Source organism: Citrobacter freundii complex sp. CFNIH2, from assembly GCF_002880615.1.
Lineage (GTDB): Bacteria > Pseudomonadota > Gammaproteobacteria > Enterobacterales > Enterobacteriaceae > Citrobacter_A > Citrobacter_A amalonaticus_F.
Map to the genome: position 1 here is coordinate 2,579,854 of NZ_CP025757.1, position 57,671 is coordinate 2,637,524.

Below are 57,671 nucleotides of genomic sequence, written 5' to 3' on the forward strand. Positions count from 1 at the left end.
ACTGGAAGCGCTAGCGGACTACATAATCCAGCGTAATAAATGAACACACTGTCTTACTTAAAGGCCTCTGATGAGTTTTGATATCGCCAAATACCCTACCCTGGCACTGGTCGACTCCACCCAGGAGTTGCGACTGCTACCAAAAGAGAGTCTGCCGAAACTCTGCGACGAACTGCGCCGCTATTTACTCGACAGCGTCAGTCGTTCCAGCGGACACTTCGCCTCCGGGCTGGGCACGGTCGAGCTGACCGTGGCGCTACACTATGTCTATAACACCCCGTTTGACCAGCTCATCTGGGACGTGGGTCATCAGGCTTATCCACACAAAATTCTGACCGGTCGTCGCGATAAAATTGGCACTATCCGCCAGAAAGGCGGCCTGCATCCGTTCCCATGGCGTGGCGAAAGCGAATACGACGTCCTGAGCGTGGGGCACTCCTCTACCTCTATCAGCGCCGGTATCGGCGTGGCGGTTGCTGCGGAAAAAGAGGGCAAAGATCGCCGTACCGTCTGCGTGATTGGCGACGGGGCGATTACTGCCGGAATGGCATTCGAGGCGATGAACCATGCGGGCGATATCAAACCCGACATGCTGGTCATCCTCAACGACAACGAAATGTCGATTTCCGAGAACGTCGGCGCGCTAAACAATCACCTCGCGCAGTTGCTCTCCGGTAAGCTTTACTCTTCCCTGCGCGAAGGCGGAAAAAAAGTCTTCTCTGGCGTACCGCCGATTAAAGAACTGCTCAAACGCACCGAAGAACATATCAAAGGCATGGTCGTACCTGGCACGCTGTTTGAAGAGCTGGGCTTTAACTACATCGGCCCGGTTGATGGCCACGATGTACTGGGACTTATCACCACGCTGAAAAACATGCGCGACCTGAAAGGCCCGCAGTTCCTGCATATCATGACCAAAAAAGGCCGGGGTTATGAACCGGCGGAAAAAGACCCGATCACCTTCCATGCGGTGCCGAAATTCGATCCGTCCAGCGGTTGTCTGCCGAAAAGCAGCGGCGGTCTGCCGAGCTATTCGAAAATCTTCGGCGACTGGCTGTGCGAAACGGCGGCTAAAGATAGCAAGCTGATGGCAATCACCCCGGCCATGCGCGAAGGATCCGGCATGGTCGAATTCTCACGTAAATTCCCGGACCGCTACTTTGACGTGGCGATTGCCGAGCAGCACGCGGTGACCTTCGCCGCCGGACTGGCGATTGGCGGTTACAAGCCGGTGGTGGCCATTTACTCCACCTTCCTGCAACGCGCCTACGATCAGGTGCTGCACGACGTGGCGATTCAAAAGCTGCCGGTCATGTTTGCGATTGATCGTGCGGGGATCGTCGGGGCCGACGGGCAAACTCACCAGGGGGCGTTCGATCTCTCCTATCTGCGCTGCATCCCGGAGATGGTCATCATGACCCCGAGCGATGAGAACGAATGCCGCCAGATGCTGTTTACCGGTTATCACTACAGCGATGGCCCCACGGCGGTGCGCTACCCACGCGGAAATGCCGTCGGCGTTGAGCTGACGCCGCTGGAGAAACTGCCGCTTGGAAAAGGCGTAGTGAAGCGTCACGGCGAAAAGCTGGCGATCCTCAACTTCGGTACCTTAATGCCGGAAGCGGCAAAAGTCGCGGAATCCCTCAACGCCACGCTGGTCGACATGCGCTTTGTGAAACCGCTGGATGAAGCCCTGCTCCTCGAAATGGCGGCGCGTCATGAAGTACTGGTGACGCTGGAAGAAAACGCCATTATGGGCGGGGCCGGTAGCGGCGTGAACGAAGTGCTGATGGCGCATCGCAAACCGGTTCCGGTGCTTAACATCGGCCTGCCGGACTTCTTCATTCCGCAGGGAACACAGGATGAAGCCCGCGCCGAGTTGGGTCTGGATGCCGCAGGCATTGAGGCCAAAATCAAGGCCTGGTTGGCATAATCCCCCCTTCGCTCCTGCTATGCTTAACCCATAACGAGCATAACAGGAGCGAAATAATGCAATACAACATCTTAGGAAAAACGGACCTTCGGGTTTCCCGCCTTTGTCTGGGCTGCATGACGTTCGGCGAGCCGAATCGCGGAAACCACGCCTGGACGCTTCCCGAAGAGAGCAGTCGCCCTATCATCCAACGCGCCCTTGAGGGCGGTATTAACTTTTTCGATACCTCAAACAACTACTCAGCCGGCAGCAGCGAAGAGATCGTCGGTCGCGCTCTGCGCGATTTCGCTCGTCGTGATGAGGTGGTGGTCGCCACCAAAGTGTTTAATCGGGTGGATGACCTGCCGGAAGGATTATCCCGCGCGCAAATCCTGCGTTCTATCGATGACAGCCTGAGACGGCTGGGGATGGACTACGTCGATATCCTGCAAATTCACCGCTGGGATTACAACACGCCGATTGAAGAGACGCTGGAAGCGTTAAACGATGTGGTCAAGGCCGGTAAAGCACGCTATATCGGCGCGTCGTCAATGCATGCGTCGCAGTTTGCCCAGGCGCTGGCGCTGCAAAAACAGCACGGCTGGGCGCAGTTTGTCAGCATGCAAGACCACTATAACCTCATCTACCGCGAGGAAGAGCGCGAAATGCTGCCGCTGTGCTACCAGGAAGGTGTGGCGGTTATTCCGTGGAGCCCGCTGGCCAGAGGGCGTCTGACGCGTCCGTGGGGAGAAACCACAGCACGCCTGGTTTCTGACGAAGTGGGGAAAAAGCTGTATAGCGAAAGCGACGAAAATGATGCGCAGATTGCCGCACGGCTGGCCGGTGTGAGCGAAGAACTTGGCGCGACGCGCGCCCAGGTGGCGCTGGCGTGGCTGTTAAGCAAACCCGGGATTGCCGCGCCAATTATCGGCTCATCACGGGAGGAACAGCTCGATGAGTTGCTGAATGCCGTGGATCTCACGCTGAAACCCGAGCACATCGCCGAACTGGAAACGCCGTATAAACCGCATCCTGTGGCCGGATATAAATAAGGAAATGTGCCCGATGGCGCTTCGCTTATCGGGCCTGCACACTCGATCCCAGGCCCGATAAGGCGGTTACGCCGGCATCACCATTCAAATAATGCCAATCGGCCAGTGATGGCCGATGAAATAGAGGATCCCGGCGGAAATCACTCCGGCGACAATATCGTCCACCATGATCCCCATCCCGCCATGCACGTTGCGATCGAACCAACGGATCGGCCACGGCTTCCACATATCGAGAATACGGAAAATCACGAACCCGGCGGCGACCCACTGCCAGTCATGGGTCGGCAACGCCATTAGCGTGATCCACATTCCGATGAATTCATCCCAGACGATGCTGCCGTGATCGTGCACGCCCATGTCTTTTGCCGTCTGGTGGCAAAGATAGACGCCGATACAAATCCCCAGCATCACCACCAGCGAATAGAGCTGCCACGGCAGAAAGGTCATCAGATACCAGAAGGGAATTGCCGCCAGCGATCCCATCGTACCCGGAACAACCGGACTGAGGCCGCTACCAAACCCGGTAGCCAGTAAGTGCCACGGGTTAAGCAGATTCAGGCGGCTTTTGGCGACATCTTTATGGCGTGGCAAAATGGTCATATCCTTTCCAGTCAAAAGTGACAGGCGTTCCGTCACGCATGAAATGAATCCCTTCCACATCGGCGCTCATCTGCCCAATGCAGGTAAAGGCAACGCCAAGCTGGCCCATAGCCACCTCCAGCGCACCGCGGTTCAGTTCCGGTACCGTAAAGCATAACTCATAGTCTTCACCGCCAGACAGCGCCCAGCGCAGCGCCTGTTCAGGTTCGACGTGACGCGTCATCGCGTCTGACCAGGGTAGCGCATTGAGATCGACTCGCGCACCGCAGGCACTGGCCTTCACAATATGCCCAAGATCGGAAATCAGTCCGTCAGAGAGATCAATCGCCGCGCTGGCCAGATCGCGCAGCGCCTGACCCTGCAAAATACGCGGCGTCGGACGCAGGTGGCGCTTGAGCAGATACTCACGATCGGCAGCATCGGCAACCTGCAAGCGGTTCTGCAAAATCGCCAGGCCCGCAGCGCTATCGCCCGGCGTACCGGTCACGTAAATCCAGTCGCCCGGTTTCGCCCCGGCGCGTTTCAGGGCGCGCCCGGCAGGTACAAAGCCGTGGATACCCAACGTCATCGACAGCGGACCCCGCGTGGTGTCGCCGCCAATCAGTTGCATACCATAGTAATTCAGACATTCAAACAGACTGTCGCTGAAGGCTTCCAGCCAGGGTTCGTCCACCTCAGGCAGGGTGATCGCCAGCGTCAGCCACGCCGGATCGGCCCCCATCGCCGCCAGATCGCTTAAGTTCACCGCCAGCGCTTTGTACGCCAGATCGGCAGGATCAATGTCGGTCAGGAAGTGGTTGCCCGCCACCAGCGTATCGGTGCTGATCGCCAGCGTCTGTTTATCGGGGATGTTCAGAAGTGCACAGTCGTCGCCAATACCGGTTTCGACGTCAAGACGAGAGCTTCTGACACGGTCAAAATAACGGGCAATCAGGGAAAATTCGCCGCATGCCATACGTTATGCCTCAGCAGAAAAAATGAAAAAGCCGCCAGGAGAGAGGAATCGCTTCCACTTCACTGACGGCCTGGAGATTACTTTTTGTTGGGGCGAATCGCAGGCGCTGCTTTATCCAGAACGCCATTGACGAACTTGTGGCTGTCTTCCGCACCGAACGTTTTCGCCAGTTCGATCGCTTCGTTAATGGCCACTTTGTATGGCACATCACTGCGTTTAGACAGCTCGAACAGCGCAATACGCAGTACGGCTTTTTCCACCTGACCCAGCTCTTCCAGCAGACGAGACAGGTAAGGCTTCATCAGGCCATCCAGGTACGCGCTGTTAGTCGCCACCCCGGACAGCAGTTCACGGAAGTACATGACGTCAACATCTTTCACGTCCTGTTCTGCCAGGAACTGGTATTCAACATCAGCGATGTCGTTCTGGGACAACTGCCAGGAGTAGAGCGCCTGAACGGCACACTCACGAGCGCGGCGACGAGCAGCAGGTTTCACGGATTTCCCCTTACAAAAATCAGGCCTTGATGGCTTTCAATACATTAATCATTTCAAGCGCGGTCAGTGCAGCTTCCGCGCCTTTGTTGCCAGCTTTGGTGCCAGCACGTTCGATAGCTTGTTCAATGCTTTCGGTGGTCAGGACGCCAAAGGCGACCGGAATTTCGCTGTCCTGAGCGACATGCGCCAGGCCGTTGCTTGCACCGCCAGCGACATATTCGAAGTGAGCTGTGCCGCCACGAATAACCGTACCCAGCGCAATCACCGCGTCATATTTACCGGTTTTCGCCAGCGCGCCCGCTGCCAGCGGCAGTTCGTAGGCACCTGGAACCCAGACAACGGTAATGTTTTCATCTTTGACCTGACCAATGCGTTTCAGGGCGTCAATCGCACCTTCCAGCAGGCTGTCGTTGATAAAGTTGTTGAAACGCGCAATGGTGATGGCGACGCGAGCGTCCGGAGTAGCAACGTTAGCTTCAATAATGTTCATATTCTTCCTTCGGGTTCGATATGGCCCCGTAAGGGGGGCGGATTTTATCATAATATTCTGTGCGCTGCTTCCTATAATTCGAAAATTCGAAAGCCTCACGCAGGGGTTAAATGCAGGCAAACGTCCGGGCCCACCTGGCGTATCTCATTGAATTTGAAATGGGGGGCGTCAGCCAGTTTCTCAAGCCCTGGCAACACACATAATCCCCTGGCATCACTGCCTAACAGTTTAGGTGCAAGATAGACGATAAGCTCGTCAACCACACCGGCCTGCAAGAGCGCACCGGCAAGCGTCGGCCCAGCCTCCACCCACAGACTGTTAATCTGTTGTTTGCCCAGCAGCATCATCAGCACCACCAGATCCAGATGACCGTTATGCTCCGGCACCCTAATCGTGCGAACCGAATCAGGCCAGACGCGCGCGTCTTCTTTCGTGCGCGCAATCCAGGTTTCCCCTGGCTGCTGTACCAGACGATGCTCCGGCGTCACGCGGTTCTGACTGTCTATCACAATTCGCACCGGCTGGCGCACGGCATCCTGCGGATAAACCGCCTGTGTCGCCTCACCCAGCTCTGACCAGCGCACGGTGAGCTGCGGGTCGTCCGCCAGCACCGTCGCGCTGCTGGTTAAAATGGCGTGGCTTTGCGCGCGCAGACGCTGAACATCACGTCGCGCCTCTGGTGAGGTAATCCACTGGCTTTCACCGTTGGCCATCGCCGTACGGCCGTCCAGCGAAGCGCCGAGTTTCAGTTGCACATACGGAAACCCGGTGCGCATTCGTTTGAGGAAACCTTTATTTAACGCTTCGACTTCGCTCATCATCAGCCCGTGGCTGACGTCGATACCCGCCTGTTGCAGACGATATAACCCGCGTCCCGCCACTTGCGGATTGGGATCCTGCATCGCCGCCACCACGCGAGAAACGCCAGCGGCAATCAGCGCATCGCAGCACGGCGGCGTACGGCCATGATGGCTGCAGGGTTCAAGCGTGACATACGCGGTGGCGCCTTTGGCCTTATCGCCCGCCATACGCAGGGCGTGCACTTCCGCATGCGGTTCGCCGGCGCGATGATGGTAGCCTTCGCCGACAATCTCGCCATCGTTGACGATCACGCAGCCGACATTAGGGTTGGGATGGGTGGTAAACCGCCCGCGCTGCGCCAGCTTCAGCGCTCGCGCCATGTATAACTCATCCTGCATGGCTTAATCCTGTAGGCGAGCGATCTCTTCGCCAAATTCTTTAATATCTTCGAAGCTGCGGTAAACCGAGGCAAAGCGGATGTAGGCGACTTTATCGAGTTTTTTCAATTGTTCCATCACCAGATTGCCAATCATTTTACTGGGGACTTCACGTTCGCCGGTGGCGCGCAGTTGCGACTTTATATGATTCAACGCCATTTCGACGTCATCGGAACTCACCGGACGCTTTTCCAGCGCACGCTGCATTCCACTGCGCAGCTTTTCTTCATTAAACGGTTCGCGCACGTCGTTGCTTTTCACAACGCGCGGCATCACAAGTTCTGCCACTTCAAACGTGGTGAAACGTTCATTACAAACCAGACACTGCCGACGGCGGCGTACGGAAGAGCCCTCGCCCACAAGACGAGAGTCAATTACCTTAGTGTCTACGGCGAAACAGAATGGGCAATGCATACGGCGTCCTGACCAGGTGGTTAACAGAAATCTATTTTAACCTGAACTGACGTGACAACAAAGGCGCAACGCTTTTGAGACAATGGATCGATGTCTTTACGCCTTTTACGATCTACCATTAACTTATCGCGACAATTCAGGAAATAAGAGTGATGACAAGACGTTACCTAAGAATTCTCCTGGTGGGAAGTCTCTTTAGTCTGAGCGCCTGCGCACAACAAAGCGAAGTGCGCGAGATGCATCAGAGCGTTTCGACGCTCAATAAAGAGATGAATCAGCTTAATCAGGAAACCGTAAAAATTACCCAGCAGAACAGTCTGAACGTCAAATCAACCCGCGGCGTTTATCTGCTGCCGGGCTCCAATACCCCGGCACGCCTGAACAGTCAGGTAGGCACACTGCGCATGTCGCTTATCAACATTGCGCCAAACGCGGCCGGCACCCGGGTGACGCTGCGTATTCAGGGGGAGTCCAACGATCCGCTGCCAGCGTTTAGCGGCACCGTTGAATATGGGCAAATTCAGGGAACAACTGACAATTATCAGGAAGTAAATGTGCAGAATCAGTTGATCACGGCCCCGGCGAGCGTGCTGGCGCCCAGTGATGTGGACATCCCGCTGCAACTGAATAACCTGACGCCCGATCAATTAGGATTTGTGCGTATCCACGACATCCAGCCTGTTACGCAATAAACCTCCTTGCGGAACGTTTTGTGCGTTCCGCAACATCTCCTGTTCCCTTTTGTTATTCCTCTTACATACACGCTCTTTTTAGTAAACGTTGGCAACATTCATGGAATGCCAGTACAATCCTCGCGCTAAAATACGCAAACGTGAACGCAATCGATTACGTAAATGATAGAACTGTGAAACAAGACATATTTTTGTGAGCAATGATTTCTATAATAGGCTCGCAGAAACACGAAATATTCAGAAACGCTATTTGCGCCTTTTTCACTCCCGTCAGGGATTTCAAACAGTGGCATACAATATGAAAAAAACATTACTTGCAGCCGGTGCCGTGCTCGCGCTCTCCTCGTCATTCACCGTTAACGCTGCGGAAAATGATAAACCGCAGTATCTTTCAGACTGGTGGCACCAGAGCGTCAACGTCGTCGGTAGCTATCACACACGTTTCGGACCGCAGCTCCGTAACGATACCTACCTGGAATATGAAGCTTTCGCGAAGAAAGACTGGTTCGACTTCTATGGCTACATGGATGCGCCGGTTTTCTTCGGTGGTAACACCGACGCGAAAGGGATCTGGAACCACGGTTCTCCGCTGTTTATGGAAATCGAACCGCGTTTCTCCATCGACAAACTGACCGGCACTGACCTGAGCTTTGGTCCGTTTAAAGAGTGGTACTTCGCCAATAACTACATCTACGACATGGGTCGTAACAAAGATGGCCGTCAGAGCACCTGGTACATGGGGCTGGGTACCGATATTGATACTGGCCTGCCGATGAGCCTGTCCCTGAACGTCTATGCTAAGTATCAATGGCAGAACTACGGCGCCGCTAACGAAAACGAATGGGACGGCTACCGTTTCAAAGTGAAATACTTTGTTCCGATTACCGAACTGTGGGGCGGTAACCTGAGCTACATCGGTTTCACCAACTTTGACTGGGGTTCCGATCTGGGCGACAACGATTTCTCCGATCTGAACGGCAACAAAGCGCGTACCAACGACTCTATCGCCTCCAGCCATATTCTGGCGCTGAACTACGACCACTGGCACTACTCGGTCGTAGCGCGTTACTGGCATAACGGGGGTCAGTGGAACGACGACGCTGAGCTGAACTTCGGTAAAGGTAACTTCAACGTGAAATCTACCGGCTGGGGTGGCTACCTGGTTGTCGGTTACAACTTCTGATAACGTCCCTTTCCTGCAAAAGCCAGCCTGAGCGCTGGCTTTTTTATGCGTGCGTTTCGTCGCGGATCTTACGTAAAAAATCACTCAGCGATCGATCGGCGCACTCGCAAAATCGTCTGTCGAGCGGCGTGATGCTTAAACAGCGATCGACACGAAAACAGCGGTAGTCTTCGCGTCGCTCGCACCAGGCCACCAGCAGCCAGAATTTGCCTTCGAAGAAGATCCCTAATGGCTGCACGTCCCGCCAGGAAAGCTGTCCCGCCTCGTCGCGGTAATGCAGCGCCAGCACCTGCTGGATAGTCACCGCCCGGTGGATCACATCGAACGCGCTGCGCGAATGGTGTTGTCTGCCAAAGTCAGGGGCGAAAATACGCGCCTGTTCGGCTTTGCGCCGGCTTTCTTCCGGCAATATCGCCAGCACCTTTTCCTGTGCCGACTCCAGTTCCCTGGAGAGCAAATCACCGCCCCAGGTGTGCAGCAGACGAATGGCGGCAATCAGCGCTTCCGATTCCCGGTGCGTCAGCATCAGCGGCGGGAGATCAAACCCCGCCATCAGACGATAACCGCTCCCCGCCTCCCCTTCGACCGGCACGCCGGAGAGCGAAAGGTCACGGATGTCACGATAGATCGTCCGCTCTGACACCTCCAGCCGCTCCGCCAGCAGCGCTGCCGTTGTCAGCCGCCTGCCACGCAGGATCTGGACTATCTGGAACAAACGGTCAGCGCGACGGGTCATAGTTGCTCTCTGTGATTAAGCCGGTTGATGTAAACCCACACGATTGCCTTCGCTGTCGGTAAACAACGCAATGGTACCAATCCCTTTACCGAGATCGAACGGACCAAAAACGCAGTTGCCACCGGCACTGGCGACGCGATCCAGCGTGGCACCGAGATCGTCCGTATGCAGATAAATAATGGCGCCCTGCAATGAAGGCGCGATACCGTCAAACTTCGCCAGCGCACCACCAGGAGCCGGATCGTCATACGGGAAAACCGCCAGATCGGCAAAGCCCATTTTTTCACGACGCAGCGACAGACCCATGACCGGCTCATAAAACGCAATCGCGCGCTCCATATCCGTTACGGGAATTTCAAACCAGTTGATAATGCTTTTCATCGTTCCTCCTGCCTGTGTGGGTAAGTTCAGGAAGAGGATAAAACAGGGCTCCTGACAGCATAGTGTCAGTAGTGATTGCAGGACAAGAGAAAGGGAGAAAAGAAAAATCCCGATCGAATGACCGGGATTTCTGAGCGTTAACTGAAAATCGGATTACGGCAGAATTGACGGCTGATCCGCCCCTTCTTTCTCGACTTTCTGTTGCAGCATATGCTCGCGCTTCATACCAAGCTTAAGCGCCAGCGCCGATGCCACGTAAATGGACGATGCCGTACCGATGGACACCCCGATAAGCATGGTCAGCGAGAAGCCTTCCAGTACCGGACCACCGAACAGGAACAGCATCAGGATAACCATTAACGTTGTACCGGAGGTAATCAACGTACGGTGCAGCGTCTGGGTCAGTGACACGTTAAAGATTTCGTAAGGCGTCCCGCGACGAATTTTGCGGAAGTTTTCACGAATACGGTCAGAGACCACGATACTATCGTTAAGCGAGTAACCGATAACGGACATCAGCGAGGCCACGATAGTCAGGTCGATCTCGATATGGAATAACGACAGGATCCCCAGCGTAATGATGACGTCGTGCGCCAGCGCGATAACCACGCCCGCCGCCAGTCGCCATTCGAAACGGATACCAACGTAAACCAGGATGGAAATCAGCGCTGCCAGCAGCGCCATCGCACCGGTTTGCGCCAGATCGGCACCCACGCTCGGTCCGACGAATTCAATACGCTTCACTGCCGCGTTCTGGTTGGTGGATTCGTTAATCACACTCAACACTTTGCTGCCCAGCACCTGGCCGCCGTTTGCCCCTTCGGTAGGCGGCATACGAACCATGATGTCGTGGCTGCTGCCGAAGTTCTGTAAAAGCGGATCAACAAAGCCCGCTTTTTCCAGCGCGTCGCGCATCACGTCCATCTCAGCCGGTTTTTCCAGCGTAATTTCAATCACCGTACCACCGGTGAAATCGAGACCCCAGTTAAAGCCACGTACGCCCATCACGATGATGGCCAACACCAGCAGAAGCCCGGAGATGCCGAAAGCCCAGTAGTCCCAGCGCATAAAGTCGATGACTTTACGGCCGTGGTTCAATTGTTCAACAGTATATTCCTGTGCCACTTCGCACTCCTCAGATTGACAGCTTCGTGATGCGCTTGCCGCCATACAGCAGGTTCACGATGGCACGGGTACCGACGATCGCGGTAAACATTGACGTCGCAATACCGATACCGGTAGTGATCGCGAACCCTTTAATGGCCCCGGTGCCGACGGCATACAGGATAACGACTTTGATAAGCGTCGTAATGTTCGCATCAAAAATGGAACTGAAGGCGCCCGCATACCCTTCGTTGATCGCCTGCTGCACCGAACGTCCGTTACTCAACTCTTCTTTGATACGTTCGTTGATCAGGACGTTCGCATCGACGGCGACGGCAAGGGTTAAGACGATCCCCGCAATCCCCGGCATACTCAGCGTTGCCCCCGGCAGCAGCGACATGACGCCGACAATCAGTACCAGGTTAGCGATCAGCGCGCTGGTCGCAATCAGACCAAATTTCTTATAGAACAGAATCATGAACAGGATGGACACCGCCAGACCGGCCAGACATGCTTCCAGACCCTGCTTGATGTTCTGCATCCCCAGGGTTGGACCGATGGTCCGTTCTTCAACAATCTGAATCGGCGCAATCAGCGCACCGGCACGCAGCAGCAGAGAAAGCTGACGCGCTTCGTTCGGGTTGTTGATCCCGGTAATACGGAAGCTGTTGCCCAGACGAGACTGGATGTTGGCGATGTTAATCACCTCTTCCTGTTTCACCAGCACCGCACGACCGTTAGCGTCTTTCTTACCGCTGTCTTTGTACTCCACAAACAGGGTCGCCATCGGTTTACCGATATTGTCCTTGGTGAAGTTAGACATGATGTTGCCACCTGCGCTATCCAGCGAGATGTTTACCTGCGGTTGGTTGTATTCGTCCTGGCTGGAAGTGGAGTCAGTGATATGGTCACCGGTCAGGATGACGCGTTTGTACAGCACAACCGGCTGACCTTCGCGCATCTGTTTCACTTCGGAATCGCCCGGCACACGACCGGAAGCCGCCGCAGACTGATCAACGTTGGTGTTGACCAGACGGAACTCCAGCGTTGCTGTCGCGCCGAGAATCTCTTTCGCACGCGCCGTGTCCTGAATACCCGGCAGCTCGACCACGATACGATCCGCGCCCTGGCGTTGTACCACCGGTTCGGCGACGCCCAACTGGTTCACACGGTTACGCAGGATATTGATGTTCTGTTGTACCGCGTATTCACGCGCTTCGCTCAGACGCGCATCGGTCATCACCGCACGCAGCGCATTACTGCCCTGACTTGTGATCACCAGATCCTGGTGACGCTTGCTGAGGTAAGCAATCGCTTTATCACGTGCGTCGGCATCGCGGAAGTTGATGCTCAGGCCGTAATTGTCTTCTTTACGAACGGTAGTATACGGGATGCCTTCTGTACGCAGATCGCTGCGCAGGCTGTCGATATTTTGTTCCTGCAGTTTCCCCAGCGCGGTATCCATATCCACTTCCATCAGGAAGTGAACGCCGCCACGCAGGTCAAGACCGAGTTTCATCGGTTCTGCTTTGATGGCCGCCAACCAGCGCGGGGTTGCCGGAGCAAGGTTAAGCGCCACGACGTATTTATCACCCAGCACGTCCACCAGTGCTTCACGTGCGCGCAGTTGGGTGTCGGTGGTGTCGAAGCGAGCAAGAATCGCGCCCTCTTCCAGTGCCACAGACTTAGCGGTAATTTTTTCTTGTTGTAACGTATTCTGGACCTGGATCAGCGTTTGCTCACTGGCGGCGACACCGCGCGCGCCAGTGATTTGAACGGCCGGATCCTCACCATACAGGTTGGGAAGCGCATACAGCAGACCGACGACAATGACGACGATCAGCATGATGTACTTCCACAAAGGATAACGGTTTAACACGGCAGTTCCCTTAGGGAAAAGTTACTATTACAGCGCCTTCATGGTGCCTTTCGGCAGAACGGCAGCTACGAAATCACGTTTGATAACCACTTCAGTGGTATCGTTCAGTGCGATAGCGATGTAACCAGATTCTGCAACTTTGGTCACTCGGCCTACCAGGCCACCGTTAGTCAGGACTTCATCACCTTTCGCGATGGAGGCCATCAGGTTTTTATGCTCTTTGGTGCGCTTCTGCTGTGGACGCAGGATCATGAAATAGAAAATCAGACCAAACACCACCAGCATCAGAATCAGAGACATCGGGCTGCCCTGCGCCGGAGCACCTGTTGCCGCTACCGCATCAGAAATAAAAAAGCTCATTCAAATTCCCTCATTATTAAAATTAATCAACGTTCAAAGGTGGAACCGGTCGACCCTGACGTTGGTAAAAATCGGTCACGAAGCTCTCTAATTTACCCTCTTCAATAGCCTTGCGTAAACCCGCCATCAAACGCTGGTAGTAACGCAGGTTATGAATCGTGTTGAGTCGCGCGCCCAATATTTCGTTGCAACGATCAAGATGATGCAAGTAGGCACGTGAATAATTGCGACAGGTGTAGCAATCACACTCAGCATCGAGTGGGCTGGTATCGCTCTTATGCTTCGCATTGCGAATTTTCACCACGCCATCGGTCACGAACAGGTGACCATTACGCGCATTGCGAGTTGGCATCACGCAGTCAAACATATCGATACCGCGACGCACGCCTTCAACCAGATCTTCTGGCTTACCGACGCCCATCAGGTAACGTGGTTTATCTGCCGGAATTTGCGGGCAAACATGCTCGAGGATGCGATGCATATCTTCCTTCGGCTCACCCACAGCCAGACCGCCGACAGCGTAGCCATCAAAGCCAATCTCTACCAGACCTTTCACAGAGATATCACGTAAATCTTCGTAAACACTGCCCTGGATGATGCCAAAAAGCGCATTTTTGTTGCCCAGACCGTCAAAACGGTCGCGGCTACGCTTCGCCCAGCGCAGTGACATCTCCATCGATCGTTTAGCATAGTCCCAGTCCGCCGGGTACGGCGTGCATTCGTCAAAAATCATGACAATATCGGAACCGAGATCGTACTGAATCTCCATCGATTTTTCTGGATCAAGGAAAATCGGATCGCCGTTGATCGGATTGCGGAAGTGCACGCCCTGTTCGGTGATCTTACGGATATCGCCCAGGCTGAAAACCTGGAAACCGCCGGAGTCCGTCAGAATAGGGCCTTTCCACTGCATGAAATCATGCAGGTCGCCATGCAGCTTCATGATCTCCTGGCCTGGACGTAGCCAGAGATGGAAGGTATTACCAAGAATGATCTGCGCGCCAGTGGCTTCAACTTCTTCCGGCGTCATGCCTTTAACGGTGCCGTAGGTCCCCACCGGCATAAAAGCAGGCGTTTCCACCACGCCACGATCAAACACCAGGCGGCCACGGCGGGCGCGTCCGTCGGTGGTATCCAGTTCGAATTTCATTTTTTCTCCAGTACGTCAGAAAAACAGTCCAACGTGTCAACCTGCGCCGCGGATTTACTCCCCGACGCGCTCAGAAATAGCCTGCGGATTGTACGTGATAAACATCGCGTCCCCGTAGCTAAAAAAGCGATAATTTTGTTCTACCGCAGCCTTGTAGGCATTCATCGTGTGCTGATAACCGGCAAACGCCGAGACCAGCATAATCAATGTCGATTCAGGCAGATGGAAGTTGGTCACCAGCGCATCAATCACTTTGTATTGATAACCTGGATAGATGAAGATTTGTGTGTCGCCAAAGAACGGTGCAATGAGCGCGTTCTTCGCCGCCTGCGCCGCGCTCTCCAGAGAACGCACTGAGGTCGTGCCTACCGCAATCACCCGGTTGCCGCGCGCTTTCGCCGCCAGCACCGCATCTACCACCTCTTGCGGCACTTCCGCATATTCGGAGTGCATGATGTGATCTTCAATGGTATCCACCCGCACCGGCTGGAATGTCCCTGCGCCGACGTGCAGCGTCACAAACGCCATCTCGATACCTTTCTCGCGCAGTTTTTCCAGCAGCGGCTCGTCAAAGTGCAGGCCCGCCGTTGGCGCAGCAACGGCGCCGGGCTTTTCGCTGTACACCGTCTGGTAAAGCTCGCGATCGGCGTCTTCATCCGGGCGGTCGATATACGGCGGCAGCGGCATGTGACCAATGGCATTGAGAATATCCAGTACCGGACGCGTGTCGTTAAATTCGACTTCAAACAGCGCGCCGTGGCGAGCCGTCATCGTCGCATTGATGCTTTCGTCATCGCCAAGCAGCAGTTCTGCGCCCGGTTTCGGCGCTTTGGAGGCGCGAATATGTGCGAGGATGCGTTTATCATCCAGCATGCGTTCAACGAGAACTTCAATCTTGCCGCCGCTGGCTTTACGCCCAAACAGGCGCGCCGGGATCACGCGGGTATTATTAAAGACCAACAGATCGCCAGGGTTGAGCTTATCGAGCAAGTCGGTGAAAGTGCCATGCGTTAGCGCGCCCGTCGGCCCGTCCAGCGACAGCAAACGGCAGCTACTGCGCTCCGGCTGCGGGTAGTGGGCAATCAGGGATTCAGGTAATTCAAAGGAAAAATCGGCAACGCGCATGACACTGACTCAGACTAAAAATAAGAGGCGGGTAGTCTAGTGCCGGGGCGCGCTCCCTGCAACCTTTACCCCTCAGGATAAATCACATAACCTATACACAAAATCATTCAAGATGCATCGAGGCAGCAACTGAGTGAGCCCCCAGGCGCTTGCACAAGCCAGTCACAAGAGTGAGTGGCAAATCTGTAGGGAACAGATTTGAACGTCGCGGAGCGGCGGTCCGTAAGGGCGAGTCTCATGGATGAGGCGAGTAACTCATCAGCCAACAAAGAGGCAGTTCGAAGGATGAAGTGTATATGAATTTTCTGGCTCACCTGCATTTAGCCCATCTCGCTGATAGTTCGCTTTCCGGCAATCTGCTGGCCGATTTTGTCCGCGGAAACCCGGAATCACACTATCCACCAGACATCGTGGACGGCATTCTGATGCACCGTCGTATAGACGTGATGACCGATAACCTGCCGGAAGTCCGCGAGGCGCGAGAGTGGTTTCGTAGCGAAACCCGTCGCGTTGCGCCGATTACGCTGGACGTAATGTGGGATCATTTCCTCTCGCGTCATTGGGCGCACATTTCCCCTGAGTTTCCGCTACAGGCCTTTGTCGGCTATGCCCACGCCCAGGTCTCCACCATTCTGCCTGATTCGCCGCCGCGCTTTGTCAATCTGAACGATTACCTGTGGTCGGAAAAGTGGCTGGAACGCTATCGCGATATGGATTTTATCCAGAACGTATTGAACGGGATGGCAAGCCGTCGTCCGCGTCTGGATGCGCTCCGCGACTCCTGGTACGACCTGGACAACCATTACGATGCGCTGGAAGTGCGTTTCTGGCAGTTTTACCCACGGATGATGGAACAAGCCAGGCAGAAAACGCTCTGATACCGGTTGGATCAGTCGAGCGGATACGACAAAGCCGCCCTCCGGCGATTTGTCTGGTGGCGCTTTCGCTTACCGAGGCTACTGAGAATATTGATAGGTAAAAGCTCACTGAACGATTGTCAGCGCCTCTTTGTCATATTCGCCATCACCTTCTATACTGGCCCGCGTTGCGTTCCAAAAACCCTTAACTTTGCAGGAGAATAATATGGTACTGGTGACTCGTCAGGCTCCGGATTTCACAGCAGCTGCGGTACTCGGTAGCGGTGAGATTGTTGAGAACTTCAATTTCAAACAGCACACCAATGGCAAAGCAACCGTTCTGTTCTTCTGGCCAATGGATTTCACCTTCGTTTGCCCGTCTGAACTGATCGCGTTCGACAAACGTTATGAAGAATTCCAGAAGCGCGGCGTTGAAGTGGTTGGCGTTTCTTTTGACTCAGAATTCGTCCACAACGCATGGCGTAACACCCCTGTCGACAAAGGCGGCATCGGTGCAGTGAAATACGCAATGGTTGCTGACGTTAAGCGTGAAATTCAGAAAGCCTATGGCATCGAACATCCGGAAGCGGGCGTTGCGCTGCGTGGTTCTTTCCTGATCGACGCAAACGGCGTGGTTCGCCACCAGGTGGTTAACGACCTGCCGCTGGGCCGTAACATCGACGAAATGCTGCGTATGGTTGACGCGCTGCAGTTCCACGAAGAGCACGGTGAAGTTTGCCCGGCACAGTGGGAAAAAGGCAAAGAAGGTATGAACGCCTCTCCGGACGGCGTTGCAAAATACCTGACCGAAAACGTCTCCAGCCTGTAATCGGCATGAATTAATGAAAAGGCTCGCCTCGGCGAGCCTTTTTTGTTTTCTGACCGCCAGCCCTACCATCTCGCAACACCTTTTTAACGCATCGCCATACAAATATTGATGTCATCAATGAGTAAAATCCCTCTTCAGCCTGATTTTTGCCAACTCGTTCAAACTTTGTAAAAAAAACACCCCATTATTTGTGATAAAAATCGCATTCCTTCATTTTAAATTCAGACATTTGACGGTTTATCTTTACGCTCCGTTTCTTCCGCGCAAAAAAGATACAATCTAACTCATTGATGTAAAACAACATAAAAAATAAATCGTTTGTCGACAAAATAATGCCAACATTCCCCTGGTGTGATCGGCTTCAACATTTAAAAATCCATATGTGATCTGTCCCATAATTTTTGTTGCTATATTTGGCCATGATCACGTTCAGGAATATGAACGCATTAAGGATCGGATGATGGACATTATTTTTAACCCTGGACTGATTACGCTTAAGCAGAATATTTCCAGCCCCGAGCAGGCTATCGAACTGGCTGGCTCGTTACTGGTCCGGCAAAATATTTGTCGCCCGGAATATGTCAGTGAAATGGTTAAGGTCTACCGGGATTTCGGCTCTGCCATTGTTATCGACTATGGCCTGGCGATGCCCCATGCCCGGCCAGAAAAAGGCGCATTGCTGACCGGATTTTCTTTAGTCACCAGTCAACAACCGATCGCCTTTGGCCATGAGGAGTTTGATCCGGTTAACGTCATCATCGCCATCGCAGGCGCAGATGCCGATAGTCATATAAAAATGATCCAGCTGATCGCCTCACTGATTGAGTCCGATATTGTGACCTTTCTTCAGCAGGAAAATGACATTAATTCAGTATTACATTTCATCCAAAAACAAATGGAGTAGTCATTATGTTAGTTATCAGAACGGTTTGTGGTAACGGTATTGGCAGTTCATTAATGGCTGCGAATAATGTCAAAAAAATATGTGATGAATTAGGTATCAAAGCCGACGTTGCTTCCGTTGATTTCGCTAACGCCGTAGGAGAAAAAGCCGATCTTTATGTCACGATTAAAGAGCTGGCAAACCAGTTTCCTGCGCACTGTAACGTCGCCATTATTCGTAGCTACGTGCATAAAGCAAAAATTGCTGAAGATATTACCGAGGCACTGACCAAAATTGCTGCAACTCACTCTTAATCATTATTGAGGGAACGATCATGCAGGCTATTCTTAGTTTCTTATCAGAAATATTTAGCCAACCCGCATTCCTGATGGGGATTATCGCATTTGTCGGTTTAGTGGCGCTGCGTTCTCCAGGGAATAAATTACTCACCGGTACCTTAAAGCCTATTTTAGGGTATTTAATGTTAAGCGCAGGTGCTGGTGTTATCGTTGCCAACCTGAACCCGCTTGGCGGAATTATCGAAGCCGGATTTAATATTCGCGGCGTAATTCCTAACAACGAGGCTATTGTTTCCGTCGCGCAAAAAGTTCTGGGTGTGGAAACCATGAGTATTTTGCTGTTAGGTTTTATTTTTAACCTCATTATTGCTCGCTGTACCAAGTACAAATATATCTTTCTGACCGGCCACCACTCATTCTTTCTGGCGTGCCTGTTTTCAGCGGTCTTACAGGCAGCGGAATTCCGCGGCTGGATGTTGGTTTTAATTGGCGGATTCTTGCTCGGCTCATGGTCGGCCATTTCTCCGGCAATCGGCCAGCGTTATACCAAACAGGTGACTGAAGACGGCGGTATCGCGATGGGACACTTTGGCTCCCTGGGCTATTACATCTCAGCCTGGATCGCCACAAAAACCGGTAACCCGGCAAACTCATTCGCCGATACTGAAATCTCAGAAAAGTGGGGCTTTCTGCGCGATACCACGGTCACAACCGGGATTGTGATGTTCATTATCTACTTTGTATGCAGCGCCGTTGCTGGCACTGAATATCTCCGTACGATAACGGATCAGAACATGTTGATCTTCTCTATCCTTACCGGTCTGCAGTTTGCGGTTGGCGTCGCCATCGTTTACAACGGCGTACGGCTGATCCTCGGCGATCTGGTTCCGGCATTCCAGGGGATTAGCCAGAAGCTGATTCCTGACTCAATCCCTGCCGTTGACTGCGCGGTCTTCTTCACCTTCAGCCCAACGGCGGTCGTCGTAGGCTTTATCAGCTCATTTGTTGGCGGTCTGGTCGGTATGCTCATGTTGGGTGGACTGGGAATGGCGCTGATTATTCCGGGCATGGTACCGCACTTCTTCTGTGGCGGGACCTCCGGGGTATTCGCCGACAAGCTTGGCGGTAAGCGCGGCTGCATCATCGCCTCCTTTATCGGCGGCATATTCCTTGCTTTCCTGCCAGCCATGCTGCTTCCGGCATTGGGTAACCTGGGCTTCGAAAACAGCACCTTCGCTGACTTTGACTTCGCGGTGTGGGGAATTATTATCGGTAACGCCTTCACCCAGTTTGGTCAGATCACTATCTATATGATTTGTCTGGCGCTTATCGTCGCGCTGCTGGTGCCATTCTGCTTCCGTTCGGTTCGCGTAGTCGGTGACACGCTCAGCTATGAGGAGCTCACTGCGGATAAGAAAAATGAATAAGCGGTTTCATTTTTCCCTGCGGGAAGGGATTTCTTCCCGCAGCTGACAAAATAATCAGGAGTTGTTATGGCTATCTTGTCCATCGGGTTTTCATGTTTTGATCAGTTTTTCTTTTTGAATGAATGGCCGCAGGAAAATACCAAAAATTTCTGCCATGACTTTATTGAAAGTGGCGGCGGCCCGGCAGCAAATGCGGCGTGGCTACTGGGATTATGGGGCGAAGATGTTTATTACATCGGCCATCTGAACCAGGACCTTTACGGTCAGCGGATTATCGATGAGTTTGCCCAGGCGGGCGTCGATACCAGCCAGGTCGTCTTCTCCGATGAAATGATCACGCCGCTGGCATCAGTGCTGGTAAACCGCTTAACGGGGTCGCGGACGATTATTACCCGTAAAATGCAGACGCCACCTTCGCTGACCTATGACCAGAAGCTCAGGCTTGATGATTTAGCTGAACGGTTGATTGCGTCAGACGAGCCCGTAACGCTATTAATTGATGGTCATGAAGCGGAAATCAGTGAGTACTTAATTAAGAAACTCCCATCAGCGCGAGTGGTCATGGATGGCGGCTCATTACGTGACAGTAATATTAAGCTAGCGGCCTGGACCGATTATTTTGTGGTCAGCGAACACTTTGCCCGTGACTATATGGGATATCGTGCTCTGAGTACTGAAGCAGAAATTAAAGCAGCGTTAGTCGAGTTAAATAAAATTTGCCGTGGGGAAGCCTTTATTACCCTCGGGGAAAAAGGTTGTGCGTTATTAAAAAATGGCATGCTGCAAATTGTGCCTGCCTGGCTGTGCAATGCCGTTGATACCACCGGCGCAGGAGATGTATTCCACGGAGCCTTTACTTACGGCGTTCATTACTCATGGCATATTGATAATATCATTTTATTTTCCAGCCTGACCGCCGCAATTTCCATAGAAAAAAAAGGTGTCCGCGAATCTATGCCGGATCTTGCCGTTGTCCACAACTCGTTAAATAGCTACGAAAGAAACTTAAAGCAATATTTTGGCGAGTAATTGCTTTTAATGAATATCAAGAGGTGATTATGTTAGTTTCTATGAAGGACATGCTTCAGCATGCCCTACGGGACGGTTATGCCGTAGGACAATTCAATATTAACAATCTGGAATGGGTCGGTGCGGTATTAAGCACAGGACAACAGCTGCGCTCTCCGGTTATTTTAGGCGTTTCCGGCGGTACGGTTAAACATATGCTGGGATTAAAATGTATTCATGACATCGTGGTTAATGCGATAGATTATTTAAACATTGATATTCCGGTCGCACTGCACCTGGATCATGGAACCACCCGCGAAGCCTGCGAAGCGGCTATCGACGCCGGATTCAGTTCCATTATGTTTGATGGTTCACACCTGCCGTTTAACGAAAACCTGGCCATCACCCGTCATCTGGTTGAACTGGCCCACAGCAAAGGCATTTCGGTTGAGGCTGAGCTGGGTACCATCGCCGGCAGTGAAGACGGTATTGTCAATTCCGAGGTGATTTACGCCGACCCACAGGAGTGCTACACCCTGGTCAAAGAAACCCAGGTCGATTGCCTGGCGGCCGCGCTGGGTTCAACCCATGGACTGTATAAAGGCAAAGCGAAACTAGGGTTTACGGAGATGAAAACCATTTCCGAGTTGGTGAAAGTCCCTCTGGTATTGCACGGCGGCACCGGTATTGCTGACGACGACATGCGTAAAGCCATTGCCTGCGGGACGGCAAAAATTAACGTCAATACTGAAAATATGTACGCCTGGTGCCAGGAAGTGAAAGCGATATTTGCTGCCGATACCGGTCACGACGTGAATGACCCGCGGAAAGTGATCAATCAGGGGCTAAAACCGGTACGCGAGATGATTGCGCGCCGCATCGAACTTTTTGGCTCGCAAAACCGCTATTAGAAACGTCTGGCTTCATCGAGTAACGCCATCTCAGGGAGAAACCCGCCGCCGGTCAACGCCGGGGCGGGCAATATATTGCTGACGACGAGCCTTTTTATCGCTTACTGCGTACCGTCCTTTTTGACTTCCCGCCAGATACGCCAGGCCATTAGCGCCAGAACGGCGACCCCCAGTATCAGCGCCCCCCACACCAGCACCGTTTTCCACTGACTTTGTTGCTCGGCAGCCGATGTTGCCGTCAGTCGCGCCTCGCCGCCGAGAGCGACCTCATTCTGAGGCGTGGCCCGTGGCAGAGAGTCCGGCTCCTGCGTTTTACGTAGCGACGCCGGGATCAGCAAATCAAGGCCAATATCCGCTTTTTGCGCCGCCCGGTTGCCCCAGGCCAGCATGTAAGGCCCTTTTCCCTGAGTATTAAACACCAGTTGATAACTGTCCCGCGCGCCGCTCAGCGCAGGCAGCCTCTCCGGCAGGCGAGCGTTAATGGTCGTCATCCGAACGGCGTCAACCTGTTGACCGGAAAGACGAATATCCTCCGAACGCTTGCCGTTCAGGCGATAAAGCACAGTTTTCGTCAGCGGCTGCCAGGGCGCTTTTTCAGCGCTACGCCACGCCAGTTCTACCGGTAAAACCCCTTCATCATCCAGATCGATTCTGAGCGAAGTCAGAGGCTGCGGCTGTGTCCAGCGCCAGACCGCTTCGTCATTGGACACCTTCTCCTCTTGCGCGCCGATCTCGATTCGTGCGGATTCCGGCGCGCTGTTTTCGGCAATAGCGGTCACGCTGTTTAACGTCAGCGCCGGGCTTTGTGAGTCGAGGATCACCAGCAGATAACGATTCCCATCGGCAGAGAGTCTCAGGCTGGCACTAATGGTATCCATTTTCAGCCGATCGTTATCACGCGTCAGCGCCATCAGCGGCGCCTCTTCCTGTACGGACCGCCAGTAGCGTAAATCACGGCTGGCATAGACCGACGCTTTCCCCTGCCAGTTACCCGTCGGGGTATCCCAGTTCAGACGCAGTTGCTCCAGGAAAAAGTCGTCTTTCATCTCCTCCGGCAACATCAATAAATAGCTCTGTCCGACCGTTTTAACGTCATCACTTTCCAGATGAATTTCAATGCCGGTCTTCGAGCGTAAGACAAAAGACTCCCCGCTACGTCTCCCCTCCTCACGCGGCGGGACAGGCGACATATCCAGGGGGAAGAGTCTCAGCGTGACCGTTTGCGGCGTAACGGGCTGGGTTTTCTGCGCCACCAGTGTAAACGGCACCGTGTCCCCCGCATGATTAAAGACGCGGACATCGCGCAAATCTGGCCAGGCGGTCCCCTGGTACACCGCCTGCGGGAGCGACACGCGATACCACGGCGATGCGCCGGGGGTTTCCAGCATAACGCCCGTCGCGTAATCCGTCGGAGACTCCTTCACGTCATCACTGCCGACGGCGGTTCCTGCCACGCCCAGCAGCACGCTACATAATACCGCTTTCATCCATTTCATTTTTCTTCTCCAGCTTTGGGCGGTAACGGTGAAAAATACCCGACAATGAGCACCAGTATAGCCACACCGATAAACGCGACCGCACGCGCCAGGCCGCCGCCACGCGCGCTGTCCACCAGCATCAGTTTCACAATCACAATTCCTAACAATACCGCCCCGCACAGCCATTCCCGGCGTGAACGATAGCGGGTCGCGCGTAGCATCACTACCAGCGCCACCAGCATCCAGAACAGCGCAAAACAGGTCTGAATCAGCCGTGAATGCCACAGCGCTTCCACGTTCCACGCCACCTCGCCATACCAGGCCAACGCGCGCAGCAGCATACCGTTCAGCCACCAGAAGCCGAGTGCGACCAGCGCAACCACAGGCCACGGACGACATACGGACACCTGCACCGGGAAAAAGCGCAGGGAAGCGCGATAAAACACGATCAATCCCAGCAGCGCAAAAGCCGCCCCTTCTTCCAGCGGGTTGATAAGCGGTAGCCAGGTCTGACGATAGACCACGCCGTCCTGCAAATTGGTCAGCACTAACAGCCCCACTGACGCCGCCGCGACAGGAATCAGCCCCTGACAGGCATACAGCGCGGGCCAGACCCGGAACGGCCACAACTGACGACGAACGGCCATTGAGACGAGGAAAATCAACGCACCGCCTGCCGCCATCGCCACACCGCTGCCCCAGGCCGCCATTCCCCACGGTAGATCGCGGGCAAACCAGAACAGTTCCGCCGCCAGCGCCAACAGAATCATCCAGAAAAGCGAGAGATGTGCCAGTCGGGAAAGACGCGGCGGCAACGCCTCAGCATCACGCCAGAGCAACGCCACCGCCGCCGGTAATGCCAGACACCAGGCCAGATTCTGCCAGCCTGCGGCAAAAATCTGCTGCTGAGATATCTGATACAACAGCGCCACCAGCATCATCGGCCACAGCAACCATTTGCAGGCATCCAGCGCCTGCCACGTCAGGCGTGCGGCGGCAAATCGCCAGCCCCAGACCGACACGGCCATCAGCGCCAGCACACCCGCCATCACCTGCGAATCGGTGGTCAGCAGCCACTGCGCGGCGCCAGCGAGCGCCACAATCCAGAAAATCACCCCGCCCGCCAGCAGTCCCATGCTGCCGCGCAGATGAATCTTACGCCACAGCCACGCCCCTGCCAGCCAGCAGACGCTAAGGATGGCAAAGATCAGCATCAGCGAAAGCGCGGTAGTGCTGTTCGCCTGCGCCCACAGCGCGCTGCCGAGCGCCAGCACCAGCAGCGCGGTGCCGCTGTAGCTCATGCGTCGCTGCTGCTGTTGCACTCCCAGCCACAGGATCCCCAGACCTTCCAGCGCCCAGGCCATGGCCGTCCACTGCGCCGACAGCGCCAGCGGGATCGCAAGGGTGGTAAACGCGCCGCCCAGCGCCAGCGCAGCCAGCACCAGCGGTCGGCCCAACGACGGGTAGCGGCGTAATGCCAGCCATGCCAGTACCAGATAGAAACCGCCGTAGCCCAGCGCGCTGAGCGCCGGACCATATTCCCAGTGGCGGATAATGGCGTACTGCATACCAAAACCAATGAGCGGCGGCGCAAACAGCAAAACGCCATCGATAATCTGCTTGCCCTTCGCCTGCGCTCGCAGCGACAGCGCCACGCTCAGCACGCCAAAAAGCAAAATGTTGGCAATCAGGAAAAACTGGCAGTTCAGGTAATACGCTGGTTGATAGTCGTCCAGCCCCCAGAGACCGCCAACACCAAAGGTAAAGAGCAGCCCGAGCAGATTAAGCTCGCGCCAGTGTTGCCAGACGCTGATCGCCAGAATGCCGACCGAAAGCAGCAAATAGAAAGAGAACAGCGCGACATAGTTACCGCTTCCCGTCGAAAGCAGCAGCGGGGCAAGATAGCCACCGAGGCTCGCCAGCATCGCCAGACTGAGCGCTTTTTGCAGAATCGCCAGTCCAACGCTCGCCGCGCAGATAACCACCAGCAGCACAAAGGCCAGCGTCATCGGCAGCATTTGCCAGAGGCGAAACGCGCCAAAGACAGTGAGATAGAGCGCACCTGTCGCCCCGCCCTGCAAAATGAGGGCATAGATTGGCTGTTTATGCCGCAGACGCCAGCCTATCGCCAGCAGGACAATCGCAAACAGCGCCGCCGCAACCAGACGCAGCTCAAGCGGGAACAGAGAGTGCTCGACCGTATAGCGCAACAGGAAAGAGAGACCGAGGAAGAGAAGCAGGATCCCCAGTTTAGCCAGCGGATTACCCTGCATAAACCAGCGCACCAGCGATGACATCACGCCGCCAAAGGCGGAGGGTTGCGCTGCGGCAACAGGGACTTCTCTTTCGACGATTTTCTCGGCGCTTGCCGCGTTCTGCGGCGTATGCGAGCGCCAGGGATTGACGGGAGTCGGTTTGGGTTCAGGTTCTGGCGCCGCCACCGGGATCGGGGCCGGGTCGCTCTCCACGACCGTCTCCGCAGGCTGAACCGGTGCCGCTGCCGTCGGTGTTGTCGCAGGGGCAACAACGCCGCGTTGCTCCAGCTCTTCTACCCGTCGGCGTAACCTGGCAAGCTCATCGCGCGTCGCCGAACTGCGATTAAAGGCAATAATCGACAGGATGGGCACCACCACCAGCGCGAAGAACAAAAAGACGCAGCCAAGGATTAAAAGGTCGTCCATGTATCCACCTTCACTGTATTAGGACAGTCCAGAATGACACAAATTGTTGCATTTGTGCCATATCTGTTAGCAGAGTGAACCACTTTTCAGAAAATACAGTCAGCCTCTGCGCACTGGCAGAGGCTGTCAGGCGTGATTAAAACGCAAAGCACGAGCAGCCAAGCGCGCCCCAGAAGGCCCGATCGTCAGACACCGGGATCCCTGACTGACGGGCAATATCATGCTGATGACCGTGCACGCCGCAGCTCCCGCAGCACTGGTGCATCTGCACCACGGCGCCCACTTTCGCGGCGGCTGGCGGCGCCGAACGATAGTGTCCCGGTACTTTCACCACCGGAGACCAGTCCGGGACGACCGGGATCGCAGGCGGCGCCAGCGGAGTAAACTGTCCGGCGGCATACACCACTTTGCCATCGACAATCGTCATCACCGACTCAATACCTTTGATCTCCTCTTCCGTGACGTTGAAGTAGTCTTTTGACAGCACCACCAGGTCGGCCAGTTGATCTTTAGCAATGCGCCCTTTTTTGCCCTGCTCGCTGGAAAACCACGCGCTCCCCGCTGTCCACAGTTCCAGCGCCACGTCGCGCGGCAGACGGTTGTTGTTGTCATACATCGCCGTCCCACCGACCGTGCGCCCGGACACCAGCCAGTACAGCGCCGTCCACGGGTTATAGCTGGCAACGCGAGTGGCATCCGTTCCGAGCCCCACCGGCACCTCGGCGGCCAGCATTTTTGCCACTGGCGGCGTCTGTTTCACCGCCTCTTTCCCGTAACGGTCGATAAAGTATTCGCCCTGGAAGGCCATACGATGCTGTACCGCAATGCCGCCGCCCAGCGCTTTCACGCGATCGATATTGCGCTCGCTGATAGTCTCGGCGTGGTCGAAGAACCAGTGCAGACCGTTGAATGGAATATCACGGTTCACTTTCTCAAACACATCCAGCATCCGGCTGATGGACTCATCGTAAGTGGCATGCAGACGGAACGGCCAGCGGTGCTCCACCAGATGGCGCACCACGCGCTCCAGTTCATCCTCCATCCCTTGCGGCAAATCCGGGCGCGGTTGCAGGAAGTCTTCAAAGTCCGCTGCGGAGAAGACCAGCATCTCCCCGGCCCCGTTAGCACGGTAGAAATCGGTCCCCTGGCCCGGCTTGAGCATATCGGTCCAGCGCTCAAAGTCTTCCAGTTCCTGCTTCGGCCGCTGAGTAAACAGGTTATAGGCAATGCGCACCGTCATCTGATTGTTGGCATGCAGTTGCTCGATGATCTCGTAATCTTCCGGGTAGTTCTGAAAACCGCCGCCAGCGTCGATGGCGCTGGTCAGTCCGAGACGATTCAGTTCACGCATAAACTGGCGGGTGGAGTTCACCTGCATCTCCAGCGGCAGTTTTGGCCCTTTCGCCAGCGTCGAGTAAAGGATCATGGCGTTAGGTTTGGCGATCAGCATCCCGGTGGGGTTACCGTTGCCATCGCGGACGATCTCGCCGCCTGCCGGATCGGGTGTCGCTTTGGTGTATCCCACGGCTTTCAGCGCCGCGCGGTTTAACAGCGCACGATCGTACAGATGCAGCACGAAAACGGGAGTATCCGGCGCGGCGTCGTTAAGCTCTTCCAGCGTTGGCATCCGGCGTTCGGCAAACTGAAATTCACTCCAGCCGCCCACCACACGAACCCATTGCGGCGACGGGGTTCGGTCGGCCTGTTCTTTCAGCATACGCAGCGCATCGGCCAGCGAGGGTACCCCTTCCCAGCGCAGCTCAAGATTGTAATTCAGCCCACCGCGGATCAAATGCAGGTGGGAATCATTAAGCCCTGGAATCACCGTGTGACCTTTCAGATCAATCACCTGTGTACCATCAGCGGCAAAACGCATCACCTGATCGTGCGTTCCCGTGGCGAGAATTTTTCCGTCCTTGATCGCCACGGCATCAGCCTGCGGGCAGTGGCTATCGAGGGTATGTATTTTTCCGTGGGTCAGAATCAATGAGGCAGTTTGAGACATAACACTCTCCTGACGAGCCGATCAGGCTTTTTTCAACCAACCGGCAAACAAACGGGTTACGATGGGCATCCACAACCAGACCACCAGCGCAACCACACAGGCATCGTTGATCAGATGCAGTAACAGCGTTCCCTTCAGCGACGGCAATAGCATGCCGGTCAGCCACGGCACCAGATTGGTGCTGGGAAAGATAACCAGCAGAGTGATCAGGAACTGCTTCCAGCGCAGAGGTTGACGGACGTGTGGCGCGGGGGGCGTAAACCAGAATGCCGCTTCGGTGTGGATCTCGGTTTTATCGCCTTCCGCCAACAGTGGAGCGATCTCTTCGACCAGGATCCGCCGCGTGTCTGATTGCGTCCAGTTATAGAGATGCTCGAGCGTGTCGAAGCGAATAATGATGTTCCACAGATTTTGCCCATCCGTCGGGCGAATCACATTCGCCCCAAGATGCCCGGGAAACGCTGCCGCGACTGGCATAATTTTCCCCAACCATAACTCATAACGCGCCGCCTGGTCGGGCTGCAGCGTATGCGTAATTACCAACGTCACATGTGTATTCTGCGCCATGAAAAGTTCCTTGCTGAAGGTTAATGGCGGGTTGCTCTACCATCAGACTGCTGACAAGGAAGGAAAAAACGTGGTTTTTCCTTCCTTGTGATCATCAGCCGAAAATCAATGCATTGATTTTCCTGGTTTTTAATTCAGAATCAGGCTTTACGTTCCGGCGCGCCGTGCACCAGGGTGTAGGCATAATCCACGCCCATGCCGTAGGCACCGCTGTGTTCACGAACCAGATCCATCACCGCGTCATAGGTCTCTTTGCGTGACCAGTCACGCTGGTACTCCAGCAGAACCTGTTGCCAGGTCACCGGTACGGCGCCGGCCTGCACCATGCGATCGATCGCGCGCTCATGCGCATCAACAGAGGTGCCGCCGGAGGTATCCGTTACCACATACACTTCGTAACCGGCTTCCAGCGCCATCAGTGCCGGGAAGGTCAGGCACACTTCAGTCCATAAGGCAGAGATAATCAGTTTTTTACGCCCGGTCGCCGCCACGGCTTTCACAAATGCCGCGTCTTCCCAGGAGTTCATGGAGGTACGTTCGATAGGTTTCACATCCGGATGCACCGCCAGTAACTCAGGCCAGATGTAACCACTAAAACTTTTTGTTTCGACTGAAGTATAAATGACCGGCACATTAAATATTTTGCCTGCTTTTGCCAGCGCGACAGTATTATTTTTCAGCGTCTGGCGATCAATATTCGCTACCCCAAATGCCATTTGCGGCTGATGGTCAATAAAAATGAGCGTCGAGTTAGATGGATTAATCAGTTCCCGAATAGACATAATATACTTCCTTAATCAATGAGTTAGAAATTGACGTCTGGTATCCGCCGTCAGCCATCAAATCCTGAATCAGAAAGCCTGTTTAGTATAGTTGGAAATTTCTAACGACTTATTAAAGAAAACTTACCGTTGTGTGAAATAAGCCCTGTCACGGCAATATTTCTTTTATCTTCAAAAAAATGCACATCTTCCATCTAATTTATTCACTGGTTTTGTTTCTCGTCATTCGGTACAACAGAGGGGTTTATTTTCAGGGATATATTCAGCCTATGCGCATTAATCTGGACGTTCTGCTTATCCTGGACGCTATCGACAAATACGGTACTTTTGCCGCCGCTGCCGAATCGTTGTTTAAGACGCCCGCGGCGCTTAGCTATATGATTCAGAAGCTGGAAAAAGACCTGAACATCGAACTGCTTGACCGCTCCGGGCATCGGGCAAAATTCACCGATACCGGACTGATGATGCTGGAAAAGGGGCGTTTGCTGCTCAGCGCGGCAAAAGATCTGGAAAAGCAGGCGCTGCAACTGAGCTCCGGTTGGGAAAAAGAGCTGGTCATTGCGCTGGATGTCTCCTTCCCCTTTGAGGTGCTGTTACCTCTCATCGACGCCTTCCACGCGCTGAACAAACAGACGCAGCTTAAATTTTCATACCACACGCTGGCGGGGTCATGGGAAGAGCTAACGCATAATGGCGCGGATATTATTCTTGGTGCGATTAACGAACCGCCGACATCTGCCGCGTGGTCCTACAAAATGTTAGGCACTCTGGATAATGTCTTTGTGGTGGCGCCCAATCATCCGCTGGCCGCACTCTCTGACCGATTGACGAATGAACAACTCTGCCTGCACCGCGCCATTGTCATTAGCGACAGCGCGCGTTTTTGCCATCCGCTGCAAACCAACCTGATGGAAGAACAGCCGCAGATCCATGTCGATGATTTTCACAGTAAAGTGGCGCTGCTGCGCGCCGGGATGGGCTGTGGGTTTCTTCCGCGTCATATTGCCAGCCCGTGGCTTGCCACGGGCGAACTGGTCGAAAAAAGCGTCATCTCGTTTCGCGAAAAAGATGTCGCCTATATGGCATGGCGCGAGGGTCACAACGGGCTGGCGCACCGCTGGTGGCGGGAAACGCTGCTTGCCAGCCCCGATATCGCGCGGCTGTATCAGTGATTCACCCAGAGAGTGGCGGAAATCGCCGGCAATGTCAGAATATCGTCAGACAGTTGCCCTTTCCCTTCTTTGCCGCACCATTCTTTTACGTTGAGCAGCGGTGACGCCGGGAGCACCACTTCACACGCCTCGCCGCGGTTAATGGCGACCAGCACGCGCTGCTGCTGGTAGACGCGCAAAAATACCACCACGTTGTCTTCCGCATAGACCACCTGGCACCCACCGTAGCGTAGCGCCGGAATGCCATGCCTCAGCTTCGCCATCCGCTGGTACAAGGCAAGCAATGTGGCATCCTGTTTTTCCTCCTGCCAGGGAAACGTCTTGCGGCAGAACGGATCGTTATCGCCATCCAGTCCCACCTCATCGCCGTAATAGATACAGGGCACGCCGGGCCAACTAAACAGCCAGACGACCGCCAGCGGCAGACGGGCGACATCATTGCCCAGGAGCGATTTGAAACGGGCGGTATCATGACTGTCGAGCTGGTTGAACATCCGCAACTGCTGCTGATGTGAAAGCCCGGCGCGATAGTTCTCCATCCACGCCATACAGGTCTGCGCGTCAATCTGCTGGGGATCGTAAGAGATATCGGTATTGGCAAGAAAACCCCACAGCGGAAAAGTGAAGCCACGATAGTTCATCGCAGCATCTTCTGCATCCGCCTGCAGCCACTGTCGCGCATCACCAAAGTGTTCGCCAAAGACGTAGGCGTCAGGCTGCGTTCCCTTCGCCGCCTGAGTGATCCCGGCGACATGCTGAAGGTTATTACGCGCACCGCCCGCTTCACCCAGCATATGCACGACGTCGAGCCGCCAGCCATCCATGTTCCACGGTGCTTTCAGCCAGTGACGAACGATGCTGTCTTCGCCGCGATACATTTCGTTGACCAGACTTTCGGACTGATAATCCAGCTTCGGCAGACTGGAGTATCCCAGCCAGTCCAGCGCAACGCCGTCCGGCGAAAAGCTGTACCAGTCACGCCAGGGAGAATCCGGATGGTGGCACGCGCCGCCGGAGCCGCGCTGATGACGATCGAACCATGTATGGGAGTCGCCGCTGTGGTTAAACACGCCGTCCAGCACCAGCCGCATCCCCTGTTGTTGGGTTTTCAACCGCAGACGCATCAGCGCCGGATCGCCGCCAAACTGCGGATCAACGTGACGGTAATCCTCAGTATCATATTTATGCACGCTCGGGGCGGTGAATACCGGGTTCAGGTACAGGGCGGTGACGCCCAGCTTTTTCAGGTACGGCAGTTTTTCGCTGATGCCGTCGAGGTCGCCGCCATAAAACGTGGAGCCGCCAGCTTGCGCGGTCAACGGTTCATCCCAGTCACGTAGCACAATCTCCTGCCCGGCGGCGTGATGGTAATAGACTTGATCCTGCTGCGCGTCGCGTGACGCGCTACGGGCAAAACGGTCGGGAAAGATTTGGTAGAAAACCTGATCGGCCACCCACTGCGGCCCGCTGTCCGGCGCATCCACGGCAAATTGCTCCAGACGAGCAGGCGGAAAACGGCTCAATCCTTGCGGTGTAAACCACAACTGGCGATCGATCCAGAGCAGCTTGAAGCTGTAGCGCCGACGCGGCTGCCCGCTGCGAAGATCAATCGCCGCACGCCAGGCGGTCACGCCCGGAAACGGCTGCGTGCGTAATTTGTGCATCGCCAGCGCAATTTCTTCGTTGTCATTTTCCGCACGTAGCGTAACGCGCTGCGGCAGGTTCTCCCCCGTCAGCCAGAGCGTAATGGTCAGTTGGTCTTTGTTTTGCTTAACAAATGGGGCAACCGGTAGGTGCCAGGCGTTCAACATCACGTATCCCCTTTGATGAAAATGAGCACACCTTGCCATAGCGATTTACAGGATAACTCATCATCTGAAGGTTTATTGGGGGAGGAGTTCGGGGGAGGAGAAATGACCGGATGGCATTCACGCCACCCGGTACAACATTACTGCGCTTGTGCCATCTGACGATCGTGGCGACGCTTGAACATCCAGCCAATCATCAGCAGAACAATCCAGCCACAGCCAACGTACAACGAGATGCGGGTGTCCGGATGATAACCAATCAGTCCGATGATAAAGACGAGGAAAATCAGGCCTACAATGGTCGTTGCCACGCCGCCCGGCACTTTAAACTTCAGCGCTTTCACCTCTTCCGGCGGCAGACGACGACGGAAAGCGATTTGCGACAGCAGGATCATAATCCACACCCATACCGTCGCGAAGGTCGCCAGCGACGCAATCACCAGGAAGACATTCTCCGGCATGATGTAATTCAGATACACCGCAAACAGCAGAGCGATAGTCATCACCATCACGGTGACCCACGGGATCCCCCGACGCGAGGTTTTGGCGAACACTTTCGGCGCACTGCCCTGCTCCGCCATCCCGTGCAGCATACGACCGACGCCAAAGACGTCAGAGTTGATTGCTGACAATGATGCGGTGAGCACCACAAAATTAAGAATGCTGGCGGCAAAGGTGATACCGAGATGCTGGAAGGTCAGCACAAACGGGCTACCGTCGGTTCCCACCTGGTTCCACGGGTAGATAGACATGATGACGAACAGCGTCCCCACATAGAACACCAGGATACGCATCGGCACCGAGTTAATCGCGCGCGGAATAGATTTCTCCGGGTCTTTCGCTTCACCGGCAGTGATACCGATGATTTCAATACCGCCGTAGGCAAACATCACCATCTGCAGCGACATCACCATCCCCAGCCAGCCGTTGCTGAAGAAACCGCCGTTAGTCCAAAGGTTATGGATCCCGGTCGGTTGTCCGCCGTTGCCAATCCCCCAGATGATGATACCGAAGCCAGCCACAATCATGATGATGATGGTGGCAACTTTAAAGAAGGAGAACCAGAACTCCAGCTCACCAAACACTTTCACGCTCATCAGGTTGATGGCGCAAATGATCAGCACCACGCTGAGTACCCAGATCCAGTGCGGCACCGTCGGAAACCAGACGCCCATATAGATGCCGAACGCGGTCACGTCGGCAATGGCGACAATCAGGATTTCAAAACAGTAGGTCCAGCCGGTAATGTAACCGGCGAGCGGGCCGAGGTTTTCCTGCGCATAGCGCGAAAAGGAGCTGGCGGAAGGGTTGTGTACAGACATTTCCCCCAACGCGCGCATAATGATATAGGCCGCCACCCCACCGATAATGTAGGCCAGCAGCACGCTCGGCCCGGCCATTTTGATGGCGTCCGCAGAGCCATAAAACAGCCCGGTGCCGATTGCTGAGCCCAGGGCCATAAAGCGAATGTGTCGGGTGCTTAGCCCACGCTTCAGCTTGTTATTACTTTCCATCGATTCCTAACCCATCAACACAATAAAAAACCACGGGGCCAGTAATAGCCCCGTGGTTAAAACACTTTTTCCGCAATCTTAGTGTGCGCTGGAAGTCACCTGTCGACCTGCTGCGCGATCCCAGACAACCGCCAGGATCACCATCACGACGGTAGGCATTAACCACGCCAGACCTTGTTCCGCCAGCGGTAAGCGCTGGGTCCAGGCTGGTAACACGTCGCCGATTGCCGATGCTTTAATACCATCAAGGATACCAAAAATCAGGCTGATAAACATTGCCGGAGCAATGACGCGGGTCGAATTATGCCACCATGAGCGGGTAAAACTTAATACAACCAGTGCGATACACGGCGGGTAGATTGCCGTCAGCACCGGAATGGAAATCTGAATCAGATGGCTGAGCCCCAGGTTAGAAACCACCATCGAGAAGCCGCCAAGAATAAACACCAGCGTGCGGTAGGAGAGCGGCACATACTGGGCGAAGAATTCCGCGCAGGCGCAGGTCAGGCCGACCGCCGTTACCAGACAGGCGATGAAGATCAGCGCCGCCAGCAGCAGGCTACCCGCACCGCCAAAGGTGTGCTGAACATAGGCATGCAGGATCGCCGCGCCGTTCGCCGACTGATCGACCAGCGTGGCGCTGTCAGATCCGAGACGGAACAGCGCCAGATACAGCAGCGTTAATCCTACGCCCGCCATCAGGCCAGCCCAGACGGTATAACGGGTCAGCAGACGCGCTTCGGTCACGCCGCGAGAACGGGCGGCGTTAACAATAACGATGCCAAAAACCATCGCGCCCAGCGTATCCATCGTCAGGTAACCGTTAACGAAACCATTGGAGAATGCCGCCGTCTGATAGGCTTCCATGGCATGACTGATCGGGCCGGCAGGCCAGATGATGGCCGCAACGGAGAGCACAATCAGCGCCAGAATCTTCAGTGGCGCCAGGAAGTTACCCACGGTATCCAGCAGTTTGCCCGGATAGAGCGACACCAGAATGACAATGGAAAAATAGACCACGCTGTAGATAAACAGCGGCAGCGTCGAATCACCGGTCAGCGGGGCAATGCCCACTTCAAAAGAGACCGTTGCGGTACGCGGCGTAGCAAATAACGGACCGACGGCCAGATAGCAGACGGTCGCCAGCAAAACGCCAGCCACTTTACCGATAGGGGTACTCAGACTGTCAACGCCACCACCGACTTTCGCCAGCGCGATAACGGTCAGCACCGGTAGCCCAACAGCGGTGATCAGAAAACCGAATGCCGCCATCCAGACGTTTTCGCCTGCCTGTAAACCAACCATTGGAGGAAAGATGATGTTCCCTGCGCCGACGAACAGCGCAAAAGTCATAAAGCCCAGCGCAATAATATCGCGCGATTTTAACTGATGGGTCATAAAGCTTACGGCCTGTGGATGTGGTGTTGATTAAATTAACGTAGTGTCTTTCCCTGCGGGAAGAAACAGCGGTTTTTTTAAGCCATTCCAGAGGGATATATCCCATAACCAGGAAAGCAAAGAATAGTTTTTCGATTTACCGCCTGAATACAGTCAGTCTGACAGCATCTGGGGCGCAATTTAAACGCTTATAACGTTTTAAAGCAAGGAGGGATCCAAAAACCGGAAGATTATAGCGATATCAAATCTCACACTAGTGTAAAACACCATACTAAAGAAAAAGTCATGGCTTATCATGCGAACAAAAAACAACCAGACGTTGATAAATTCAGCAGAGTTATCTTAGCCGCAAAGAAAATAAGCCAGCATTAGCTGGCTTATGGAAAGAAAACCTTACGATTGCACTTTAAGCACTTTTTTTGGCAATTAATCGTTCCGGCAGCACAAAACTAAAGCGCGTCCCTTTACCCGGTTGACTGTCGATCATCAGGCGACTTTCGTGATGATTCAGCGCGTGTTTAACGATAGCCAGTCCCAGTCCACTGCCGCCCGTTTGCCGCGATCGCGCTTTATCCACCCGATAAAATCGCTCTGTTAACCGTGGGATATGTTCCGGCGCAATGCCCGGTCCGTTATCCTCCACGCTAAACTCCGCGCCGTGCGGCGCCGCATGCCAGCGGACGGTGATATGGGTTCCCGCTGGGGTATGGTTCACCGCGTTATACACCAGGTTGGACATCGCGCTACGCAGTTGCTCTTCATTCCCCAGTACTTTCAGCTGGTTATCCACCTCAAAACTGAACGTGTGCTTCTGCTGACTGAGCGTCTGCGCCTCGCGTTCAACCATCCGCAGCATCATGGGGACATCGACCTGCTCATTGAGCAGAAGCGTCGGTGCAGCTTCGATTTTCGACAGCGTGAGCAACTGTTTCACCAGTCCTTCCATGCGCGAGGTCTGGTCGCGCATCGTTAACAGCGCTTTTTCGCGCGTTGCCCCTTCCAGCGTTTGCTCGTGCATCATTTCAAGATAGCCCTGCAACACCGTGAGCGGGGTACGCAGTTCGTGGCTCACGTTGGCGAAGAAATTGCGTCTCGCGCCTTCGAGCTGGTGCATCTGGGTCATGTCGCGCGCCACCATCAGCAGTTGCTTATCGGTATACGGCATGACGCGGATTTCCAGGTGTCGGCCGGTATTAAGCACCAGATTTAACGGTCGGCTGAAGTCCCGCTGCTTGAGGTACTGCGTAAACTCCGGATAACGCAGCAGGTTCAGGATGTTCTGTCCGCTATCGTCCGGCCAGCGTAAACCCAGCACCTGTTGCGCCAGACCGTTACACCAGAAGATCCCCCCCTCTTCGGTGGTCAACACCACCGCATCGGGCAGCGACTCCGCCCCGCTGCGAAAGCGTTTAATCAGATTGCCCAGCTCACGACGACGCTTTTTATTGCGCAGTTGCATCTGATGCAACCCATACAGCAGCGGTTCCCAACTGCCTCGTCCCGGCGGCGGCGTCATGCTTCTGTCGACCCACAGCCACCATGAGAGGCGTAATAAATTCCAGAAATGCCAGATAAGCAGTCCTGTTACCGATGCCAGTAAAAACCACGGCAGGTAACCAAAAAATGCACTTAGGATCAAGGCCGGGATACAGCAAAGTATCAGCTCCAGCACCAACCTTTTCCATGACAGCCGTTCCAGCACGGGTCACTCTCCCTTCAGAGCCAGGCTCTTGTTCTTGCCTTTCAAAAACGGGTCGAAAAACGATACCCTGTCCCGCGAACCGTCTGCACCATCCGATCGTGGCCGCTGGCTTCCAGCGCCTTACGCAGACGGCGAATATGCACATCAACCGTGCGATCCTCAACGTAGACGTTGGTGCCCCAGACGTGATTCAGCAGTTGCTCACGGCTGTAAACCCGCTCGGGATGCGTCATAAAGAAATGCAGGAGTTTAAATTCCGTCGGCCCCATATCGAGCGGGTTTTCGCCGGTCATCACGCGGTGCGAGGTGGGATCCAGGCTTAGCCCCTGCATCTCAATGACCTCTTCCACCGCCATCGGCGAAATCCTACGCATCACCGCTTTGATGCGGGCAACCAGTTCTTTCGGCGAGAACGGTTTGGTAATGTAGTCGTCCGCGCCGGTTTCCAGGCCGCGTACGCGATCCTCTTCTTCCCCTCTGGCGGTCAACATCATGACCGGAATATCCCGGGTCATCGCTTCACGCTTGAGGTGTTTAATAAACTGTAGACCAGAACCGCCAGGCAACATCCAGTCAAGGAGGATCAAATCCGGCCAGGGTTCATTAAGCTGGTTCACCGCACTGTCATAATCTTCAGCTTCAACGGGCTGAAAGCCATTTTGCTCAAGCACGAAACAGACCATTTCGCGAATTGGAGCTTCATCTTCTACGACCAGAATACGTCTCGCCATGATTTGCCCTGTTATATAAGTTGCTTATCATCATCTGTCTTAATGCGGCGCCATTATGCGTCAGTTTTATGACAGATTTATGAAAATGCGTGCTGACGTTAACCTTAGGTTGTTGATTTATGACATCCGAGAAACGAGATATTACAGCCCCCGAATGGTTATAATCCCCTTTATGCTTTTTTGCCATGGAACCGTTATGCGCATCCTTCACACCTCTGACTGGCATCTGGGACAAAATTTCTACAGCAAAAGCCGTGCCGCTGAACATCAGGCCTTTCTTGACTGGCTGCTGGAAACGGCGGTTGAGCAACAGGTGGACGCGATCATCGTGGCAGGCGATATCTTCGATACCGGCTCACCGCCAAGCTATGCCCGCGAGCTCTATAACCGTTTTGTGGTCAACCTACAGCAAACGGGCTGTCATCTGGTGGTATTAGCGGGAAACCATGATTCCGTCGCCACGCTGAATGAATCCCGTGAGATTCTGGCGTTTCTCAATACCACGGTTGTGGCCAGCGCCGGTCACGCGCCGCAGATCCTGCATCGTCGCGATGGTCAGCCCGGCGCGGTGCTGTGCCCGGTGCCATTTTTACGCCCACGCGACATTATCAGCAGCCAGGCGGGACTCTCTGGCCAGGAAAAACAACAGCATTTACTGGGTGCCATCACCGACTATTACCAGCAGCAATACGAGGCCGCCTGCGCGTTGCGTGGCGATCTCGCCCTGCCGATTATCGCCACCGGCCACCTGACTACCGTGGGTGCCAGCAAAAGTGACGCCGTGCGTGACATTTATATTGGCACGCTCGATGCTTTCCCGGCGCAAAATTTCCCGCCTGCCGATTATATCGCACTGGGTCACATCCACCGGGCGCAGAAAATTGGCGGTACGGAGCACATCCGCTACTGCGGCTCGCCCATCGCGCTGAGCTTTGACGAATGCGGCAAAAGCAAATACGTGCATCGGGTGGACTTCCAGGACGGCGCATTAACCAGCGTCGAGGAGCTCACTGTTCCGGTAACGCAACCGCTGGCTGTGCTGAAGGGCGATCTTGCCGCCATTACCGAACAGCTGGAGCAGTGGCGTGACAGTCCGCTGGAAACCCCGGTCTGGCTGGATATTGAAATCACCACCGATGAATACCTGCATGACATGCAGCGGAAAATTCAGACGCTGACGGAAACACTGCCCGTTGAGGTGCTGTTAGTTCGCCGCAGTCGGGAGCAGCGCGAACGCATGTTGAGTAACGAACGCCGGGAAACGCTGAGCGAACTGAGCGTGGATGAAGTATTTACCCGCCGTCTGGCGCTGGAAGAACTTGAGCCGCCTCAGTGTGAACGCCTGACATCACTTTTTCACCGCACACTACAGACACTGTCCGGGGAGCATGAGGCATGAAGATTCTCAGTCTGCGCCTGAAAAACCTCAACTCGCTGAAAGGGGAATGGAAGGTCGATTTCACAGTGGAACCCTTTGCCAGCAACGGACTGTTTGCGATTACCGGGCCTACCGGGGCGGGAAAAACCACTCTGCTCGACGCGATTTGCCTGGCGCTGTACCACGAGACGCCGCGCCTGAATACCGTGTCGCAATCGCAGAACGATCTGATGACCCGCGATACGGCGGAATGTCTGGCGGAAGTGGAGTTTGAAGTCAAAGGCGAAGCGTATCGTGCGTTCTGGAGCCAAAACCGGGCGCGCAACCAGCCCGACGGTAATTTGCAGGTTCCGCGCGTTGAACTGGCGCGCTGTGCCGACGGGAAAATCCTTGCCGATAAAGTGAAAGACAAACTGGAGATGACGGCGGAACTGACCGGGCTGGATTACGGCCGCTTTACCCGCTCAATGCTGCTCTCACAGGGGCAGTTCGCCGCCTTCCTCAACGCTAAACCGAAGGAGCGAGCGGAACTGCTGGAAGAACTGACCGGCACGGAAATTTACGGCCAGATTTCCGCTCAGGTTTTTGAGCAGCACAAAAGCGCACGCACCGAACTGGAAAAATTACAGGCGCAGGCCAGCGGCGTCGCGCTGTTAGCGCCAGAGGCGTTGCAGACGCTGACAGAAAGTTTGCAGGCACTCACTGACGAAGAGAAACAACTGGTCGCCCAACAGCAGACCGGACAACAGCAACTGAACTGGCTGACGCGACAGCGCGAACTGCAGGCCGACGCGAACCAGCGTCAGCAGATGCTGCAGGTTGCACAGGAAGCGCTGGAAAACGCCCAACCACAGCTGGCAGCGCTCAGCCTTGCGCAGCCCGCCAGAGCGTTGCGCCCACTGTGGGAGCGCATTCAGGAGCAATCTGCTACCGTTTCCCGCACTCGTCAGCAGATTAACGAAGTGAATGCTCGCTTACAGAGTAGATTCACGCTTCGCAATCACATCCGCCGCCAGGCTGAGCGGCAGTCCACTGCCCTGCTCGCCACGCAACAGACGCTAAGCGAGTGGCTAAACGAACACGATCGCTTTCGCCTGTGGAGCAACGAGTTAGGAGGATGGCGCGCCCTTTTTGCTCAGCAGGCCAGCGATAACGTTCAACTGGCAAAATGGCAGCAACAGCAGGTCAACGACAGCCGCAGGCTGGAATCGCTGCCGACGGTGACGCTCAATCTGACGGCGGATGAAGTCGCTGTTGCGCTGGCGCAGCATGCGCAACAGCGCCCCCTGCGCCAGCAACTGCTTTCGCTCCATGGTCAGATTGTTCCCCGACTGACGCGTTTGAGTCAGCTTCAGGCGACGATGACGCATAACAAACAGGAACTGGCCCGACTCAACACCCTGCTGGAGGCAAAGCGCCAGCAATATAAGGATAAATATCAGCAGTATCAGGATGTTAAAACACTCTGTGAGCAGGAAGCACGGATCAAGGATCTGGAAAGCCAGCGTGCGCAGTTGCAGTCCGGCCAGCCCTGCCCGCTTTGCGGTTCCACCACCCATCCTGCTGTCGCGGCGTATCAGGCACTCGAACCCGGTGTTAATCAGGCGCGACGCGATGCGCTGGAAAAAGAAGTCAAATCGCTGGCCGACGAAGGCGCCACCCTGCGAGGACAATCAGAGGCCGTCAACCAGCAGCTTCAGCGTGATGAAAGCGAAGCGCAGGCGCTGGTTAAAAAAGAGCAAGCGCTCACTCAACAGTGGCAAGCCACGATCGGTGCACTGAACGTCACGTTACAGCCGCAGGAGGATATTCAACCCTGGTTGACGGCGCAGGATGAACACGAGCAGCAACTCTACCAGCTCAACCAGCGCCATGATCTACAGGCGCAAATTACCGCCCATGCGCAACAGGTGGCGCAGTTCCGCCAGCAAATCGATCAGCGCCAGGCGACGCTGGCAGCCCAGTTAAGCCGCTATACGTTGTCACTTCCTGAGGAAGGCAGCGAGGAAGCATGGTTAGACGCGCGCGCGGCGGATGCACAAACATGGCAACAGCGGCAGACGGAGTTGACGGCGTTACAGGCGCGCATCGCGCAACTCACCCCGCTGCTCGAGACGCTGCCCGTCGCCGTTACCGACGCTGAAGATGATGCAAGCGTGACGCTGGAAAACTGGCGTCAGGTTCATGACGAGTGCGTGTCGCTGCACAGTCAATTGCAGACATTACAGCAGCAGGAGAAGCAGGAAACTCAGCGCGCTGCCGATGCGCAGGCGCAGTTCGATGCTGCGCTTGAGCACAGTATATTTGCCGATCAGGCGGCATTTCTTGCCGCGCTGCTGGATGACGAGGCGGTCACGCGTCTTGAACAGCTAAAACAGTCGCTGGAAAATCAGGTTCAGCAGGCACAGACGCTCGCCGCACAATCGGCGCAGGCGCTGGCGGCGCATCAGCAACAGCCGCCAGCGGGTCTGGATCCCACACAGTCGATTGAGCATGTTCAGCAAACCGTGGCGCAGTTAAACGATCGGGTACGCGACAACGCCACGCGTCAGGGCGAAATACGCCAACAGCTAAAACAGGACAGCGACAATCGCCAGCAGCAGCAGACGTTGATGCAAAAAATCGACAACGCGATGCAACAGGTTGAAGACTGGGGTTACCTGAATGCGCTGATCGGCTCTAAAGAGGGGGATAAATTCCGCAAATTCGCCCAGGGGCTGACGCTGGATAACCTGGTCTGGCTGGCGAACAACCAGTTGACCCGTCTCCATGGTCGCTATCTGCTACAGCGCAAAGCCAGTGAAGCGCTGGAACTGGAGGTGGTCGACACCTGGCAGGCCGACGCCGTGCGCGATACCCGTACCCTTTCCGGTGGCGAAAGTTTCCTGGTCAGTCTCGCACTGGCGCTGGCGCTCTCCGATCTGGTCAGCCACAAAACGCGCATTGACTCGCTGTTCCTTGACGAAGGCTTTGGCACGCTCGACAGTGAAACGCTGGATACCGCCCTTGATGCGCTGGATGCGCTCAACGCCAGCGGCAAAACTATTGGCGTGATTAGCCATGTGGAAGCGATGAAAGAACGGATCCCGGTGCAGATCAAGGTGAAGAAAATCAACGGACTGGGCTACAGCAAACTCGACAGAATGTTTGCCGTAGAATAACGAATCGCTTTCGGAGCAACGTATGTAGCACGATCGTCAATACACAAAGACGGATAAGGAATGGCAATACGGCAGACTTATCCGCAAGCTATACACTATTGGCTGCGGTTTTCGCAGCCGTCGCGCTTAACCCGCGCTTGAAATAACGGCAGGTGGTATGAAAAAGGCGATTTTCGCATTGGCGCTGGGGACATTTGGCCTCGGCATGGCCGAATTCGGCATTATGGGGGTATTGACGGAACTGGCACGCGATGTCGGCATATCAATTCCGACCGCCGGGCATATGATTTCGTATTACGCCTTTGGCGTGGTGCTGGGTGCACCCATCATCGCCCTCTTTTCCAGCCGCTTTTCCCTCAAGCATATTCTGCTGTTTCTGGTGACCTTATGCGTCATTGGCAACGCTATCTTCACCCTCTCCTCTTCTTACGCCATGCTGGCGATCGGCAGACTGGTTTCAGGCTTTCCGCATGGCGCCTTCTTTGGCGTCGGCGCGATCATTCTGTCGAAGCTCGCCCGTCCGGGGAAAGTGACTGCTGCGGTGGCCGGTATGATCTCCGGCATGACCGTGGCGAATCTGGCCGGGATCCCATTAGGGACGTTTCTCAGTCAGGAATTCAGTTGGCGGTATACTTTTCTGCTAATCGCGGTATTTAACATCGCGGTGATTTGCTCCATTGTCTTCTGGATCCCCGATCTTCGCGATGAGGCAAAAGGCAGACTGCGCGAGCAGTTTCACTTTCTGAAAAATTCCGCGCCCTGGCTGATTTTCGCCGCCACGATGTTCGGTAACGCTGGCGTGTTTGCCTGGTTCAGCTACGTTAAGCCCTACATGATGTACATCTCGGGCTTCCCGGAAGCGAGCATGACCTTCATTATGATGCTGGTCGGGTCAGGAATGGTGTTGGGAAATCTGCTCAGTGGTCGGCTATCGGGCCGGTTTTCGCCGCTCAGCATTGCCGCAACCACGGATTTTGTTATCGTCCTCGCCCTGTTGCTGCTGTTCTTGCTGGGAGATATCAAACTTGCCTCGCTGACGTTCGCCTTCATCTGCTGCGCAGGACTGTTTGCGCTCTCCGCGCCCTTGCAAATCCTGCTACTGCAAAATGCTAAAGGCGGTGAAATGCTGGGCGCGGCGGGCGGACAAATCGCCTTTAATCTCGGTAGCGCCATCGGCGCGTATTGTGGAGGGATGATGCTGACGCTGGGCTTTTCTTACAACTATGTGGCGCTTCCTGCGGCGCTGCTGTCATTTTCCGCCATGTCGTCGTTATTGCTGTACAGCCGCATGAAACATAAATCCGATCCGGCAGTAGTAGCAGGCTGAGAGCCTGCCACGCACCGGGAACGATTCTGGGTAATAACCTTATTTCTGCGGCCACAGCCACGCCGCGCCGCGCACGCCGCTGGAGTCACCGTGCAGAGCCTTACGTACCGGCGTTTCACACTCTCCACCGAACACAAATGGCTTAATCAGCTGCGGTATCGTTTTGTACAGGCGGTCAATGTTGCTCATTCCGCCGCCGAGAACGAAAACATCCGGGTCGAGAATATTCACCACATGGGCCAGCGATTTCGCCAGCCGCAGCTCATAGCGGCTGAGCGCCAGTTCTGCCAGCGCGTCTTGTTCCTCCACCAGGCGGATAATCTCACTGCCTTTTAGCGGGTTACCGCTCAGGCGATGGTAATCGGTGGCAAACCCGGTGCCGGAAATAAACGTCTCAATGCATCCCTGTTTTCCACAGTAGCAGGGGACTTCTTCACGGTAGCGAAGCTCATCCTCGTCCATCCACGGCAAAGGGTTGTGCCCCCACTCGCCCGCCGTCCCGTTGCCGCCAATGTGCGCCCGACCGTTGAGCGCCACACCCGCGCCGCAGCCGGTGCCAATAATCACTGCAAAAACCGTCTGCGCCCCGGCGGCGGCGCCGTCGACCGCCTCAGAGACCGCCAGACAGTTCGCGTCATTCGCCAGACGAACATCACGCTGCAGACGAGCGCTGAGGTCCTTATCAAACGGCTGACCGTTCAGCCAGGTGGAGTTAGCATTTTTTACGACACCGGTGTAAGGCGAAATGGAACCCGGGATCCCTATCCCTACCGTCCCCGTTTGCCCGGTGGTCTGCTCCGCCATCGCCACCAGTGTGGCAATGGTTTCGATGGTTTGCTGATAGTCATTTCGCGGCGTCGGCAGACGATGGCGGAACAGTTGTTCCCCTGCCTCACTGAGCGCGATCACTTCCGTTTTGGTGCCGCCTAAATCAATACCAATACGCACACGGTGTTCCTCTTTTTTTGGGAATATCAACAGAGTAGAGCGAGGGATTGGGAATGGCAATGCAAGCCTGCCCACAATTCGTTACTATACGCGCTGGATTTAACGACAAGGCCGTGGAAATTATCATGCTGTGGTTCAAAAATTTAATGGTTTACCGTCTTAGCCGCGATATTTCATTGCGTGCCGAGGAGATGGAAAAACAGCTAGCCTCGATGACGTTTACCCCTTGCGGTAGCCAGGATATGGCAAAGACGGGCTGGGTGCCGCCAATGGGATCGCACAGCGATGCGTTGACGCATACCAATAACGGCCAGATTTTGATTTGCGCGCGTAAAGAAGAGAAGATCCTGCCTTCTCCGGTGATCAAACAGGCGCTGGAAGCGAAAATCGCCAAACTGGAAGCCGAACAGGCGCGTAAGCTGAAGAAAACCGAGAAAGACTCGCTGAAGGATGAAGTGCTGCATTCGCTGCTGCCGCGCGCCTTTAGCCGCTTTAGTCAGACCATGATGTGGATCGACACCGTGAATGGGTTGATCATGGTGGATTGCGCAAGCGCGAAAAAAGCGGAAGATACGCTGGCGCTGCTGCGTAAAAGCCTCGGTTCTCTGCCGGTGGTTCCACTGGCGCTGGAAAACCCGATTGAGCTGACGCTCACCGAGTGGGTGCGTTCCGGTACCGTGGCTCAGGGCTTCCAGTTACTCGACGAAGCCGAACTGAAAGCCATGCTGGAAGACGGCGGCGTGATCCGGGCGAAGAAACAGGATCTGGTGAGCGACGAGATCGCCGTTCACATTGAAGCGGGTAAAGTGGTGACCAAGCTGGCGCTCGACTGGCAGCAGTGTATTCAGTTTATGATCTGCGATGACGCGTCGATTAAACGGCTGAAATTCAGCGACGAGCTGCGCGATCAAAACGAAGATATCGACCGGGAAGATTTCGCCCAGCGTTTCGACGCGGACTTTATCCTGATGACCGGTGAACTGGCCGCGTTGATTCAGAATCTGGTGGAAGGTTTAGGCGGCGAAGCGCAGCGCTAAACGAAGATTCCCTCTCCACACGGAGAGGGAAAAATATTACAGATAGCGACAAAGATATGAGGTCGGTTCTGCGACCTGTAAATGAAACTCGCTATGGCCCGGGACGTTGAATACCTCTCCTGCGGCATACACTTTCCATTCGGTGGCATCCGGCAGTAACACATTCAACGCGCCGCTTACGACCGTCATCTCCTCAGGCTCCGCGGTACCGAAGGTATATTCACCCTCCAGCATCACGCCCACACTGGCACGGCCAGTACTGCTGCTGGTAAAGCCGATTGATTTTACTTTGCCGGAAAAGTATTCGTTACTTTGAAGCATAAACGGGCCCTGTCTCGTTGGTAAATTGACAACCAATATAGGGGGCAGTCCTTTGGCCTGTCACGCAAAATTAAACCAGCAGTTCTGAAGCCAGTCGCGCAATCAGCACATTAGAGAGCAGCACCGGGACATCGAGCGATTTTTGCAGGACATCGCGGTGGCGCTGATGAAAACCCAGGGAGTCGAGCATGATGACATCCGCCCCCTGTTCCAGCAGATCTTTCCCGGCTTCAATCAACTGCTGGGTACTGCCGTGAACCGGATTCGCCAGCGAGAACAGCGGCGGCGACTGTAAAACCTGCCATTTCTCCGCTTGATCGGCCATCAGATCTTCAACCGGCACAATCACCCCCACCTGGTGACCATCGACAATTGAGGCCACCAGCGGTGGAATAATACGCAGCGGCTCAAGCAGAATGCTATTACGGGCGGTCATGCTGGCAATCGACACGGTACTCATCAGTAAAATGACATCGTAGCCCTGGTTATCCAGCACTTCGATGACGCTTTGCAGATCGCGTTCCACTTTCTGCCGTGAAACATAAGCCAGTTCATTATCGTTAAGCAGGGTTAACAGCGGGTCTTCGTCAGATTCCAGCGCATATTCCGCCAGAACGTCATCACGACTCATTTTTCCGAGCAAACTGTGATGGGTGATATGTTGTTCGTCGATGTACTCAGTCAGAAGCGGTAAGACTTCACTCATGGGTACAACACCGATTGTTAGGATAGCCAACGACGCACTCATTTTTTCCACCTTCTTTTTTTACTTCGTCGTTTATTCCCGGGCAAATGCGCTGCACCACTGCCGACACTTACCTTTGCAAATGCAAAAAAGCGTAGCAGGCGCAGCACAAGTCGCTGTGTAAAGATTCCAGATCATTCCAGTAATAGATTGTTATTGTTTGATGTTAGTTTTCAGGTACAACGATTCATCGGTGAAAAATGTGATGCAGGTTGGGTTTACACTCGCTCAGATTCCATTCCGAGCCGTTCAGTCGTCAGGTTTTATCCGGGTCTTCGTAACGGGCTTTCGCATCCATCGCTTCCTGCGCGCTGGGATGCTCGCTGATTAACGAATCCGGTTTCGGGTGATCGGCGCGCAACTGGTACCAGGTGACCGTCTGTCCCGGCGTTCCTTTCTCAATGGTGACAATATACGCTTCGCGTGGATAAGGCGGTTTGGTTGGCATAGTGCTTCCTTCTGTCGAATGAAGTTTAAGTATAGACCCCGCCTTGTTTGCACAGCGCGCTCTGCGCCAGCCTGCGCTGAATTTCAGAAATCACCTGGTCAGGTGAATTCGCCGCGTCAATGATGAAATGGGCCGCCTCGCGATACAAAATATCCCGCTGTTGCAGCACCTCCTGCACCTCTTCGCTCAAAGGTTTACCGGTCAGGGTGGGACGCAACTCCTCTTCAGGCGAGGCCTCAAGACGATTCACCAGCGTCGGGACCGGCGCGCTTAAATAAATGACGATGCCGTTATCCCGCATAAAGTGGCGGTTATAGTCAGTGAGAATGATTCCCCCACCGGTCGCCACCACCGTTGACGGTGCTGTCACCGCCTCCAGCGCAGCCGTCTCTCTGGCTCGAAATCCCGGCCAGCCTTCTCGCTCGACGATTTCCGCGACGGTCATTTGTACCTGCGACTGCAGCCACTGATCGGTATCGACAAACCGACAGCCAATTGCCGTAGCCAGCGCCATGCCAACCGTTGTCTTTCCACAGCCGCGTGGGCCAACAAGATAAAGCGGTTGCGTCATAGTGGGCGTTCCCCAGAAGGCCGCAAAGCGGCAGGATCAGATGTCATTAAAGGAATAATCATACCATCAAACTAGTACAGCGTTAAGTGTAAAGAATTTATTCCAAAAAAAGTGAAAATATCAATCTATGCCCTACTATATCAAGAAATAGCGCTGAGGAAAGTGTAAAAAATAAATTACATTCACGCTTTTCTGCGCTGAACTTCCAGCCACCACTTTTCCAGTTCCGCCGCAAAATGCTGACGATCGCGCGCAGAGAGGCTATCCGGCCCCCCCGTCTGGATCCCGCTGGCGCGCAATGTATCCATAAAATCGCGCATCGTCAGACGTTCGCGAATGGTCGATTCGGTATAGCGCTCACCGCGCGGATTGAGCGCCGACGCGCCTTTTGCCAGCACTTCGGCGGCCAACGGGATATCGGCAGTAATGACCAGATCGCCCGCCGTACACTGGCGCACAATCTCGTTATCCGCCACATCAAATCCCGCAGGCACGCGCAGCGTACGAATATACGGCGACGGCGGCACGCGCAGGCTCTGGTTCGCCACCAGAATCAGCGGCATTTGCATGCGTCCGGCGGCACGATAGAGGATCTCTTTAATGACGTTCGGACACGCATCCGCATCCACCCATATGGTCATACTGTCTCCCGTCTCTTGTGCAATCGGCTATTGTCTCGTGCTTTTGCGCTGCGGCAAAGTGCTGTTTATCCTTCATGCGTCTTTCAATCCGCGCTAAGCTAGGCTTTATCAAACAAAACAACAACTATCACCCATAGGGAGTGACGAGATGGAGAAGAAAATCGGTTTTATCGGCTGCGGTAATATGGGGAAAGCGATCCTCGGCGGCCTGATTGCCAGCGGTCAGGTGCTTCCTGGCCAGATCTGGGTCTACACCCCTTCCCCCGATAAAGTTGCCGCGTTGCACGATCAGTATGGGATCAACGTCGCGCAGTCCGCCCAGGAAGTTGCCCAGGTAGCGGATATTGTTTTCGGCGCCGTGAAGCCGGGCATTATGATCAAAGTGCTCAGCGAGGTAACCTCCAGCCTCAACAAAGAGTCGCTGGTGGTTTCTATTGCGGCAGGCGTGACTCTCGATCAACTCGCCCGTGCGCTGGGACACGACCGGAAAATCGTACGCGCGATGCCAAACACGCCGTCGCTGGTTAATGCCGGGATGACCTCAGTGACGCCAAACGCGCTGGTTACCCCGGAAGATACCGCAGATGTGCTGAATATTTTCCGCTGCTTTGGCGAAGCCGAAGTGATTGCCGAGTCGATGATTCATCCGGTGGTTGGCGTCAGCGGCTCCGCCCCGGCATATGTTTTCATGTTTATCGAAGCGATGGCAGATGCCGCAGTTCTGGGCGGTATGCCACGCGCGCAGGCTTACAAATTTGCCGCTCAGGCGGTCATGGGATCCGCGAAGATGGTACTGGAAACGGGCGAGCATCCTGGCGTACTGAAAGATATGGTCTGTTCGCCTGGCGGCACGACGATTGAAGCGGTCCGTGTACTGGAAGAGCGAGGATTTCGTGCGGCGGTGATTGAAGCGATGGCGAAGTGTATGGAGAAATCAGACAAACTCAGTAAATCCTGAGTGAACAACCGGACGTCAGGCCGCCACTTCGGTGCGGTTACGTCCGGCATTCTTTGCTTTGTAGAGCGCCAGATCGGCCGATTTCAGCCATTCCCGATAGTGACCAAACTGCGGCGTCAGCGGCGCAACGCCAACGCTGATATGCAAAATGACCTGCGGCGCGCAGGCCAGACGTAACCCGCGTAGCCCCTCATGAACCCGTGACATCGCCGCGATGGCGCTCTCGGCTGGCGTACCGCACATAATCACCGCAAATTCATCACCGCCAAAACGCCCGATCACATCGCTTCCGCGCAGGGTCATTCTCAACTGTTGGGTCAGCGCCAGAATGGCTTCATCGCCAACGTCATGACCCCAGGTGTCGTTAATACTTTTGAAGTGGTCGATATCAATGATCAGCAGCGTGGCATCCCGATGCTGGCGACGACAGTGCTCAAATTCGTTGCGCAGTAATATTTCCCAGTGTCGTCGGTTGTAAACCCCCGTCATGCCATCACAGGTACTCATCACCTGCAACCGGCGCTTGTGCAGCGCCAGCTTTGTCGCGGCCTGATAGCTAATCCACGAGAATAACAGCGGGTAAATCACGATGACCGGCAGCGTCAGCACCCCTTCCAGCGGCGCGCTTCTTAACGCCAGAGAGGCCCCCGTCAACTGCAATGTGACCAGACAGGCGACGACCATCAGGGCAAGTCCGGCAACAAACAGTCGCACACCGCCTGCGCCCATCAGATTCATACAGATGATCATCAACAACGCGGAAGAAGGCAGCGCATTGACGCCCATCAGTCCCATCCACATTCCGGCGAGTACCGCATCCGTTTTCAAATTGGTAAATTCCCGACTCAGCGGGTCGACGGCTCTGCTGGCGATTTGCCAGGCCAGATGTGGCCAGACGAACGCCCATCCCACCAGCAACAACCACCAGACACCGGGGACAGGGTTCGCGACCAGCGCGGCGGCGACAGGGAAAAACATTCCCCCAGCGCCACTGCGCGCGGCACTCTTACTCGCCGGGCGAATCGCAGTCCAGAGCGTTGATGGTCGTTTTGCTGCGATGAAAGAGAGGTTTCATCGAGATCGACCGCTTTTTTGTAAAAGTTTTCGTCATTCATTATTTTTTGGGAACATTCTGAAACAATTTTCCCAAATTATAGAGACGGGTCTGGCGGGGAAAGTATGATATTTCGGGTGAGCGTTTTTCTTTGCTCACCCGTAAGCACTAGGTCGGCGCTAGGCCGCTTTCTTCAGGCAGGCACTCATAAACTTACTGCGATCGTCACCTTTCAGCGATTGTTCCGTCGCCTGGACGTTGCATTCACGCATTTTTTGCTGCTGCGGCGTCAGGCTTTTTTCACCGGGAGCGGATTTGCTGTTTTTAAGGCAATCGCTCATGTACGTCTTACGGGCATCTCCTTTCAACGTTTTCGCCGTCGCCTGTTGATTACAGGTAGTCATGCGCTGCTGTTGCGGCGTTAATGTTTTCTCTGCCGCACCAACGGTCGTTAAAAAGATCAAACCAAACAATAGGGTAACCAGTAATGTTATTTTCATAGCACCATCCTTTTTTGAGTATTCACTCGACTATCTCCCGCACGTCAGCGCGGGGGATATTCAGATAAGTCTGGCTGCTAACGATAAAAAAACCACCCGGCAGCAAAAGTTATCCTGCCGGGGGTTGGATTATTTCAGGCCTAACGCCGCTTTCATGGTATAGAACAGGTCGGTTTGATCGGTCAGCCCCACCACGTTGGCTGCATGAGGACCATAGGCCGCAATACGCAGCTGGCTGCCGGTATGCTCCTGCGATTCCTCTTCGGAGTTGCCATAGCTGATCACCATTACGGCGCCATCTTTGGTGTTTAATGCCTGGGTCAGACCCGGCGCTTTGGTCTCTGGCGCGACGATCTGGCTGGCGTGAGCGTGATCGGCGGTGACAATCACCAGCGTGTTACCCTCTTTTTTCGCAAAGGCCAGCGCGCGCTGCACCGCTTCGTCCAGATCCACCGTCTCGCCGATCTGTCCGCAAGGATTGGCGGCGTGATCCTGTTTATCGATGGAGGCCCCTTCCACCTGCAGGAAGAATCCCTTCTCATTTTTGCTCAACAACTCAATGGCTTTGTCGGTCATTTGCGCCAGCGTCGGTACGGTCTCATCGCGTTTTGGATTCGGCGTACAGGTTACGGCAGGCTTATCAATATTGCCGTGGTAAGACGCCTTTGGGCCTTCCCAGCGCACAGGCATGTTGCCGTCAGAGAACAGTCCCAGCAACGGTTTGTCCTGACTGGCTTCGCCGATCGCCGCCAGCGAGGCCGCATCGCCGACCAACTGGTAACCACGGGCCTCGGCCTGTTCACGCAGCGTTTTGCCCTGCCACTCGCCGGCCGTTGCGGTTTCGGCGAACGTTTTCGCGCCGCCGCCCAGCGTGACATCCGCGCGGGCATTCAGCAGTTGTTCGGTGATCGAGCCTTTGCCGCCTTTTTCCAGCGCATTCGTCGGGCATTTCTCGCTCGTTACGCTCGGGCCATAGCATTTACGTGACGTCACATGCGCCACCAGCGCGGCTGGCGTGGCATCCTGCAGCTCGGCGGTTGAGACGTTACCCGTCGCCAGCCCCGCCGCTTTCGCCATTTCCAGCAGCGTCGTATGATCTTTTTCGTGAATATCGACGCCCAGCGCGCCGTTGTAGGTTTTCACGCCGGTTGTCCATGCGGTTGCTGATGCAGCAGAATCCGTCACGTAATCCGGCTTGCCGGTCTTTTTATTCAGCGCATAGTGGGTGTATTGGCCGGTCAGCGGTAAGGCATCAATCCCTTTAAAATACCCACCCGCGCCTTCAGCATAATTTCGCGCAGCCGTAATTTCCGAATCACCCATACCATCGCCAATCAATAAAATAATATTTTTAGCCGGTTTATCATTCAGTGATTCGCGCAATGCTTGTGTTTGATCGGCCGATAATCGGCGTGCTCCGCCAGGCGTTGTAATATCACCCTGTGCGGCACGGTTGTCCAGAACCGCCATTGACGACGTTTCAGAATGGCTAACAGGGATATACAGCAGCGGTAACAATGCAAGAGCAATAGCGCTTTGTTTCACTTTATTTTCTCCATGTACTTAATACACTTAAAATAAAAAACAAAGCGACTATAGGTCTCTGATATGACAGGTTTATGACAGCACAGAAACGGGATAAAACTAGTAACGAGGATGCCTCAACAACTTTTGTACATACTGGCGCAGCAACTCCTTATCGTTATCCGGAATGCTGGCATCGGGCTTTACGCCGTCAAGCGCGCCCTCTACCTGATGAATCAGCATTTGCTGCTCGTTCTGAGCCATATTACGCAGCATCGCTGTGACGATAATCTCTAATGCTTCTACCTGAGCAACCAGTTCTTTCGACTCTTCCTCTTTCTGGGCAAGCTTAAGCAACAACTCAGCTATTAGATTTTTCATGACCGCATTTCCTTATCCAAAGAAGGCTGACGTTATCACTATGAATCCATGCTGCCTAGAGTCTAAAAGTAGTATTTTTATAAGAAAGGAAAGACTTTGCGTAAATAATCACAGAATACGGTGAGCGAAACGTTTCTCGCGCGGAAACAGAACGCTAAATTAAAAGCCAGGAATAAAATAGTCACCCCTGGCCATAATCTAAAGTTATGATAAAAAACGATCAGTTTTACTTAAGTCATTTTTTTTAACCGCTTCACGCCCGCTTGCGGATATTTCGCCGCTGGCGCAGAACAAGGGCTAACTGACAAATGTTAATCATCACGATAATGGCGGTGGCAATAAATACCCAACGGAATCCTGCCATGGCTGAAACCGTCGCGCCCATCAGCGGGCCCGCGACATTGCCAAGGTACATAAACGATTGGTTATATCCAAAAATACGCCCGGTTATTTGGTCACTGGAGTATTTGACCAGCAGCGTCTGAACCGCGGGCAGCATGGCGCCATCGGCAAAACCGAGCAGAAAACGTAATACCCCGAGCTGAAAGGGCGTCGTAACCCATGACATGGCAAAAAACAGCACCACCGCACAAATCAGCGTTGCCATCAGGATCCTTTCAGTGCCGATGCGATCCCCGAGTTTACCCAACCGGGGCGCGGAGATAAGCGCGGAGACCCCAGGCACCGAGGCAATTAAGCCACTCAGAAAAGCAATATTATTACTGTCCGGGGCCATCGACTTAATAAATAACGCCAGAATCGGGCTGATTGAGCCATTACATAACTGAATCACCAGGGTGGTGAAAAACAGACTGATCACCAGCGCCGGATAAGGCAGCGACGCAAATACGGCTTTCCCGCTCAACCGTTCGCTCTTTTTCAGCGTCGGACGCACGCCTTCTTTAATCAAAAAGAGTGTGACCATAAAGCTGACAACCAACAGCATTGCGGTGATAAAAAAGACCGGGCGTAACCCCACATGATCGGCAATAAAACCGCCCATCAACGGGCCGCCAATCACGCCGCTGATTTGCGCGGTCGCCAGCGTACTGAGCGCCCATCCGCTACGTTCGCGGGGCACCTGAGACGCCACCAGCGCCATCGCGTTAGGAATATAGCCAGACGTTAAGCCCATGATGCCGCGCAACAGAAAAAGCTGCCAGACGTTGGTGGCAAAAGCCTGCAACAGTATCGCAATCGCCATGCCGAGCGAGGCGCGTAGCAGCATCAGCTTGCGACCTTTACGGTCTGCCAGGCTGCCCCAGAGCGGAGAAACAATCGCGGAAATTAGGAATGTGACACTGAACGTCAGCCCTGACCACATCGAGAGCGCTTCGTGGGAGGTCACCCCAAGCTGCGAAATATAGAGCGGCAAAAACGGCAGGATTTGACTGATTGCCAGACCGGTAAAAAAGCAGCCGAACCAGACGGAAATAAGATTAACTTTCCAGGATTCCATAAACGCTCATCGTGATAAATAGCAGAAAACGCCGGCTAGTTTAGCAATCTCCACGTCTGTCAGGGGATCCTCAGGTGCGGTGGCGCGCAATTTGATATTTTATCTTCCCGTTCACCAGATTTGTGAAATACATCACATTAAAACCCAACAAGCGACAGGGCTTTATGCTTAGCGACAGAGGCCAAATCCCCGTATCCCCAGGTGAAAATGGTTGGCGTGAGCGGCGTTGTAGTCCGGCCCCAGGCCGTTGCCATAATATTGACAGCTCGCACTGAGCAGCGCCCGCAGCCACATTGCGCTTTCTTCCTGCTTCCAGCCGAGCAGAACGGTAACGTGTCGCCCGTCGGCGAGAATAAAGCCGCTGATATCCAGGGCCTGTGCGCTGGCGTGTTCACTACGGCGTGCATCAGGGCGATGGTAAATGTTGCGGCAGGCGTAGCTGCCGAGATGCTCGATCCGGGTCAGTTGGCTCATCATCAGACGTTCCGTCAACGGTGCAGCCTGCTGCCCAACATACAACGCGGAACGCAATGCTAACGGACAGGAGGCAAGGAAGCTGCTGCTCAGTTTGACGACGCCAAAATCCCGCACCCGGACTACGTCGGTTAAAGGACATTCGCCAGCGCTGTCGGCGACAGGCTGCGACGTGATCAGCTTCTGCTCGTTTGCCTGCTGCAACAGCGTCTGACAGCGCGCTGGCGTCAGACGTTTAAGCTTAAATTGGGTAAGCCAGTTTGGCGGATCGGATAACTCAAGAGGGGCGAGCGGGTTGTAATAAGACGGCAGATAGCGATATCCCACGCCACACGCCACGCTCAGAATCATCATCGTCAGCCAGACTTTTCCTCTCACGCGCCCTCCCGTGTAATTCTCCCTAACATTATGGCAGAAGCCCGCGAATCCCTCGTTTTGTCGTGGTAATGTATACGCTTTGCGTTCGAAGGAATGGGTTTAAGATGGCAAAGTTGCGGGTAGGAATCGTATTTGGTGGTAAATCAGCGGAACATGAAGTGTCATTGCAATCGGCAAAAAATATTGTCGATGCCATCGACAAGACCCGCTTTGACGTCGTGCTGTTAGGCATTGATAAGCAAGGGCAGTGGCACGTCAGCGATGCCAGCAATTATCTGCTCAATGCAAACGATCCTGCGCACATTGCGCTGCGTCCTTCTGCGACCAGCCTTGCGCAGGTTCCGGGCAGACACGAGCAGCAGTTGATTGATGCGCAGAATGGCCAGCCGCTGCCGACCGTAGACGTGATTTTCCCGATTGTGCACGGCACGCTGGGTGAAGATGGTTCACTGCAGGGAATGCTGCGCGTGGCGAATCTGCCCTTCGTTGGTTCCGACGTGCTGGGTTCAGCAGCGTGCATGGATAAAGACGTCACCAAACGCTTGTTGCGTGATGCCGGACTGAATATCGCGCCGTTTATTACGCTGACGCGCGCCAACCGCAACACGATAAGTTTTGCCGAGGTAGAAGCTCGTCTTGGCCTGCCGCTGTTCGTTAAGCCCGCCAATCAGGGATCGTCTGTCGGCGTCAGTAAAGTCACCAGCGAAGCGCAGTACGCGCAGGCGGTCGACCTCGCGTTCGAATTCGATCACAAAGTGGTGGTGGAGCAAGGGATCAAGGGGCGCGAGATCGAGTGCGCCGTGCTGGGTAACGATCACCCGCAGGCCAGCACCTGTGGCGAGATCGTGCTCAACAGTGATTTCTATGCCTACGACACCAAATACATTGACGATAACGGCGCGAAAGTGGTGGTTCCTGCGGCGATTGATCCCCACATCAACGACAAAATCCGCGAGATCGCCATTCAGGCGTATCAGGCGCTGGGCTGCGCCGGCATGGCACGTGTCGACGTCTTCTTAACGGCCGACAATGAGGTGGTGATCAATGAGATCAACACCCTGCCAGGCTTTACCAACATCAGTATGTATCCGAAACTCTGGCAGGCCAGCGGCTTAGGTTACACCGATTTGATTACCCACTTGATCGAACTGGCGCTGGAGCGCCACGCTGCAGATAACGCGCTGAAAACGACGATGTAATCTGCACTTCCCGGTAAGCCTGACAGCGGTTTGTTGTCAGGCTTACGCCGTATCATCTTCCACACGACGACGAATAATCAATCCTGCCAGCCAGAAACTGACGATCCAGGTCACCAGCCCCACGGCATAGGTTTGCCAGCCCCTGGCTTCAAACCCCAACAGCCCGACAACGCCGTTCAGAATGAAAATCAGGCCGATAGCAAAGGCGTAGTAGTGCCAGTCACGGCGAATTTTTAAAGGCAGGTTCATGGCAACTCCTGAACGAAAAAAAGTATCGTCGCATATTACGGGAAACCGGTCTGTGTCGTGTGCGGAATTTCTTAAATGTTGCCGAATTTAATTTAAGGTAACTGATTTGTGACAACTGACAAAAATCTGCAATCCAGGATTCATCCCAGACTGAAATTACCATCATTCTGATATTGACAAACGCGATGACCTGTCACACTCACGGTAAGTTACTGGCATGGTGTCAGAGATGCAGAATTACTCGCGGAGGTCATTTATGGCTGATTTCACTCTCTCAAAATCCTTGTTTAACGGGAAACATCGAGAAACCGCCTCTACGCCAGGCAACATCGCTTATGCCGTGTTTGTTCTGTTCTGTTTTTGGGCCGGGGCGCAGATCCTGAACCTGCTGGTTCACGCGCCTGGCGTATATGAACATCTGATGCAAGTACAAGAGACAGGACGCCCGCGGGTAGAGATTGGGCTGGGCGTCGGAACCATCTTCGGTCTGGTGCCGTTTCTGGTCGGCAGTCTGATTTTCGGCGTCATCGCCGCCATTCTGCGCTGGCGCTACCGCCGCCAGTAATAGCCCGGCAGTTATTGTCCCATGCACTTCGCCCGGCGATCGTCGACCCGTTTTGCAAACCATGCGGTGGTGAGATTACGGGTGATTTTCGGGCTTTCCAGTTGAATACCGGGCAGCATTTCACGCGGTAATCTCTTCCCTGTCTTTGCTTCAGCAAGCGTAAACACCTTTTCGTAAAGCGCCGTCTCTTCAAACGCAAGACTGTCGCCTTTCTCCAGTTGACGGCGGATCGCGCTCTCGCTGAGATCCAGTTTGCCCGCCAGTTTACGCACCGCCAGCTCCGTTTTACCGGCTTCTTTACTGCCGTAGGCGATCAGGTCGCCATCCAGCGCCAGTTTGACGCCGCTGGCTTTACTGACTGCGTTCTGAAACGCGGCGTTTCGACTGGCATACCATCCGGCGTTAAAGTCGGCAAAGCGGAAAATCGGCGCGCTGTAGTTGGCCGGGTAATTGAGCAGGTGGTAGGTTCCGAACCAGAGTCCACCGCGACGGCTGAACACTTCCTGACGCACCGTTCCATCCATCTTCCACGG

General features: G+C 54.6%; 56 protein-coding genes and 1 pseudogene (2 of these 57 only partly in view). 20 read left to right on the forward strand and 37 right to left on the reverse strand.

The window, feature by feature from the left end:
• The 3 genes in view from ispA to WM46_RS12750 are tightly spaced (at most 56 nt apart) and all read left to right on the forward strand, a layout consistent with a single transcriptional unit that may run on beyond the window.
• Positions 1-43, forward strand: partial view of a (2E,6E)-farnesyl diphosphate synthase gene (gene ispA, locus WM46_RS12740; protein ID WP_102602432.1) — the final stretch only. Its footprint begins 857 nt before the window's first position; the window shows 43 of its 900 coding nt (coding positions 858-900); its start codon lies off the left edge, out of view; its stop codon occupies positions 41-43.
• A 27-nt stretch (positions 44-70) separates the two neighbouring features.
• Positions 71-1,933 carry a 1-deoxy-D-xylulose-5-phosphate synthase gene (gene dxs / locus WM46_RS12745; protein ID WP_102602433.1) on the forward strand — a complete coding sequence of 621 codons (1,863 nt, stop codon included), beginning with the start codon at positions 71-73 and terminating at the stop codon, positions 1,931-1,933.
• Between the two features lie 56 nt (positions 1,934-1,989).
• Positions 1,990-2,964: an aldo/keto reductase gene (locus WM46_RS12750; protein WP_061076627.1), complete on the forward strand. Its 975-nt coding sequence runs from the start codon at positions 1,990-1,992 to the stop codon at positions 2,962-2,964.
• A gap of 84 nt (positions 2,965-3,048) precedes the next feature.
• On the opposite strand, the gene pgpA is transcribed toward WM46_RS12750, so the two are convergent.
• The 6 genes from pgpA to nrdR form a co-directional block, all read right to left on the reverse strand.
• Entirely contained in the window at positions 3,049-3,564 is a 516-nt protein-coding gene (gene pgpA / locus WM46_RS12755; protein WP_061076626.1) for a phosphatidylglycerophosphatase A, read from the reverse strand.
• Positions 3,542-4,519, reverse strand: coding sequence for a thiamine-phosphate kinase (gene thiL / locus WM46_RS12760; RefSeq protein WP_102602434.1), 978 nt, complete (start codon positions 4,517-4,519; stop codon positions 3,542-3,544). The genes pgpA and thiL overlap by 23 nt, the downstream gene beginning before the upstream one ends.
• Positions 4,520-4,596: 77 nt before the next feature.
• Positions 4,597-5,016 (reverse strand): transcription antitermination factor NusB, encoded by a 420-nt coding sequence (gene nusB, locus WM46_RS12765; RefSeq protein WP_042285962.1) that lies wholly within the window; start codon positions 5,014-5,016, stop codon positions 4,597-4,599.
• Positions 5,017-5,035: 19 nt separating this feature from the next.
• On the reverse strand, positions 5,036-5,506 hold the full coding sequence (ribE, locus tag WM46_RS12770) for a 6,7-dimethyl-8-ribityllumazine synthase (RefSeq protein ID WP_001021161.1): 471 nt from the start codon (positions 5,504-5,506) through the stop codon (positions 5,036-5,038).
• A 95-nt stretch (positions 5,507-5,601) separates the two neighbouring features.
• Positions 5,602-6,705 carry a bifunctional diaminohydroxyphosphoribosylaminopyrimidine deaminase/5-amino-6-(5-phosphoribosylamino)uracil reductase RibD gene (ribD, locus tag WM46_RS12775; protein ID WP_061076624.1) on the reverse strand — a complete coding sequence of 368 codons (1,104 nt, stop codon included), beginning with the start codon at positions 6,703-6,705 and terminating at the stop codon, positions 5,602-5,604.
• Between the two features lie 3 nt (positions 6,706-6,708).
• A complete protein-coding gene (nrdR, locus tag WM46_RS12780; RefSeq protein ID WP_042324561.1) occupies positions 6,709-7,158 on the reverse strand; it encodes a transcriptional regulator NrdR in 450 nt (149 codons plus the stop codon).
• 152 nt (positions 7,159-7,310) lie between these two features.
• Here nrdR and WM46_RS12785 point away from each other — a divergent pair, with 152 nt between their 5' ends.
• A complete protein-coding gene (locus WM46_RS12785; protein WP_102602435.1) occupies positions 7,311-7,850 on the forward strand; it encodes a DUF3251 domain-containing protein in 540 nt (179 codons plus the stop codon).
• Positions 7,851-8,148: 298 nt separating this feature from the next.
• Complete coding sequence (locus WM46_RS12790) at positions 8,149-9,033, forward strand: nucleoside-specific channel-forming protein Tsx (protein WP_061076622.1); 885 nt, start codon at positions 8,149-8,151, stop codon at positions 9,031-9,033.
• A gap of 43 nt (positions 9,034-9,076) precedes the next feature.
• On the opposite strand, the gene WM46_RS12795 is transcribed toward WM46_RS12790, so the two are convergent.
• From WM46_RS12795 to queA, 7 genes are all read right to left on the reverse strand, one after another.
• The gene (locus WM46_RS12795) at positions 9,077-9,769 is read right to left on the reverse strand and encodes a helix-turn-helix transcriptional regulator (RefSeq protein ID WP_061076621.1); all 693 of its coding nucleotides are present in this window, start codon (positions 9,767-9,769) and stop codon (positions 9,077-9,079) included.
• Between the two features lie 15 nt (positions 9,770-9,784).
• A complete protein-coding gene (locus WM46_RS12800) occupies positions 9,785-10,150 on the reverse strand; it encodes a VOC family protein (protein ID WP_061076620.1) in 366 nt (121 codons plus the stop codon).
• A 153-nt stretch (positions 10,151-10,303) separates the two neighbouring features.
• A complete protein-coding gene (gene secF / locus WM46_RS12805) occupies positions 10,304-11,275 on the reverse strand; it encodes a protein translocase subunit SecF (RefSeq protein WP_046476190.1) in 972 nt (323 codons plus the stop codon).
• Between the two features lie 10 nt (positions 11,276-11,285).
• The gene (secD, locus tag WM46_RS12810; protein ID WP_102602436.1) at positions 11,286-13,133 is read right to left on the reverse strand and encodes a protein translocase subunit SecD; all 1,848 of its coding nucleotides are present in this window, start codon (positions 13,131-13,133) and stop codon (positions 11,286-11,288) included.
• A 27-nt stretch (positions 13,134-13,160) separates the two neighbouring features.
• Positions 13,161-13,493 (reverse strand): preprotein translocase subunit YajC, encoded by a 333-nt coding sequence (gene yajC / locus WM46_RS12815; protein ID WP_042324569.1) that lies wholly within the window; start codon positions 13,491-13,493, stop codon positions 13,161-13,163.
• 22 nt (positions 13,494-13,515) lie between these two features.
• Positions 13,516-14,643, reverse strand: coding sequence for a tRNA guanosine(34) transglycosylase Tgt (gene tgt / locus WM46_RS12820; protein ID WP_012133574.1), 1,128 nt, complete (start codon positions 14,641-14,643; stop codon positions 13,516-13,518).
• A gap of 54 nt (positions 14,644-14,697) precedes the next feature.
• Positions 14,698-15,768 (reverse strand): tRNA preQ1(34) S-adenosylmethionine ribosyltransferase-isomerase QueA, encoded by a 1,071-nt coding sequence (gene queA, locus WM46_RS12825; RefSeq protein WP_102602437.1) that lies wholly within the window; start codon positions 15,766-15,768, stop codon positions 14,698-14,700.
• A gap of 296 nt (positions 15,769-16,064) precedes the next feature.
• Between queA and acpH the strand changes: the two genes are divergently transcribed.
• The 7 genes from acpH to fba all read left to right on the forward strand — a co-directional run bounded on the left by acpH (position 16,065) and on the right by fba (position 21,982).
• The gene (gene acpH / locus WM46_RS12830; RefSeq protein WP_102602438.1) at positions 16,065-16,646 is read left to right on the forward strand and encodes an ACP phosphodiesterase; all 582 of its coding nucleotides are present in this window, start codon (positions 16,065-16,067) and stop codon (positions 16,644-16,646) included.
• Positions 16,647-16,851: 205 nt separating this feature from the next.
• Positions 16,852-17,454 (forward strand): peroxiredoxin, encoded by a 603-nt coding sequence (locus WM46_RS12835; RefSeq protein ID WP_042324573.1) that lies wholly within the window; start codon positions 16,852-16,854, stop codon positions 17,452-17,454.
• Positions 17,455-17,914: 460 nt separating this feature from the next.
• Positions 17,915-18,358 carry a PTS sugar transporter subunit IIA gene (locus tag WM46_RS12840; protein ID WP_102602439.1) on the forward strand — a complete coding sequence of 148 codons (444 nt, stop codon included), beginning with the start codon at positions 17,915-17,917 and terminating at the stop codon, positions 18,356-18,358.
• 5 nt (positions 18,359-18,363) lie between these two features.
• A complete protein-coding gene (locus WM46_RS12845) occupies positions 18,364-18,651 on the forward strand; it encodes a PTS sugar transporter subunit IIB (RefSeq protein ID WP_004099415.1) in 288 nt (95 codons plus the stop codon).
• A 20-nt stretch (positions 18,652-18,671) separates the two neighbouring features.
• Positions 18,672-20,063 carry a PTS ascorbate transporter subunit IIC gene (locus WM46_RS12850; RefSeq protein WP_061076615.1) on the forward strand — a complete coding sequence of 464 codons (1,392 nt, stop codon included), beginning with the start codon at positions 18,672-18,674 and terminating at the stop codon, positions 20,061-20,063.
• 66 nt (positions 20,064-20,129) lie between these two features.
• Positions 20,130-21,092, forward strand: coding sequence for a carbohydrate kinase family protein (locus WM46_RS12855; RefSeq protein WP_102602440.1), 963 nt, complete (start codon positions 20,130-20,132; stop codon positions 21,090-21,092).
• A gap of 29 nt (positions 21,093-21,121) precedes the next feature.
• Positions 21,122-21,982, forward strand: coding sequence for a class II fructose-1,6-bisphosphate aldolase (fba, locus tag WM46_RS12860; RefSeq protein ID WP_061076613.1), 861 nt, complete (start codon positions 21,122-21,124; stop codon positions 21,980-21,982).
• 101 nt (positions 21,983-22,083) lie between these two features.
• Here the strand turns inward: fba and WM46_RS12865 are convergent, their stop codons facing one another.
• The 5 genes from WM46_RS12865 to WM46_RS12885 all read right to left on the reverse strand — a co-directional run bounded on the left by WM46_RS12865 (position 22,084) and on the right by WM46_RS12885 (position 29,495).
• Positions 22,084-23,478, reverse strand: coding sequence for a DUF3999 domain-containing protein (locus WM46_RS12865; protein WP_102602441.1), 1,395 nt, complete (start codon positions 23,476-23,478; stop codon positions 22,084-22,086).
• Positions 23,475-26,141 carry a DUF2339 domain-containing protein gene (locus WM46_RS12870; protein ID WP_102602442.1) on the reverse strand — a complete coding sequence of 889 codons (2,667 nt, stop codon included), beginning with the start codon at positions 26,139-26,141 and terminating at the stop codon, positions 23,475-23,477. The genes WM46_RS12865 and WM46_RS12870 overlap by 4 nt, the downstream gene beginning before the upstream one ends.
• A 136-nt stretch (positions 26,142-26,277) precedes the next feature.
• Entirely contained in the window at positions 26,278-28,146 is a 1,869-nt protein-coding gene (locus WM46_RS12875; protein ID WP_102602443.1) for an amidohydrolase, read from the reverse strand.
• A 21-nt stretch (positions 28,147-28,167) separates the two neighbouring features.
• On the reverse strand, positions 28,168-28,713 hold the full coding sequence (locus tag WM46_RS12880; RefSeq protein ID WP_061076609.1) for an antibiotic biosynthesis monooxygenase: 546 nt from the start codon (positions 28,711-28,713) through the stop codon (positions 28,168-28,170).
• A gap of 140 nt (positions 28,714-28,853) precedes the next feature.
• Complete coding sequence (locus tag WM46_RS12885) at positions 28,854-29,495, reverse strand: hydrolase (protein ID WP_042324582.1); 642 nt, start codon at positions 29,493-29,495, stop codon at positions 28,854-28,856.
• A 269-nt stretch (positions 29,496-29,764) separates the two neighbouring features.
• Between WM46_RS12885 and WM46_RS12890 the strand changes: the two genes are divergently transcribed.
• Positions 29,765-30,667 (forward strand): LysR family transcriptional regulator, encoded by a 903-nt coding sequence (locus tag WM46_RS12890; protein WP_102602444.1) that lies wholly within the window; start codon positions 29,765-29,767, stop codon positions 30,665-30,667.
• Here the strand turns inward: WM46_RS12890 and malZ are convergent.
• The 5 genes from malZ to phoB form a co-directional block, all read right to left on the reverse strand.
• Entirely contained in the window at positions 30,661-32,478 is a 1,818-nt protein-coding gene (gene malZ, locus WM46_RS12895) for a maltodextrin glucosidase (RefSeq protein WP_102602445.1), read from the reverse strand. The two genes, WM46_RS12890 and malZ, sit on opposite strands and share 7 nt — an antisense overlap.
• Positions 32,479-32,615: 137 nt before the next feature.
• Positions 32,616-33,989 carry a proline-specific permease ProY gene (proY, locus tag WM46_RS12900; protein WP_043001619.1) on the reverse strand — a complete coding sequence of 458 codons (1,374 nt, stop codon included), beginning with the start codon at positions 33,987-33,989 and terminating at the stop codon, positions 32,616-32,618.
• A 78-nt stretch (positions 33,990-34,067) separates the two neighbouring features.
• Positions 34,068-35,387 (reverse strand): branched-chain amino acid transporter carrier protein BrnQ, encoded by a 1,320-nt coding sequence (brnQ, locus tag WM46_RS12905; protein WP_061076605.1) that lies wholly within the window; start codon positions 35,385-35,387, stop codon positions 34,068-34,070.
• A 406-nt stretch (positions 35,388-35,793) separates the two neighbouring features.
• The gene (phoR, locus tag WM46_RS12910; protein ID WP_102602446.1) at positions 35,794-37,089 is read right to left on the reverse strand and encodes a phosphate regulon sensor histidine kinase PhoR; all 1,296 of its coding nucleotides are present in this window, start codon (positions 37,087-37,089) and stop codon (positions 35,794-35,796) included.
• Positions 37,090-37,130: 41 nt separating this feature from the next.
• A complete protein-coding gene (phoB, locus tag WM46_RS12915; protein WP_061076603.1) occupies positions 37,131-37,820 on the reverse strand; it encodes a phosphate response regulator transcription factor PhoB in 690 nt (229 codons plus the stop codon).
• 196 nt (positions 37,821-38,016) lie between these two features.
• Between phoB and sbcD the strand changes: the two genes are divergently transcribed.
• The 3 genes from sbcD to araJ all read left to right on the forward strand — a co-directional run bounded on the left by sbcD (position 38,017) and on the right by araJ (position 43,686).
• The gene (sbcD, locus tag WM46_RS12920) at positions 38,017-39,219 is read left to right on the forward strand and encodes an exonuclease subunit SbcD (protein ID WP_061077987.1); all 1,203 of its coding nucleotides are present in this window, start codon (positions 38,017-38,019) and stop codon (positions 39,217-39,219) included.
• Positions 39,216-42,359, forward strand: coding sequence for an exonuclease subunit SbcC (gene sbcC / locus WM46_RS12925; protein ID WP_102602447.1), 3,144 nt, complete (start codon positions 39,216-39,218; stop codon positions 42,357-42,359). The genes sbcD and sbcC overlap by 4 nt, the downstream gene beginning before the upstream one ends.
• Before the next feature lie 157 nt (positions 42,360-42,516).
• Positions 42,517-43,686 carry an MFS transporter AraJ gene (gene araJ, locus WM46_RS12930; protein ID WP_102602448.1) on the forward strand — a complete coding sequence of 390 codons (1,170 nt, stop codon included), beginning with the start codon at positions 42,517-42,519 and terminating at the stop codon, positions 43,684-43,686.
• Positions 43,687-43,725: 39 nt separating this feature from the next.
• On the opposite strand, the gene mak is transcribed toward araJ, so the two are convergent.
• A complete protein-coding gene (mak, locus tag WM46_RS12935; protein ID WP_102602449.1) occupies positions 43,726-44,634 on the reverse strand; it encodes a fructokinase in 909 nt (302 codons plus the stop codon).
• A 125-nt stretch (positions 44,635-44,759) separates the two neighbouring features.
• Here mak and rdgC point away from each other — a divergent pair, with 125 nt between their 5' ends.
• A complete protein-coding gene (gene rdgC, locus WM46_RS12940) occupies positions 44,760-45,671 on the forward strand; it encodes a recombination-associated protein RdgC (RefSeq protein ID WP_102603832.1) in 912 nt (303 codons plus the stop codon).
• Between the two features lie 36 nt (positions 45,672-45,707).
• Here the strand turns inward: rdgC and ppnP are convergent, their stop codons facing one another.
• From ppnP to WM46_RS12965, 5 genes are all read right to left on the reverse strand, one after another.
• A complete protein-coding gene (gene ppnP, locus WM46_RS12945; RefSeq protein WP_046476127.1) occupies positions 45,708-45,992 on the reverse strand; it encodes a pyrimidine/purine nucleoside phosphorylase in 285 nt (94 codons plus the stop codon).
• Between the two features lie 70 nt (positions 45,993-46,062).
• Positions 46,063-46,740 carry an AroM family protein gene (locus WM46_RS12950; protein WP_043001625.1) on the reverse strand — a complete coding sequence of 226 codons (678 nt, stop codon included), beginning with the start codon at positions 46,738-46,740 and terminating at the stop codon, positions 46,063-46,065.
• 253 nt (positions 46,741-46,993) lie between these two features.
• Positions 46,994-47,185: a protein YaiA gene (yaiA, locus tag WM46_RS12955; protein WP_043001626.1), complete on the reverse strand. Its 192-nt coding sequence runs from the start codon at positions 47,183-47,185 to the stop codon at positions 46,994-46,996.
• Between the two features lie 25 nt (positions 47,186-47,210).
• The gene (gene aroL, locus WM46_RS12960) at positions 47,211-47,756 is read right to left on the reverse strand and encodes a shikimate kinase AroL (protein ID WP_061076599.1); all 546 of its coding nucleotides are present in this window, start codon (positions 47,754-47,756) and stop codon (positions 47,211-47,213) included.
• A gap of 182 nt (positions 47,757-47,938) precedes the next feature.
• Positions 47,939-48,397, reverse strand: a complete 459-nt coding sequence (locus tag WM46_RS12965) for a YaiI/YqxD family protein (RefSeq protein WP_102602450.1) — start codon at positions 48,395-48,397, stop codon at positions 47,939-47,941.
• A gap of 148 nt (positions 48,398-48,545) precedes the next feature.
• On the opposite strand from WM46_RS12965, the gene proC reads away from it, so the two are divergent.
• Positions 48,546-49,355, forward strand: coding sequence for a pyrroline-5-carboxylate reductase (gene proC, locus WM46_RS12970; RefSeq protein WP_061076598.1), 810 nt, complete (start codon positions 48,546-48,548; stop codon positions 49,353-49,355).
• Between the two features lie 15 nt (positions 49,356-49,370).
• Here proC and adrA read toward each other — a convergent pair.
• The 6 genes and pseudogenes from adrA to WM46_RS13000 all read right to left on the reverse strand — a co-directional run bounded on the left by adrA (position 49,371) and on the right by WM46_RS13000 (position 55,101).
• Positions 49,371-50,470: pseudogene (gene adrA / locus WM46_RS12975) on the reverse strand (diguanylate cyclase AdrA).
• Positions 50,471-50,588: 118 nt separating this feature from the next.
• On the reverse strand, positions 50,589-50,909 hold the full coding sequence (psiF, locus tag WM46_RS12980) for a phosphate starvation-inducible protein PsiF (RefSeq protein ID WP_102602451.1): 321 nt from the start codon (positions 50,907-50,909) through the stop codon (positions 50,589-50,591).
• 129 nt (positions 50,910-51,038) lie between these two features.
• Positions 51,039-52,454, reverse strand: coding sequence for an alkaline phosphatase (gene phoA / locus WM46_RS12985; protein ID WP_102602452.1), 1,416 nt, complete (start codon positions 52,452-52,454; stop codon positions 51,039-51,041).
• 99 nt (positions 52,455-52,553) lie between these two features.
• Positions 52,554-52,814 carry an anti-adapter protein IraP gene (gene iraP, locus WM46_RS12990; RefSeq protein WP_061076595.1) on the reverse strand — a complete coding sequence of 87 codons (261 nt, stop codon included), beginning with the start codon at positions 52,812-52,814 and terminating at the stop codon, positions 52,554-52,556.
• 253 nt (positions 52,815-53,067) lie between these two features.
• On the reverse strand, positions 53,068-54,273 hold the full coding sequence (locus WM46_RS12995; protein ID WP_061076594.1) for a multidrug efflux MFS transporter: 1,206 nt from the start codon (positions 54,271-54,273) through the stop codon (positions 53,068-53,070).
• Positions 54,274-54,441: 168 nt separating this feature from the next.
• Positions 54,442-55,101, reverse strand: a complete 660-nt coding sequence (locus WM46_RS13000) for an extensin family protein (RefSeq protein ID WP_102602453.1) — start codon at positions 55,099-55,101, stop codon at positions 54,442-54,444.
• 128 nt (positions 55,102-55,229) lie between these two features.
• Here WM46_RS13000 and ddlA point away from each other — a divergent pair, with 128 nt between their 5' ends.
• Positions 55,230-56,324, forward strand: coding sequence for a D-alanine--D-alanine ligase (gene ddlA / locus WM46_RS13005; protein ID WP_061076592.1), 1,095 nt, complete (start codon positions 55,230-55,232; stop codon positions 56,322-56,324).
• 42 nt (positions 56,325-56,366) lie between these two features.
• On the opposite strand, the gene WM46_RS13010 is transcribed toward ddlA, so the two are convergent.
• Positions 56,367-56,573, reverse strand: coding sequence for a DUF2754 family protein (locus WM46_RS13010; protein ID WP_061076591.1), 207 nt, complete (start codon positions 56,571-56,573; stop codon positions 56,367-56,369).
• 256 nt (positions 56,574-56,829) lie between these two features.
• Here WM46_RS13010 and WM46_RS13015 point away from each other — a divergent pair, with 256 nt between their 5' ends.
• The gene (locus WM46_RS13015; protein WP_043001638.1) at positions 56,830-57,138 is read left to right on the forward strand and encodes a YaiY family protein; all 309 of its coding nucleotides are present in this window, start codon (positions 56,830-56,832) and stop codon (positions 57,136-57,138) included.
• 11 nt (positions 57,139-57,149) lie between these two features.
• Here the strand turns inward: WM46_RS13015 and WM46_RS13020 are convergent, their stop codons facing one another.
• Positions 57,150-57,671 carry the end of a DUF1615 domain-containing protein gene (locus WM46_RS13020; protein WP_102602454.1) on the reverse strand. It continues 573 nt past the right edge of the window, so 522 of the gene's 1,095 nt are visible here — the last part of the coding sequence; its start codon lies beyond the right edge, outside the window; it ends in the stop codon at positions 57,150-57,152.

Excerpts from the sequence above, each read along its gene's own strand:
- dxs (WP_102602433.1), top strand. The coding sequence starts at position 71 with ATGAGTTTTGATATCGCCAAATACCCTACCCTGGCACTGGTCGACTCC.
- WM46_RS12750 (WP_061076627.1), top strand. The coding sequence starts at position 1,990 with ATGCAATACAACATCTTAGGAAAAACGGACCTTCGGGTTTCCCGCCTT.
- pgpA (WP_061076626.1), bottom strand. The coding sequence starts at position 3,564 with ATGACCATTTTGCCACGCCATAAAGATGTCGCCAAAAGCCGCCTGAAT.
- thiL (WP_102602434.1), bottom strand. The coding sequence starts at position 4,519 with ATGGCATGCGGCGAATTTTCCCTGATTGCCCGTTATTTTGACCGTGTC.
- ribE (WP_001021161.1), bottom strand. The coding sequence starts at position 5,506 with ATGAACATTATTGAAGCTAACGTTGCTACTCCGGACGCTCGCGTCGCC.
- ribD (WP_061076624.1), bottom strand. The coding sequence starts at position 6,705 with ATGCAGGATGAGTTATACATGGCGCGAGCGCTGAAGCTGGCGCAGCGC.
- nrdR (WP_042324561.1), bottom strand. The coding sequence starts at position 7,158 with ATGCATTGCCCATTCTGTTTCGCCGTAGACACTAAGGTAATTGACTCT.
- WM46_RS12785 (WP_102602435.1), top strand. The coding sequence starts at position 7,311 with ATGACAAGACGTTACCTAAGAATTCTCCTGGTGGGAAGTCTCTTTAGT.
- WM46_RS12790 (WP_061076622.1), top strand. The coding sequence starts at position 8,149 with ATGAAAAAAACATTACTTGCAGCCGGTGCCGTGCTCGCGCTCTCCTCG.
- WM46_RS12795 (WP_061076621.1), bottom strand. The coding sequence starts at position 9,769 with ATGACCCGTCGCGCTGACCGTTTGTTCCAGATAGTCCAGATCCTGCGT.
- WM46_RS12800 (WP_061076620.1), bottom strand. The coding sequence starts at position 10,150 with ATGAAAAGCATTATCAACTGGTTTGAAATTCCCGTAACGGATATGGAG.
- yajC (WP_042324569.1), bottom strand. The coding sequence starts at position 13,493 with ATGAGCTTTTTTATTTCTGATGCGGTAGCGGCAACAGGTGCTCCGGCG.
- tgt (WP_012133574.1), bottom strand. The coding sequence starts at position 14,643 with ATGAAATTCGAACTGGATACCACCGACGGACGCGCCCGCCGTGGCCGC.
- queA (WP_102602437.1), bottom strand. The coding sequence starts at position 15,768 with ATGCGCGTTGCCGATTTTTCCTTTGAATTACCTGAATCCCTGATTGCC.
- acpH (WP_102602438.1), top strand. The coding sequence starts at position 16,065 with ATGAATTTTCTGGCTCACCTGCATTTAGCCCATCTCGCTGATAGTTCG.
- WM46_RS12835 (WP_042324573.1), top strand. The coding sequence starts at position 16,852 with ATGGTACTGGTGACTCGTCAGGCTCCGGATTTCACAGCAGCTGCGGTA.
- WM46_RS12840 (WP_102602439.1), top strand. The coding sequence starts at position 17,915 with ATGGACATTATTTTTAACCCTGGACTGATTACGCTTAAGCAGAATATT.
- WM46_RS12845 (WP_004099415.1), top strand. The coding sequence starts at position 18,364 with ATGTTAGTTATCAGAACGGTTTGTGGTAACGGTATTGGCAGTTCATTA.
- WM46_RS12850 (WP_061076615.1), top strand. The coding sequence starts at position 18,672 with ATGCAGGCTATTCTTAGTTTCTTATCAGAAATATTTAGCCAACCCGCA.
- WM46_RS12855 (WP_102602440.1), top strand. The coding sequence starts at position 20,130 with ATGGCTATCTTGTCCATCGGGTTTTCATGTTTTGATCAGTTTTTCTTT.
- fba (WP_061076613.1), top strand. The coding sequence starts at position 21,122 with ATGTTAGTTTCTATGAAGGACATGCTTCAGCATGCCCTACGGGACGGT.
- WM46_RS12865 (WP_102602441.1), bottom strand. The coding sequence starts at position 23,478 with ATGAAATGGATGAAAGCGGTATTATGTAGCGTGCTGCTGGGCGTGGCA.
- WM46_RS12870 (WP_102602442.1), bottom strand. The coding sequence starts at position 26,141 with ATGGACGACCTTTTAATCCTTGGCTGCGTCTTTTTGTTCTTCGCGCTG.
- WM46_RS12875 (WP_102602443.1), bottom strand. The coding sequence starts at position 28,146 with ATGTCTCAAACTGCCTCATTGATTCTGACCCACGGAAAAATACATACC.
- WM46_RS12880 (WP_061076609.1), bottom strand. The coding sequence starts at position 28,713 with ATGGCGCAGAATACACATGTGACGTTGGTAATTACGCATACGCTGCAG.
- WM46_RS12885 (WP_042324582.1), bottom strand. The coding sequence starts at position 29,495 with ATGTCTATTCGGGAACTGATTAATCCATCTAACTCGACGCTCATTTTT.
- WM46_RS12890 (WP_102602444.1), top strand. The coding sequence starts at position 29,765 with ATGCGCATTAATCTGGACGTTCTGCTTATCCTGGACGCTATCGACAAA.
- malZ (WP_102602445.1), bottom strand. The coding sequence starts at position 32,478 with ATGTTGAACGCCTGGCACCTACCGGTTGCCCCATTTGTTAAGCAAAAC.
- proY (WP_043001619.1), bottom strand. The coding sequence starts at position 33,989 with ATGGAAAGTAATAACAAGCTGAAGCGTGGGCTAAGCACCCGACACATT.
- brnQ (WP_061076605.1), bottom strand. The coding sequence starts at position 35,387 with ATGACCCATCAGTTAAAATCGCGCGATATTATTGCGCTGGGCTTTATG.
- phoB (WP_061076603.1), bottom strand. The coding sequence starts at position 37,820 with ATGGCGAGACGTATTCTGGTCGTAGAAGATGAAGCTCCAATTCGCGAA.
- sbcD (WP_061077987.1), top strand. The coding sequence starts at position 38,017 with ATGCGCATCCTTCACACCTCTGACTGGCATCTGGGACAAAATTTCTAC.
- sbcC (WP_102602447.1), top strand. The coding sequence starts at position 39,216 with ATGAAGATTCTCAGTCTGCGCCTGAAAAACCTCAACTCGCTGAAAGGG.
- araJ (WP_102602448.1), top strand. The coding sequence starts at position 42,517 with ATGAAAAAGGCGATTTTCGCATTGGCGCTGGGGACATTTGGCCTCGGC.
- rdgC (WP_102603832.1), top strand. The coding sequence starts at position 44,760 with ATGCTGTGGTTCAAAAATTTAATGGTTTACCGTCTTAGCCGCGATATT.
- ppnP (WP_046476127.1), bottom strand. The coding sequence starts at position 45,992 with ATGCTTCAAAGTAACGAATACTTTTCCGGCAAAGTAAAATCAATCGGC.
- WM46_RS12950 (WP_043001625.1), bottom strand. The coding sequence starts at position 46,740 with ATGAGTGCGTCGTTGGCTATCCTAACAATCGGTGTTGTACCCATGAGT.
- yaiA (WP_043001626.1), bottom strand. The coding sequence starts at position 47,185 with ATGCCAACCAAACCGCCTTATCCACGCGAAGCGTATATTGTCACCATT.
- aroL (WP_061076599.1), bottom strand. The coding sequence starts at position 47,756 with ATGACGCAACCGCTTTATCTTGTTGGCCCACGCGGCTGTGGAAAGACA.
- WM46_RS12965 (WP_102602450.1), bottom strand. The coding sequence starts at position 48,397 with ATGACCATATGGGTGGATGCGGATGCGTGTCCGAACGTCATTAAAGAG.
- proC (WP_061076598.1), top strand. The coding sequence starts at position 48,546 with ATGGAGAAGAAAATCGGTTTTATCGGCTGCGGTAATATGGGGAAAGCG.
- psiF (WP_102602451.1), bottom strand. The coding sequence starts at position 50,909 with ATGAAAATAACATTACTGGTTACCCTATTGTTTGGTTTGATCTTTTTA.
- iraP (WP_061076595.1), bottom strand. The coding sequence starts at position 52,814 with ATGAAAAATCTAATAGCTGAGTTGTTGCTTAAGCTTGCCCAGAAAGAG.
- WM46_RS12995 (WP_061076594.1), bottom strand. The coding sequence starts at position 54,273 with ATGGAATCCTGGAAAGTTAATCTTATTTCCGTCTGGTTCGGCTGCTTT.
- WM46_RS13000 (WP_102602453.1), bottom strand. The coding sequence starts at position 55,101 with ATGATGATTCTGAGCGTGGCGTGTGGCGTGGGATATCGCTATCTGCCG.
- ddlA (WP_061076592.1), top strand. The coding sequence starts at position 55,230 with ATGGCAAAGTTGCGGGTAGGAATCGTATTTGGTGGTAAATCAGCGGAA.
- WM46_RS13010 (WP_061076591.1), bottom strand. The coding sequence starts at position 56,573 with ATGAACCTGCCTTTAAAAATTCGCCGTGACTGGCACTACTACGCCTTT.
- WM46_RS13015 (WP_043001638.1), top strand. The coding sequence starts at position 56,830 with ATGGCTGATTTCACTCTCTCAAAATCCTTGTTTAACGGGAAACATCGA.